At 69.1% G+C, this 57,671-nt stretch carries 48 protein-coding genes (2 of these 48 only partly in view); 24 read left to right on the plus strand and 24 right to left on the minus strand.

The window, feature by feature from the left end; genetic code table 11:
* Positions 1–203, plus strand: the end of a protein-coding gene (locus ABZU76_RS12985; protein WP_354868290.1) for a hypothetical protein. The gene continues 997 nt to the left of window position 1, outside the view; 203 of the gene's 1,200 nt are visible here — the last part of the coding sequence; its start codon lies off the left edge, out of view; the stop codon is at positions 201–203.
* Between the two features lie 280 nt (positions 204–483).
* Here the strand turns inward: ABZU76_RS12985 and ABZU76_RS12990 are convergent, their stop codons facing one another.
* From ABZU76_RS12990 to ABZU76_RS13005, 4 genes are read right to left on the minus strand one after another with little or no spacing between them, the layout of a single operon-like run.
* A complete protein-coding gene (locus tag ABZU76_RS12990) occupies positions 484–2,691 on the minus strand; it encodes a xanthine dehydrogenase family protein molybdopterin-binding subunit (protein ID WP_354868292.1) in 2,208 nt (735 codons plus the stop codon).
* On the minus strand, positions 2,688–3,674 hold the full coding sequence (locus ABZU76_RS12995; RefSeq protein ID WP_354868294.1) for a xanthine dehydrogenase family protein subunit M: 987 nt from the start codon (positions 3,672–3,674) through the stop codon (positions 2,688–2,690). Before ABZU76_RS12995 ends, ABZU76_RS12990 begins: the two co-directional genes overlap by 4 nt.
* Positions 3,661–4,197: a (2Fe-2S)-binding protein gene (locus tag ABZU76_RS13000; RefSeq protein WP_354868297.1), complete on the minus strand. Its 537-nt coding sequence runs from the start codon at positions 4,195–4,197 to the stop codon at positions 3,661–3,663. Before ABZU76_RS13000 ends, ABZU76_RS12995 begins: the two co-directional genes overlap by 14 nt.
* A 42-nt stretch (positions 4,198–4,239) precedes the next feature.
* On the minus strand, positions 4,240–6,999 hold the full coding sequence (locus ABZU76_RS13005) for an AAA family ATPase (RefSeq protein ID WP_354868300.1): 2,760 nt from the start codon (positions 6,997–6,999) through the stop codon (positions 4,240–4,242).
* A 217-nt stretch (positions 7,000–7,216) separates the two neighbouring features.
* On the opposite strand from ABZU76_RS13005, the gene ABZU76_RS13010 reads away from it, so the two are divergent.
* Positions 7,217–7,684: a PPOX class F420-dependent oxidoreductase gene (locus ABZU76_RS13010; RefSeq protein ID WP_354868303.1), complete on the plus strand. Its 468-nt coding sequence runs from the start codon at positions 7,217–7,219 to the stop codon at positions 7,682–7,684.
* Between the two features lie 60 nt (positions 7,685–7,744).
* Here ABZU76_RS13010 and ABZU76_RS13015 read toward each other — a convergent pair whose 3' ends face one another.
* On the minus strand, positions 7,745–8,137 hold the full coding sequence (locus tag ABZU76_RS13015) for a MerR family transcriptional regulator (protein ID WP_354868306.1): 393 nt from the start codon (positions 8,135–8,137) through the stop codon (positions 7,745–7,747).
* Between the two features lie 148 nt (positions 8,138–8,285).
* Between ABZU76_RS13015 and ABZU76_RS13020 the strand changes: the two genes are divergently transcribed.
* Positions 8,286–9,185, plus strand: coding sequence for a TIGR03619 family F420-dependent LLM class oxidoreductase (locus ABZU76_RS13020; protein ID WP_354868308.1), 900 nt, complete (start codon positions 8,286–8,288; stop codon positions 9,183–9,185).
* Positions 9,186–9,202: 17 nt separating this feature from the next.
* Here ABZU76_RS13020 and ABZU76_RS13025 read toward each other — a convergent pair whose 3' ends face one another.
* A complete protein-coding gene (locus ABZU76_RS13025; RefSeq protein ID WP_354868311.1) occupies positions 9,203–10,105 on the minus strand; it encodes a LysR substrate-binding domain-containing protein in 903 nt (300 codons plus the stop codon).
* 94 nt (positions 10,106–10,199) lie between these two features.
* Here ABZU76_RS13025 and ABZU76_RS13030 point away from each other — a divergent pair, with 94 nt between their 5' ends.
* Positions 10,200–11,045 (plus strand): oxidoreductase, encoded by an 846-nt coding sequence (locus ABZU76_RS13030; protein WP_354868314.1) that lies wholly within the window; start codon positions 10,200–10,202, stop codon positions 11,043–11,045.
* 189 nt (positions 11,046–11,234) lie between these two features.
* On the opposite strand, the gene ABZU76_RS13035 is transcribed toward ABZU76_RS13030, so the two are convergent.
* The 8 genes from ABZU76_RS13035 to ABZU76_RS13070 all read right to left on the minus strand — a co-directional run bounded on the left by ABZU76_RS13035 (position 11,235) and on the right by ABZU76_RS13070 (position 23,196).
* Positions 11,235–14,627, minus strand: coding sequence for a glycosyl hydrolase (locus ABZU76_RS13035; protein WP_354868316.1), 3,393 nt, complete (start codon positions 14,625–14,627; stop codon positions 11,235–11,237).
* 1,141 nt (positions 14,628–15,768) lie between these two features.
* Positions 15,769–16,170: a VOC family protein gene (locus tag ABZU76_RS13040; RefSeq protein ID WP_354868318.1), complete on the minus strand. Its 402-nt coding sequence runs from the start codon at positions 16,168–16,170 to the stop codon at positions 15,769–15,771.
* 122 nt (positions 16,171–16,292) lie between these two features.
* On the minus strand, positions 16,293–16,730 hold the full coding sequence (locus ABZU76_RS13045) for an SRPBCC family protein (RefSeq protein WP_354868321.1): 438 nt from the start codon (positions 16,728–16,730) through the stop codon (positions 16,293–16,295).
* 267 nt (positions 16,731–16,997) lie between these two features.
* Complete coding sequence (locus ABZU76_RS13050; RefSeq protein WP_354868323.1) at positions 16,998–18,728, minus strand: L-lactate permease; 1,731 nt, start codon at positions 18,726–18,728, stop codon at positions 16,998–17,000.
* A gap of 42 nt (positions 18,729–18,770) precedes the next feature.
* Positions 18,771–20,087, minus strand: coding sequence for a heterodisulfide reductase-related iron-sulfur binding cluster (locus ABZU76_RS13055; protein ID WP_354868325.1), 1,317 nt, complete (start codon positions 20,085–20,087; stop codon positions 18,771–18,773).
* Positions 20,088–21,359 carry an FAD-binding oxidoreductase gene (locus ABZU76_RS13060; protein ID WP_354868328.1) on the minus strand — a complete coding sequence of 424 codons (1,272 nt, stop codon included), beginning with the start codon at positions 21,357–21,359 and terminating at the stop codon, positions 20,088–20,090.
* Positions 21,359–22,846, minus strand: a complete 1,488-nt coding sequence (locus tag ABZU76_RS13065; RefSeq protein WP_354868331.1) for an FAD-linked oxidase C-terminal domain-containing protein — start codon at positions 22,844–22,846, stop codon at positions 21,359–21,361. The genes ABZU76_RS13060 and ABZU76_RS13065 overlap by 1 nt, the downstream gene beginning before the upstream one ends.
* Before the next feature lie 173 nt (positions 22,847–23,019).
* Complete coding sequence (locus tag ABZU76_RS13070; protein ID WP_220241679.1) at positions 23,020–23,196, minus strand: hypothetical protein; 177 nt, start codon at positions 23,194–23,196, stop codon at positions 23,020–23,022.
* A 533-nt stretch (positions 23,197–23,729) separates the two neighbouring features.
* Here ABZU76_RS13070 and fmdA point away from each other — a divergent pair.
* The 3 genes from fmdA to ABZU76_RS13085 all read left to right on the plus strand — a co-directional run bounded on the left by fmdA (position 23,730) and on the right by ABZU76_RS13085 (position 27,547).
* Entirely contained in the window at positions 23,730–24,977 is a 1,248-nt protein-coding gene (gene fmdA, locus ABZU76_RS13075; protein WP_354868334.1) for a formamidase, read from the plus strand.
* A 571-nt stretch (positions 24,978–25,548) separates the two neighbouring features.
* The gene (locus ABZU76_RS13080; RefSeq protein WP_354868336.1) at positions 25,549–26,832 is read left to right on the plus strand and encodes a MurT ligase domain-containing protein; all 1,284 of its coding nucleotides are present in this window, start codon (positions 25,549–25,551) and stop codon (positions 26,830–26,832) included.
* Positions 26,825–27,547 carry a glutamine amidotransferase gene (locus ABZU76_RS13085; RefSeq protein WP_354868339.1) on the plus strand — a complete coding sequence of 241 codons (723 nt, stop codon included), beginning with the start codon at positions 26,825–26,827 and terminating at the stop codon, positions 27,545–27,547. The genes ABZU76_RS13080 and ABZU76_RS13085 overlap by 8 nt, the downstream gene beginning before the upstream one ends.
* Before the next feature lie 130 nt (positions 27,548–27,677).
* Here ABZU76_RS13085 and ABZU76_RS13090 read toward each other — a convergent pair whose 3' ends face one another.
* Complete coding sequence (locus ABZU76_RS13090) at positions 27,678–28,130, minus strand: archease (RefSeq protein ID WP_220241676.1); 453 nt, start codon at positions 28,128–28,130, stop codon at positions 27,678–27,680.
* Positions 28,131–28,425: 295 nt separating this feature from the next.
* Between ABZU76_RS13090 and ABZU76_RS13095 the strand changes: the two genes are divergently transcribed.
* The 9 genes from ABZU76_RS13095 (at position 28,426) to thpD (ending at position 41,260) form a co-directional block, all read left to right on the plus strand.
* Positions 28,426–29,529 carry a DUF1611 domain-containing protein gene (locus ABZU76_RS13095; protein ID WP_354868341.1) on the plus strand — a complete coding sequence of 368 codons (1,104 nt, stop codon included), beginning with the start codon at positions 28,426–28,428 and terminating at the stop codon, positions 29,527–29,529.
* Complete coding sequence (locus ABZU76_RS13100) at positions 29,526–30,614, plus strand: hypothetical protein (protein WP_354868343.1); 1,089 nt, start codon at positions 29,526–29,528, stop codon at positions 30,612–30,614. Before ABZU76_RS13095 ends, ABZU76_RS13100 begins: the two co-directional genes overlap by 4 nt.
* On the plus strand, positions 30,611–32,341 hold the full coding sequence (locus ABZU76_RS13105) for an ABC transporter ATP-binding protein (protein ID WP_354868345.1): 1,731 nt from the start codon (positions 30,611–30,613) through the stop codon (positions 32,339–32,341). Before ABZU76_RS13100 ends, ABZU76_RS13105 begins: the two co-directional genes overlap by 4 nt.
* 392 nt (positions 32,342–32,733) lie before the next feature.
* Entirely contained in the window at positions 32,734–34,191 is a 1,458-nt protein-coding gene (locus ABZU76_RS13110) for a sugar porter family MFS transporter (protein WP_354868347.1), read from the plus strand.
* Between the two features lie 2 nt (positions 34,192–34,193).
* The gene (gene otsB, locus ABZU76_RS13115) at positions 34,194–37,517 is read left to right on the plus strand and encodes a trehalose-phosphatase (RefSeq protein WP_354868349.1); all 3,324 of its coding nucleotides are present in this window, start codon (positions 34,194–34,196) and stop codon (positions 37,515–37,517) included.
* Positions 37,501–38,289: an HAD-IA family hydrolase gene (locus tag ABZU76_RS13120; RefSeq protein ID WP_354868351.1), complete on the plus strand. Its 789-nt coding sequence runs from the start codon at positions 37,501–37,503 to the stop codon at positions 38,287–38,289. Before otsB ends, ABZU76_RS13120 begins: the two co-directional genes overlap by 17 nt.
* Positions 38,286–39,290: an ROK family glucokinase gene (locus ABZU76_RS13125; RefSeq protein ID WP_255638147.1), complete on the plus strand. Its 1,005-nt coding sequence runs from the start codon at positions 38,286–38,288 to the stop codon at positions 39,288–39,290. Before ABZU76_RS13120 ends, ABZU76_RS13125 begins: the two co-directional genes overlap by 4 nt.
* 194 nt (positions 39,291–39,484) lie before the next feature.
* Positions 39,485–39,952: a hypothetical protein gene (locus ABZU76_RS13130; RefSeq protein ID WP_354868353.1), complete on the plus strand. Its 468-nt coding sequence runs from the start codon at positions 39,485–39,487 to the stop codon at positions 39,950–39,952.
* Positions 39,953–40,351: 399 nt separating this feature from the next.
* Positions 40,352–41,260 carry an ectoine hydroxylase gene (gene thpD / locus ABZU76_RS13135; protein WP_354868355.1) on the plus strand — a complete coding sequence of 303 codons (909 nt, stop codon included), beginning with the start codon at positions 40,352–40,354 and terminating at the stop codon, positions 41,258–41,260.
* Positions 41,261–41,406: 146 nt separating this feature from the next.
* Here thpD and ABZU76_RS13140 read toward each other — a convergent pair whose 3' ends face one another.
* The gene (locus tag ABZU76_RS13140) at positions 41,407–42,111 is read right to left on the minus strand and encodes a phosphatase PAP2 family protein (RefSeq protein ID WP_354868358.1); all 705 of its coding nucleotides are present in this window, start codon (positions 42,109–42,111) and stop codon (positions 41,407–41,409) included.
* Positions 42,112–42,258: 147 nt separating this feature from the next.
* On the opposite strand from ABZU76_RS13140, the gene ABZU76_RS13145 reads away from it, so the two are divergent.
* The 4 genes from ABZU76_RS13145 to ABZU76_RS13160 are packed head-to-tail and all read left to right on the plus strand — an operon-like array spanning position 42,259 to position 47,076.
* The gene (locus ABZU76_RS13145) at positions 42,259–42,951 is read left to right on the plus strand and encodes a response regulator transcription factor (RefSeq protein WP_354868361.1); all 693 of its coding nucleotides are present in this window, start codon (positions 42,259–42,261) and stop codon (positions 42,949–42,951) included.
* Positions 42,948–44,354: an ATP-binding protein gene (locus ABZU76_RS13150; RefSeq protein ID WP_354868363.1), complete on the plus strand. Its 1,407-nt coding sequence runs from the start codon at positions 42,948–42,950 to the stop codon at positions 44,352–44,354. The genes ABZU76_RS13145 and ABZU76_RS13150 overlap by 4 nt, the downstream gene beginning before the upstream one ends.
* A 56-nt stretch (positions 44,355–44,410) precedes the next feature.
* Positions 44,411–45,040, plus strand: coding sequence for a DUF998 domain-containing protein (locus ABZU76_RS13155; protein ID WP_354868365.1), 630 nt, complete (start codon positions 44,411–44,413; stop codon positions 45,038–45,040).
* Positions 45,037–47,076 (plus strand): glycosyltransferase, encoded by a 2,040-nt coding sequence (locus tag ABZU76_RS13160; protein ID WP_354868367.1) that lies wholly within the window; start codon positions 45,037–45,039, stop codon positions 47,074–47,076. Before ABZU76_RS13155 ends, ABZU76_RS13160 begins: the two co-directional genes overlap by 4 nt.
* A gap of 145 nt (positions 47,077–47,221) precedes the next feature.
* On the opposite strand, the gene ABZU76_RS13165 is transcribed toward ABZU76_RS13160, so the two are convergent.
* The 6 genes from ABZU76_RS13165 to ABZU76_RS13190 all read right to left on the minus strand — a co-directional run bounded on the left by ABZU76_RS13165 (position 47,222) and on the right by ABZU76_RS13190 (position 51,381).
* A complete protein-coding gene (locus ABZU76_RS13165; RefSeq protein WP_354868369.1) occupies positions 47,222–47,512 on the minus strand; it encodes a hypothetical protein in 291 nt (96 codons plus the stop codon).
* Between the two features lie 4 nt (positions 47,513–47,516).
* Positions 47,517–48,071 (minus strand): Clp protease N-terminal domain-containing protein, encoded by a 555-nt coding sequence (locus tag ABZU76_RS13170; protein WP_354868371.1) that lies wholly within the window; start codon positions 48,069–48,071, stop codon positions 47,517–47,519.
* Positions 48,068–48,292, minus strand: a complete 225-nt coding sequence (locus ABZU76_RS13175; protein ID WP_354868374.1) for a helix-turn-helix domain-containing protein — start codon at positions 48,290–48,292, stop codon at positions 48,068–48,070. Before ABZU76_RS13175 ends, ABZU76_RS13170 begins: the two co-directional genes overlap by 4 nt.
* 176 nt (positions 48,293–48,468) lie before the next feature.
* Positions 48,469–50,682 (minus strand): MMPL family transporter, encoded by a 2,214-nt coding sequence (locus ABZU76_RS13180; RefSeq protein ID WP_354868377.1) that lies wholly within the window; start codon positions 50,680–50,682, stop codon positions 48,469–48,471.
* Positions 50,683–50,800: 118 nt separating this feature from the next.
* On the minus strand, positions 50,801–51,046 hold the full coding sequence (locus tag ABZU76_RS13185) for a hypothetical protein (RefSeq protein ID WP_266118072.1): 246 nt from the start codon (positions 51,044–51,046) through the stop codon (positions 50,801–50,803).
* Positions 51,046–51,381 (minus strand): ArsR family transcriptional regulator, encoded by a 336-nt coding sequence (locus tag ABZU76_RS13190; protein ID WP_220241663.1) that lies wholly within the window; start codon positions 51,379–51,381, stop codon positions 51,046–51,048. The genes ABZU76_RS13185 and ABZU76_RS13190 overlap by 1 nt, the downstream gene beginning before the upstream one ends.
* A 209-nt stretch (positions 51,382–51,590) precedes the next feature.
* On the opposite strand from ABZU76_RS13190, the gene ABZU76_RS13195 reads away from it, so the two are divergent.
* Positions 51,591–52,739 carry a mandelate racemase/muconate lactonizing enzyme family protein gene (locus ABZU76_RS13195; protein ID WP_354868381.1) on the plus strand — a complete coding sequence of 383 codons (1,149 nt, stop codon included), beginning with the start codon at positions 51,591–51,593 and terminating at the stop codon, positions 52,737–52,739.
* A gap of 81 nt (positions 52,740–52,820) precedes the next feature.
* Positions 52,821–54,248, plus strand: a complete 1,428-nt coding sequence (locus ABZU76_RS13200; RefSeq protein WP_354868384.1) for an amino acid permease — start codon at positions 52,821–52,823, stop codon at positions 54,246–54,248.
* Here the strand turns inward: ABZU76_RS13200 and ABZU76_RS13205 are convergent.
* Together ABZU76_RS13205 and ABZU76_RS13210 are read right to left on the minus strand one after the other, a co-directional pair.
* Positions 54,206–55,678: a helix-turn-helix domain-containing protein gene (locus ABZU76_RS13205; protein WP_354868387.1), complete on the minus strand. Its 1,473-nt coding sequence runs from the start codon at positions 55,676–55,678 to the stop codon at positions 54,206–54,208. The genes ABZU76_RS13200 and ABZU76_RS13205 overlap by 43 nt on opposite strands.
* A gap of 229 nt (positions 55,679–55,907) precedes the next feature.
* Positions 55,908–56,501: a TetR/AcrR family transcriptional regulator gene (locus ABZU76_RS13210; RefSeq protein WP_354868389.1), complete on the minus strand. Its 594-nt coding sequence runs from the start codon at positions 56,499–56,501 to the stop codon at positions 55,908–55,910.
* Between the two features lie 124 nt (positions 56,502–56,625).
* Here ABZU76_RS13210 and ABZU76_RS13215 point away from each other — a divergent pair, with 124 nt between their 5' ends.
* Entirely contained in the window at positions 56,626–57,465 is an 840-nt protein-coding gene (locus tag ABZU76_RS13215; protein ID WP_354868392.1) for an alpha/beta hydrolase, read from the plus strand.
* 118 nt (positions 57,466–57,583) lie between these two features.
* Positions 57,584–57,671 carry the 5' end (the start) of a GMC oxidoreductase gene (locus tag ABZU76_RS13220; protein WP_354868395.1) on the plus strand. The gene runs 1,427 nt beyond the window's last position, so the window shows 88 of its 1,515 coding nt (coding positions 1–88); the start codon lies at positions 57,584–57,586; its stop codon lies beyond the right edge, outside the window.

Below are 57,671 nucleotides of genomic sequence, written 5' to 3' on the forward strand. Positions count from 1 at the left end.
TAGTGCTCACCTACGGCCCCACCGTCCCCGCCATCGTGGGCGGCGCCGTCCTGGGCGCGATCCTCGCTCCGCCCCTCGCCGCCTACACCTCACGAAGGCTCCCGGACGCGTTCCACCCCTTCGTGGGCAACGTCGTGTCCATGACGGTGTGCACGGCAGCGGTGGTCCCTGCCCTGGGGTTGCTTCCCGGATTCGTCCGCTGAGGGCAATCAACGCGGGCTCCGCCGGGCCGAGGACTACACGCGAGAGCATGGTCTGCTCGATCGGTGCGTTCGAGGCGCAGACCGAGCCGAGTCGGTGGCATCGCTCCGTCAGTACTTCAATCAGACCGACAGTGCACCGCTGTACACCGGCCGCCGAGCATCTGGTCGAGCAAGACAGTGAAGCTGGTCGCCGATGCCCACCACGGCCGGCCGGTCCCACGATCCACCCAGCCCTGAGCCGGGGTGGGCATCCCGGCGGGGGAGGCCCACCCCCGGTGTGTCACAGCAGCGCGTCCAGGGTGATCGGCAAGGACCGCACCCGTACCCCGGTCGCGTGGCGCACCGCGTTGGCGATCGCGGCTGCAACGCCCACCAGGCCGACCTCGCCGACCCCTTTGGTCCCGATCGGGTTCATGCGGTCGGGCTCGCCGACGAAGGTGACGTCGATGTCGGGGATGTCCGCGTGCACGGGGACGAGGTAGTCGCCGAAGGTCGCGTTCGTGATGCGGCCGGTGGTCGGGTCGGTGACCGTGTCCTCGAACAGCGCCATGCCGATGCCGCCGATCACGCCGCCGATGATCTGGCTGGTGGAGGTCTTCTCGTTGAGAATGCGGCCACCGTCGATCACCGACACCACGCGCGTCACGCGGACCAGGCCGAGGTCTTCGTCGACCCGGACCTCGGCGAAGTGCGCTCCGAACGCGCCCGCGGGTGCCATGCCGAGGTCATGGGGATCGGCCGGGGTGCTGCTCCCTTCGGCTGAGAGGTCCGGCAGTCCGTGGCGGGCCAGGATGGCGGTGTAGGTTTCGGCGCGCTCCGGCTCGTCGCGCCGCCGGAGCCGTCCGCCGGCGGCGACCACGTCCGCGGGGTCACTGCCGCGTAATGGCGATCGGGCGTCGTCGCGCACGAGGTCGAGCATCGCGCCGAGCAGCCGCGCACACGCGTCGTGGACGGCCGAGCCGAGTGCGCCGGTGAGGCCGGACCCGCCCGCCTGGGGTGCCTTCGGCAGGTCCGAGTCGCCAAGCTCGAAACGCACTCGCTCCGGTGGTAAGCCGAGCAGCTCCGCCGAGAGCTGCGTCATCACCGTGTAGGTACCGGTGCCGATGTCGATGGCCGCGCTGCTGACGGTGGCCTGCCCGTCGGCCGCCACCCTCGCCCGTGCCGAGCACGGCGCTTGGTACCACGGGTAGCTCACGCCGGCCATGCCCTGGCCGATCAGCCAGTGCCCGTCGCGCAGGGTGCGCGGCTCGGCCGGGCGCCGGGACCACCCGAACCGCTCGGCGCCCACGGTGCAGCACTCCCGCAACGCCTTGCCCGACCACGGCAAGCCCAGCGCGGGATGCGTGTCGGCGTAGTTGCGCAGCCGCAGGTCCACCGGGTCCATGCGGAGTGCCAGCGCCAGTTCGTCCATCGCGGATTCGAGCGCGAAGTTCCCCTGTGCCTCGGCCGGCGCCCGCATCGACACCGGGGCCGGGATGTTCACCCGCACCTGCTGGTCCCACGTGCGGACGTTCGGGCACGCGTAGGCCACGGCCGAGCCCGCCGCGAAGGGTTCGTAGTCGTCGTCCTCGACGGCCAGCAGCGAGCGGCTGCGGTGCTCCAGCGCCAGCAGCCGGCCGTCGGCGCTCGCGCCGAGCCGCACCCGCTGGACGCCTTGGGGCCGGTGGCCGACCGAGGTGAACATCTGCGGCCGGGTCAGCACCAGCTTCACCGGCCGGCCCAGTTCACGTGCCGCCATCGCGGCGAGGATCACGTGCGGCCACGCCCGCAGACCGGCACCGAATCCACCGCCGACGAACGGGCTGAGCACCCGCACCGACTCCTCGGGCAGGCCGAAGACCACCGCGAGCGTCTCCTGCACCATCGACGGCCACTGCGTCGAGTCGTGCACCGTGAGCCGATCGCCCTCCCACTCGGCGAGGGTGGCGAACAGGCCCAGCGGGTTGTTGGTGTTGTCCGACGTGGCGTACTCGGCCTCGACCGTCACGTGCGCCGCGGCCAGACCCGCCGCGAGGTCACCTCGCTCGCGGTCCAGGCCCCACGGGTTGTCGACGATGACCGCACGAGGATCGTCCGGGTCGAGGACCGGTTCGGCGGCCGCGTACTCGACGCGCACCAGCGCCGCGGCCGCTTCGGCCTGTTCGCGGGTCTTCGCGACGACGAGCGCGACGTGCTGCCCGTGGTGCAGCACGCGGTCGTCCTGCAGCGGAGCCGGCGGCGACGAGCCCAGGGGGGTCATCGGCCCCCGCACCAGCGAGGGTGCGTTCAGATGGCTGAACACCTTCACCACTCCGGGTGCCGATTCGGCGGCGGCCGTGTCGATCGCGGTGATCCGGCCCGCCGCGATGGTGCTCCGCACGAGGACGGCGTGCACTTGTCCGGGCGCGCTGAAGTCCGACGAGTAGGGCGCCTGACCGCTGACTTTGCGGGGTCCGTCGACCCGGTTGAGCCCGGCGCCGATGAACGGCAGCGCCTGGAAGGTGGTCATCGGGACATCTCCGATACCGTCTGGAGCTGCCGGACCAGAGCCCGCTTGGCCAGCTCGACCTTGAACGCGGTGCCCGGCACGGTCCATGCTCCGGTGACCGCAGCCGTCGCGGCCTCGCGGTAGCTCGCCTCGGTCGCCGGCGCGCCTCGCAGCACCTCCTCGGCCGCCAGGGCCCGCCAGGGCTTCGAACCGACGCCGCCGAGGCCGATCCTCGCCTTGCTCACGACTCCGTCCTCGATCTCGAGTGCTGCCGCCACCGAGACCAGGGCGAACTCGTACGACACCCGGTCCCGGACCTTCAGGTAGCCCGAGCGCGTGGTCTCGGGCAACAGCGGGATCTCGACCTCCGTGATCAGCTCACCGTGCGCCAGCACGGTTTCGGAGCCCGGCGTCGTGCCCGCCTCCAGGTAGAACTCCGTAAGCGGCACGGTCCGCGTTCCCCGGGCGCTCTCGAGGTGCACCACGGCGTCCAGCGCCACCAGGGCCACGGCGAGGTCGGACGCGTGCAGGGCGATGCACCGCTCGCTGACGCCGAGGATGGCGTGCATCCGGGCGGGTCCGGTGACGGCGGCGCAGCCGGACCCCGGCGCACGCTTGTTGCAGGCGGCGACCGCCGGGTCGCGGAAGTAGCGGCAGCGTGTGCGCTGCAGGAGGTTGCCGCCGATCGTGGCCATGTTCCGCAGCTGCACGGAGGCTCCGAGCAGGAGCGCCTCGCGCACCACGGGCAGCCGGTGCGTGACGAGCGGATCCGCGGCCAGCTCCTCCATTGTGGTCAGTGCGCCGACGTGCAGCGAGTGCCCGGTGCCGAGGACCCCGCGCAGCGGCAGCCGGGTGATGTCGACCAGTCGATCGGGTGCGAGGACTCCGTCTTTCATCAGGTCGACCTGGGTGGTGCCGCCGGCGAGGTAGGCGGCGCCGGCGCGCTCCGATGCCGCCAGCGCGTCGCCTACCTCGGACGTCCGGACGTACTCAAACGCGCGCATCGGTACCTCCGATGTCCGCCACTTCACGGATCGCGGCCACGATGTTGGGGTACGCGGCGCAGCGGCAGAGGTTCCCGCTCATGAACTCGCGGATGTTCTCGTCGGTCTTCGCGCGGCCTTCGGCCACCAGTGCCACGGCCGACATGATCTGCCCGGGTGTGCAGTAGCCGCACTGGAAAGCGTCGTGCCGGACGAACGCCTCCTGCATCGGGTGCGCGCGCCCGTCGCGGGAGAGCCCCTCGATGGTGGTCACGTCACGGCCTTCGCATTGGGCGACGAGCGTCAGGCACGAAAGTACCCGGTGCCCGTCGGCGAGCACCGTGCACGCGCCACACGCGCCCTGGTCACAGCCCTTCTTGGTGCCCGTGAGGTCCAGCCGGTCACGCAGGGCGTCGAGCAGCGTGACGCGCGAGTCGGCGACCACCACCCTCGGTTCTCCGTTCACGACGAGTGCCGTGGTGGTCTCGGTGGCGCCTGGGGCGAGAGTCCGCGACGCCGTGCTCAGCTTGGGCGTAGAGGTCATCCGTTCAGAGTGGGCCGCGGCGGCCGTCCCCGGACCCGGGAGTCACCCCGGTCGGTCTCGGCCGGGCCCGGGGTGGGCCGGCTTCGCCCACGTGCGCAGCTGTTTGCGCGACGTGACGCCGAGCTTGCCGAAGACCTTGCCCAGGTGCCATTCCACCGTGCGCGGACTGAGGAACAGCCGTGTCCCGATCTCGGCGTTCGACAGACCTTCCCCCACCAGCCAGGCGATCTGGGCTTCTTGCGCGGTGAGCTCGGAACTTCCTTCGACAGCGGGCCGGCGCGGCAGTTCCCCGCCCGGACGCAGCTCCCGCTCCGCCCGGCGCGCGAACGCGGCCATCCCCATCTCCGTGAACTGCTCGTGTGCGGTCCGCAGCTGCTCGCGCGCGGCCCGCCGCCGCCGGTTGCGGCGCAGCCACTCGCCGTAGAGCAGGTGGGCTCTGGCCAGTTCGCCACGCACGCGCGTCCGGCCGAGCCGTTCGACGGACTCCACGTAGTTGTCCTCGGCGACCGAGCCTTCGGTGACCAGTGCCCGGCAGCGGGCCTCGATGCCGAGTGCCCATTCGGTGCCACTGACCCTGGTGTGCGCGGAAAGCCGTCGGAACGCCTGGGCGGCTTCACCCGGCTGCCCGTTCCGGGCCGTCGCTTCGACGCGTTCGGCCAACATCCACAGGCCCGCTCCGACCAGCAGCTGTTCCTGCCCCGCGAGGTCGGTCGCGGCCACCGCGTCGGCGTAGCGGCCCACGCTGTTGCCCAGCAGCGCCTCCGCCCACGCGTAGATCTGCGCCCCGGCGCCCTCACCGCGAGCCAGCACCTCGCCCCGGGTGGCGGCGACCATCGCCGAAGTCTCCTCCTCGCGGCCCTGCCAAGCGGCGAGCATGACCGCTCCGTAAGGCGCGAGGCCGACTCCGATCGTCTCGGCCAGCACGTCGATCTCACCGACCAGCGCGGCCGCGTCGGCCAGCTCGCCGAGGACCACGTGCACCGCCACCCGCGAGGTCACGGCCAGCGGCAACGTGGTGAGCGCCCCGGCCGCGCGGGCCCGCTCAACGTGGTGCGCCGCGAGCCGCTCCCAGCTCCGGTAGTCCCACAGGTCGGGTGCGGTGGTGCTGGCCAGCCAGAGCCAGCTCAGCTCGTCCACGCCGGCGTCGGCCTCGTCGCAGAACGCCCGCAGGGCCCGTTTCAACAGTTCGCTGCCGGCCGCGAGCTCACCGGTGTCGCGAGCGGCCAGGCCGTCGAGGAGCAGGTCCGCCGGGGTGGGCGGGCCCGGCGGGGCGGGCGCGCGCCGGGCCGCTTCCGCCACCTCCACGACGTTGCCGCCGATCGCGAGGTGGAGCGCGAACCGCGCTGCCGACAGGGCCTGCAAATAGGTGTCCCTGGCCAGGCGCGTGTCGAACGACTCCAGCTGCTGAGCGGTCTTGAGCAGCAGCATGGGAGCCTCCGCACCCCGGCTGACCGCGAACGCCACCTCGGCTCTGAGCAGGTTGACCTTCGCGTGGCGCAGGTCGTCGAAGCGGCCCGCCTGTGCCACCGACAGCAGGCCGAGCGCCATCTCGGGCGCGCCCGCGTCGAACGCCGCCCGCGCGGCGGTGAGCGCCCGCTCCGCCCGGCTCTCCGGGTCGCGGGTCAGCTCGACCGCGCGAGCCAGGAACGCCGCCGCGGCGGGAAGGCCGCCTCGGGCCTGCGCGCGTGTCGCCGACCGGGCCAGCTCGGCCGCGACCTCCTCGTCCGGCCCGGCGACGGCCCGGGCCCGGTGCCACGCCCTGCGGTCCGGATCGGACTCGGGGTTCGTGCACTCCGCGAGCGCCCGGTGGGCACGCTGCCGCCGCTGCTCCGTGGCACCGCCGTATACCGCCGAGCGCACGAGCGGGTGCCGGAACCCCACCCGCGCGCCGAATTCGACGAGGCCCGCCGACACCGCGGGGGTTGCCGCGTCGACCCCCACACCCAGCCGTTCGGCGGCACTCCACACCAGCACCGCGTCGCCGAGCGGGTCGGCCGCCGCGATCAGCAGAAGCCATCGGGACGCTTCCGGCAATCGCGTGACCCGCTCCTGGAAACTCGCCTCGATCCGGCCCGGCGAATCCCGGGCGGCCGGCAGGCCGAATCCGCCGGCGAGTTCCGAGGGCGGCATGCTCCGCGGCAACTCCAGCAACGCCAGCGGATTTCCGCCAGCGTCCGCGACGATCTGTTCCACCACACGCTCGTCCACCGGCCCCGGCAGCGCCGTCCGCAACAGGGCCCGGGCGTCCCCGGCGGGCAGACCCAGGACCGGCAGCTCGGTGACGCCGATCAACACGGCAGCCGGCACCTGTTCTCGCGTCGCGAAGACCAAGCCCACGGATTCGGCGAACAGCCTGCGCGCCGCGATCGCCAGCGCATGAGTTGAAGCGTGATCGAGCCACTGCAGGTCGTCGATCAGGCACACCAGCGGACGCTCGGCGCCGGCGTCGGCCAGCAGGCCCAGCACGGCCAGCCCGACGAGGAGCCGGTCCGGCGCCGGACCCGCGGTCAGGCCGAAGGCAGTGCTCAGCGCCTGACGCTGCGGTGCCGGCAGCGTGTCCAGCTTGTCCAGCAGGGGCACGCACAGCTGGTGCAGCCCGGCGAACGGCAGTTCCATCTCGGCCTCGACGCCGGCCGTGCGCAACACCCGGCACTCCGCGGCGTGAGTGGCGACGTACCGCAGCAGCGCGGTCTTGCCGGCACCGGGTTCGCCGACCAGCAGCAGTGCACGGCCCTGCCCCGCCCGGACGGCTCCCACGAGCCTGTCGAGCGTTGCGCACTCTCGGTGCCGGCCCAGCAGCACCTGATCGCCTCCGTCCGCCAGATCCGCGGCTGACCCACGTCGACGGGGCGCTGCCGCGGAGGACCAGTTTATGGCGCGATGGGTCGCCTGGGACGTTCCCGCGTTGTCACAGTCTATTGTGGACTCCGCCGTTCCGCCCGACGTCAGCCGTGAGCGGCCCACTCGCGCCGAATGCTCCACATCACGCGTTTTCGCAGGTCGGGGCCGTTGAAAGACGATGGCAGCATTGCGTCTGCCGCAGCGCGGACGGATGCTGGCCGGCATGACCGAAATGAAAGAGAACGAGTGGAAAGCCTTCATCGCGGAAGGCACCCGCACGGGCAAGGTGGCCACCGTACGGGTGGATGGTGCCCCGCACGTCGCACCCGTGTGGTTCCTCCTTGACGGCGATGATCTCGTGTTCACCACGGAGAACGTGACGGTGAAAGCCCACGATCTCCTCCGCGACGGACGGGCCGCCGTCTGCGTCGACGACCAGGTGGCTCCCTACTCCCACGCTGTCCTGTGGGGACACACGGACATCTCCGAGGACCCCGGAGAGTTGCGCACCTGGGCGACCAGCATCGCGGCGCGATACATGGGCGAGCACCGTGCGCGCGAGTTCGGCGAACGCAACAGTGTTCCCGGCATGCTGCTTGTGCGGATGCGCATCGAGCACGTGAGCGCCTATGCGGCCATCGCCTGACACGAGCCGTCCTTCGACCGAGAGACTTTTCAAGGTCGCGTCTTCTGTTCGCGACGCTCGTCAGTTCAGAACGTGGTCCTGTTCCCGGCGTTCGCTGACGGTGAGAACGGTGCCGAGGTAGTCGGCGATGGCGTCTCGGTTGCGGGTCAGGAATTCGATGCGTTCGGACAGCCGGGCTTGCTCGTGTTGAAGTGTGACAACCATCTCGGGCGTCACGAACGGCGCGTAGATGGTGTGCGGCTTGTCCAGGCACGGCAGGAGCTGCTCGATGATGCGGGTCGGGAGACCGGCGTCGAGCAGTCCCTTGATCTGCTGCACGACGTCCACGTGCGGCTCGCCGTACTCGCGATAACCGTTGAGGGAGCGGCTCGGCGCGAGCAGTCCCTGCTCCTCGTAGTAGCGCAGTAGCCGACGGGATACGCCGGTGCGCTCCGCGAGTTCTCCGATTCTCATGTGCTCCAGCCTACCTTGACCTTCACATCGATGTGAGTGTTGAGACTTGCGGTAGGGATCGCCACACCAACCACCGCTACCTCGGAGGTTTCGAATGAAACTCGGACTTCGCCTGCCCCAGCGACTGGGAGTTGATCTGCAACACGACGTGGTCGAAGCGGCCAGAACGGCGGAAGCGGCCGGATACGCGAGCTTGTGGACCTATGAACAGTTGCTGTTCCCGGAGACGCCCATCGAACCGTATGCGCCGCCGGACGTGCCGTGGCCGGAAAGCGGGCGGCAGACCGCCGACCCCCTGGCGGTTCTCACGGCCGCGGCGGTGGTGACCGAGCGGGTGCGCCTCGGTACGGCCGTTCTGATCGCGGCCCTCCACACCCCCGTCCCGCTGGCGAAGGCGTTGGCCACGGTCGATCAGATCAGCGGCGGCCGCGTCATCGCGGGCATGGGCGCCGGCTGGTCGAGCGACGTGCTCCGGGCCACGGGCGCCACCCGAGCGGATCGCGGCCGGTTCCTCGACGAGACGCTGGACGTCTTCGATGCCGTGTGGGGCCCGGACCCGGTGACCATCCGGAGTCCGCGCGTCGTCATCGACAACGCCTCGGTCCTGCCCAAGCCCGCTTCGAAAATCCCCGTGATGCTCGCCGGCGGTGCCAGCAATCTGGGTCGCAGGTCCAGTTCCACGGCCTTGGAGCGCATCGCGAAACGTGCGGACGGCTGGCTGCCGCTGCTCACCACCCCCGGGCCGGCCGGAGCCGCGGGATTGCGCGAGAACTGGGACCGTATCCGGGAAATGGCTGCCGGGTACGGCCGGGACGCGAGCCGGATGGAGCTGGTCGTGGTGGGAAACGTCACCTTCACCGACCGTCCGGCCGGATCCGACCGATCGGCGTTCGTCGGCACGCTCGATCAGATCCTGGAAGACATCCACACGGCCGAAGAGGCCGGCGCGGACGAGCTCATCGTGGACCTGAACCTGCAGGACTGGTTCACCAGCACTGGGCAGATGCTCGAGAAGGCGGTGGAGATCCGCGAACGGGCCGCCGCCTGACCGATGGTGCCCGCGGGTCAGCCGGCTTCGGCGAAGTCGGTCGAGGCGGCGACGTCGGTGACGACGTCGAGCAGTGCGTGGAGTGCGGCGGAGTCGTTGCCCGCCAGCCAGACCATCTCGGTGGAGACGAACTCTCCGGCGATCGGCACGAAGACCACACCGGAGCGACGCAGGCTGCTCGCCGACCGGGCGAGCCGCGTGATCCCGGCTCCGGCCGCGACGAACCCGAGCAGCGCCTGCACGCTGGCGTCCCGGTGGACCACGTCGGGGGTGAATCCGGCTGCCTGGAAGGCGTTGTCGAACGCCTGGTGCCACGGCTCCCACGAGCTGCGCGGGGTCAGGACCCAGCGTTCGCCGGCCAGCTCGGAGAGCGTCAGCTCGGCGTGGTCGGCGAGCGGGTGATCTTCGGGCAGAACGGCGCACACCGGTTCGACCACGAGCGTCCGGGATTCCAGACCGGCCACGAGCGGCGGTCGCGTGAACGCGACGTCGTAGCGTCCTTTTTGCAGCCCGTCGACCAGCGGGGCGATCGTCGTCTCCTCTGTCGTGAGCCGGAGCCCGGGCAGCCGTTGCCGGACCGCGCGCACCACCGGCGGCAGCAGGTAGTTCGTCGTGGTCGCGAGGAACGCGAGGCGCAGGCTGCCGACTTCGCCGCGCGTGGCCCGGGCCACCAGATCGAACGCTTCGTCCGCCCGGGCGAGCACCGCACGGGCCTCGGGGAGGAACAGCGCGCCGATCGCGGTCAGGCTGGTGCCGCGGGTGTCGCGGTCGAAGAGCTTGGCGCCCAGCATGCGTTCCAGCAAGGTGATCTGCTGCGACAGCGACTGCTGGCTGATCAGGAGCTGCTCGGCCGCGCGCGTGTAGCTGGACTCCTCGGCGACCGCGACGAAGTACCTCAGCTGCCGAAGATCAGGGCTCACAGGAAAAGCCTACAACCACGACAGGTAACCGGTGTTGGACGGCACCGAGCTCGCGAGACGACCATTGACCTCGGTAAACACGAACGTGAGAGGCATGGGAATGACGAACGAAACACCGGGCCGCGTCTGGCTGATCTCCGGCTGCTCCAGCGGCTTCGGCCGCGAGCTCGTGCGGGCCGCGCTGGCCGCCGGCGACCGCGTGATGGCGACAGCGCGCCGCCCCGAGACCCTCGCGGACCTCGCGGAGGCCGGAGGCGACCGGGTCAGCACCGCGGCGATGGATGTCACGGACCCGGCGTCCGTCCGCGCCGCGGTCGACGCGACGCTGGCCGTGTTCGGCCGCATCGACGTGCTGGTGAACAACGCCGGGGTCAGCGTGATCGGTGCCGTCGAGGAAACCCCGGTCGAGTACTTGCGCAGCATGTTCGACGTCAACTACTTCGGTGCTGTGCAGCTGACCCAGGCCGTCCTCCCCGTGATGCGCGAGCAGGGGAACGGCACGATCGTGGTCATGAGCTCCATCGGCGGCCTGATTACCTTCCCTGGACTGAGCGGCTACAACGCCACCAAGCACGCGCTCAAGTCTCTGGGCGAGGCGCTGTCGCTCGAACTGACCCCTCTCGGCATCCGGGTCATGGTGGTGGAACCGGGGATGTTCCGCACCCAGTTCAGCACCAGTCTGCAGTGGACCCCCGAGAACCCCGCCTACCACGCGACCTCGGGCGAACTGCGGCAGATGGTCAAGAACGTCGTGGGCCAGGAACCGAACGATCCGGTCAAGGGCGCCGCGGCGATCGTGAAGGTCCTCGAGTCCGAGAACCCGCCGCTGCATTTCCTTCTCGGTGAAGACGCGATCGACGGCCTGCACCAGCACAACGAGGCACTGCTGGCCGACGTCGCCACGTGGGAGTCGCTCAGCCGGACGACCACGATCTCCTGACCCGTGGACATTGTGGACGGATTGCACCTGATGCGGTGAACCCGGTGCGGCCCCCGGCGTGAATCGGCGCGAGGTCGCGGACGGATCGGCAGACTTGTCGAGTGCGACGTCGACGGTACGGGGATGGTCCCGCCGTTGGTGAACGGCGGGACCGTCCCTTTGGTTGTGGTGATCAGCGCGGTGGGAAGGTCACTGCCCGGCCTGGTGGGGGTGACCCGGGTGTTCGACGACTGCGATGGTGAAGGTCTCGAGTGAGACGTTGCCTTGCAGGCCGTAGGACGCCACGGCACCGGCGACGGTGCTGGCTGCGGGCAGATCGGGGTAGCCCAGGGCCCTCATCTGGTTGCGCAGCGAACTCGACACCTCGATCCGGACCGTGTTGGTGCCGGCCTTCAAGGCGGAGCTGACGTCGAGGCGTCCGGCGACGAAGTCATAGCCGGTGATCTTCTGCCCGTTGACCCAGACTTGGGCCAGGGCGCCACCCGTGGAGCCGATGTTGAGGTAGGCCCCGTTGGAGTCATTCCACGAATTGGGCAGGCGGAAGGTGGTGCTGTAGGTGCCGACACCGGATACCGACGCCGGATTCTGCGCGGTGAACGTCATGTCTTTCCAGGGGATGAGCTGGGTCGTGCCTACGTTGATGTCGGACTTCTTCGTGGTGAAGTACACCTCTTTGGTGGTGTAGCCCTGGCGTGCCTCGGTCAAGGTCTTCTTCTCGCCGGGTGTCCAGCTGTTGAGGACCAGGTTCCACTGCGCGTTGGTCAGGTTGATGTTGGCCGGTACGGAGATCTTCTTGGTCACGGTGGTGCCGTCGGCCAGCTTGGCGGTGTAGGTGCCCGAGTCGGTGGCGAGGATGGCCGTGCCGTCGGCGGTCACGATGCCCTGTGGTGCGTTGGTGCTGCGCAGGGGTGCGGCGGTCTTGGTTTTCAGGTCGATGGCGATCACCGTGGTCTGTCCGGGCGCGAGAGTCACGTCGAACGAGGTGCGTCCGCCGGAGGAGTTGTACAGGGCGAGTGCCTCGATGTCGCTTGACCAGGTGTTGATGCGGTAGGGCTTGCCGATCGCGTCGACGCTGATGGTCGTCGTAACGGTCTCCGAATCGATCGGATTGTTGAAGTAGTCGCCGCGCTTCTCCATGAAGTTGTAGGCCCACAGGTACAGCGTGTCCTTGGTCCTGCGCATGGCCGTGAGCACGGTCTGGTTCGGCTTGGTGTGTTCGGCGCGTGGCCGCACCCCGAGTCGCTTCAGGGCGCCGTAGACCCCGGTTTTGCCGTAGTAGTACTTCTCTTCGTAGTCCTCGGCGTTCGGGTCGGGGGTGGTCGCGCTCTGGGGGACGTTCGCGTCGACCTCCCTGACGTTCGCGAGCTTCTTCAGCCGGGCCATCACCTTCGCCAGGTCGGCGTCGGTACCGTCGTTGCCGAGGGTGTGGACCGCCGCCTTGGCGTTCAAGTAGTTCCTGGTCGCGCTCAACGTCTCGACCAGACCGTTGACGATGACAACGGGCAGACCTTGCCGGGCCAGATCGTAGATCGCCTGGGCGCTTTTCAGCCGGATCGAGTCCTGGTAGATGACGACGGCCTGGTATCCCACGTTTTCGGGAATCAGACCGTCGTTCTTGCTGTACTTGACGCTCTTGTTCTCCAGGATCTCGGGTGCGAAGTATTCGTAGGTGTACCCGTTGTCCTGCAGTTCGAGGTCCTTGAAGTAGTTGGCCCTCCGGTGCCGCATGAAGTCGGGGTGGGGGTGGTCGCTGTTGAAGGCGTAGTCGGTGCGCACCATCGCCAGGTCCATTTGCGGCTTGCCCTGTTGCAGCACGGCTTGGGTGCGGGCGATCATCGGCATGTAGTCGGTGTACTGCGTGGACTCCGGCTGACGCGGCCCCCACCGCTCCGAGTACCGCGCGTACATGCCTTCGTGACCCGGCCAGTAGGTGCCGTCCCAGGGGTTCGACGGGTCGTGGGAGTCGGCGCCGGAAATGCTCGCGTAGCCGTGGAATACGGTGTGGCTGACGCCGGAGGCGAACTGAGTGTTGATGATCTGCATGAACCGGTCCTGGCCCCAGGTGTAGTTTTCGCCACTGATCGCCCCGGTCTCACTGGAGTACCGCAACCCGTGAGTGTGTGCCGCACCCGCCAACGTCCGCTGCGAATCCACCTGGTTCCCGAAATCGAGATTTTCGGTCTCTACATAGTCCACCCCCTGGGCTGGGGTGGTGATCTCATAACCCACGTTGTACGAAATCTCGGCCCGCAGCTTCATGTTCATGTCGTCGTTCAGGTAAGCCCGAAGCGGCTTGAGAACATTGTCGGTGTACATGTCGGTGATCGTCTCGAAGAAGTCGTTGCGAACCTTGTTCACCGCGACCTGGTCGGCTCCGACGACCAGGAATGAGGTCAAGCCCGCCCTGCCATCCTTCCTGATGACGTACGGCAGGTATGGTTCGAGGCTGTAGCCGCGGCGTTTCTGGAATTCGCTCATGAGGGTGGAGCCCCAGAATTCGCCGCCGTTGGAGTTGCTGGTGGAGATTTCCAGCGAGTCCATGTACATTTCGCCGCGGCCGTTGTCGATGATGGCGGTTTTCAGCTCACGGTCGTTGAAGACGTGGTTGCGGTAGTAGTTGATGAAGTCCTGCATGCCGGCGGGGTCGATGTAGTTGATGGTGACGTTCGTCGTGGACGAAGGTGTCGGCGCCTGGCCGGTCGCTTGCATCCAGAACGCGTAGATGTCCCACGTTCCCGTGCCCGCCGCCGGCGTCCAGTTCAGGGAGTAAGTCGCTTTGCCGGTGGGGTCCTTCCTCGTGCTCGACGTCACCGGGGCGCCGTTGAGGGTGACCTTGCCGGTGAGCACGACCGACGTGTCGGTGTAGCTCATGGTGCCGGAGATGCTGCCGTCGGCGGTGACCGAGCCGGTGTTGCCGGCTGCCCGCTGGATCGCGACTACGGAGATCAGGTCCTGCCGCACGGTTCCGGCCACCGTCATCACCGAGCGCTTCAGCGTGCCGCTGAATGCGGTGCCGTCGGTGGTGGTCTGGATGGCGTAGCCCAGCGCTTTGCCGGCGCCGTCGTCGTCGAACTTCAGGTTTTCGATCGGCAGGTTCGCGTTGGCCCAGTGGGTGCCGCTGGTCATGGAGAAGCCCATGCCGTACTTGTTGGCCTCCTGGATGATGAGCTTCGTGTCGTTCTTCCACTCATCGGATCCCCAGCTGTAGATCTGCTGCGGGGTCTTTCCCGTGGTGTTGCTGACGAAGACCGTGTCGCTCAGGTCACTGTCCACATTGGGCTCGGGCATGCAGACGATCTCCACCGAGCCGATGCCCATGTCGTGGAGGGTCTTCATGTCGGCCTTGATGGTCGCGTCGGTGTGCAGCCCTTCGGCCAGCCACCACCGCGTGCCCGGCCGGTACTTGCCCTCCGGGTCGTCCAGGAGTGCGTGCTGGGCCTTGATGAACTTGTCGGTGACACTCGTCGAGGAAGCCGCGGCGGAGCCGGCACCGACCACACCGGATAGCGCCAGCGCCATGCCGACACCACCGCTGATCTTGAGGAAATCTCTCCGGTCGAAGCCGGGCTTGCTGTCTTCCATCAGTCCTCCTGGGACAGGCGGGGAACGGATCTTGCTTCAGTGAATGGATCTCCGAGCGTTGCGATGCGGTACGGCTGGAAGCAGTTGCCGGCGATGGGGTGGACCTGGTGGCGTTTGACCAGGGCATGGGCACGCCACCATCGACGGCCTGGTCACCCGCGCGCGTAGTCGCGCAGGCGGGCGGAGGGCTTTTCCCTATGGTGATGGCCTCGAGAGCCGGCGTGAGCGGATCCGGCGCCGACAGCGCGTCGCCGGCCGCGCTGCGCAGTGCCCGCGAACCGGGTCGCGGACATCGATCGTCCATCGATGACATGCGGGTGGGGGTGGCCCGGCGGGCTCGATGCCGTCACACAACGGCGCCCGCGACCAGGCGTCCGCGACGGTGGTCCGGTGCACCTTCCGGCCGGTGCGGTACACCCGCGATGGTGCTGTACGCACTCGCTGGCCTCTCCGTTGAGGGTTCGAACCATTTAAACGTTTCAATTCGAGCCACTCCAGTTTCCAGCTTCCCCGTGATCGTTGTCAAGCGTCAAACATCGCCTTCGCATGGCGGAATCGGTTCAGGATGCGGCGGGGAAGTGCGGGATTCGCTGCCGCGAGCCCGCGATACCCGCAGGTATCCAGGAAGTGGAGTTCGCGTCACGCGCAACGGAATCGCTGGCCACCGTGAAGTCGGAATTGTCCGGCGTTGACAATCCCGGGGAACCCTGGTTAAGTCGCCCTGTTGAAAGGTTTCATTCAAGCGAGCGACGAGCTGATGGACAGCCGTCGGCACCCCTTCGTCTTGTCGACGCCGGAGGCACATCCCTGACAGCGGTCGAACTTCCGGATTCGGTTCTGGCGGCCGGCGTGCGACCCGCTCGAGCTTGACGAGTCCGGGGCGGGGGAGTGGCGGGCGCCGCTGGGGCCATCGCCGGATCATCGCGATCTGACGGCTGAAGCCCCGCCCCTCCGGGGAGGGACAGGGCTTCCGACCTGCGGTTTTAGCTGGTGCACGATACTGCGATCGAACCAGTGACCTCTTCCGTTGACTCCGCGCCAAACGGCAAGTACCCAGGTCGATCCAGCGCTCGTCGCAACCAACAACTCCGCGTTTCCGACTACGGGAAGACAGGACGAACGAGCCGGCAGGGATCGGTGGTCATGTCCCCGGTGCAATGAAGAACTCGAGAGCGATGTTGTCGGGGTCGCGGAAGGAGACGCCCGAGCCGTAATGCGCCTTCTTGATGCCGCCGTGGGTGATGGCGAGCTCGTCGAGGCGATCGCGCCACTGCTCGAGCTCCGCGAGGCCAGAGAGCGCGAAGCCCACGTGGTCGAGGCCGGTGCGCGTCTCGACGAAGCGGTCCTTCGACTCGCGGCCAGGGTGGGTGTGCAGACCGAAGAGCATTCCTCCGTCGAGGGCGAAGACCGTGTGGTGGAACTCGCCGCCTTCTTCGTCCTCGTCGAGTACGGGTTCGGCATCGAACAGACGGCTGTACCACTCGGTGCTGCGCTTGAGGTCCGAAACCGTGATCGCGACGTGCTGCAGGCCGGGGAAGGCCATGTGAGCGACTCCGTTCCTTGCTCGGTATCGAATAGGGGCTCCGGGCCGGCGATCGTGTCCGGCTTCGACCTGAGGTGAGAAAGCGGGGCGAACTCGTCTACTCCCTGGACCTGCCTGTCCGGTCAGGCGAGCAGCTTCCGTAGCCCGGCGATGCCGCTGCCGTACACGTCCTGGGCGAAGGTGCGGTTGAGCTCTTTCTCTTGACCCGCGTCGGCGTCGTACTCCGCCCACCACTCGACGAAGGACTCGCCGGTGTCGGTGACCGGGCTGACCCGGACCGTCGAAACGTAGCGGCGCACGCCGAAGGGATTCGCCCCGGTGAACGCATAGGTGAGCGTGCGACCGGGGTCGTCGAGGACGAGCAGCCGTTCGTCGAAGGGGTCACCGCCTGCATCGAGGGTCAGCCTCCGGACGGCTCCGACCTGCCCGTCGACGCCGTCGGCGATCTCACTGTGGCCGACTGCCGGTAGGAAGGCGGACACGTCGCCGAATGCGCGGACCTGGGCCCAGACCTTTTCGACAGACGCGGCGACGACTCCGCTGGCGTACGGGCGCGGCATGGAAACCCCCAATTGTCGGTCGAACACTCTCGTGCCGGCGCATCGTGGCAGCCGCTCGAAGGCCCGGAACGCACACGCCCGGGCAGCAGCGACATCGGCACGAACTCGGAACTAGTAACCTGGCTCTCACGCTAACCGCGACGGATTCTCAACAGAAGATCTTTGTGACGACCGGCTGCACCTGCCCACCGAGCGGGAGGAGCGCCTGGTCGAACGGTTCACGCGATTGTCGTCCGTGCCGATCAGCCACACCCGTCGTCATCAGGTTCAGGGCACCATCCACGAGAGCACAGCGGTGGACTGCAGGTAGACGAGCACGCACATCACCGCGAGGAAGAGCACGCTCCAGAGGAACACCCTGCGGAAGAGATCGCCCTCCCGCCCGGACATACCCACCGCCGCCGCGGCGATGGCGAGGTTCTGCGGGCTGATCATCTTGCCGAGCACCCCGCCGGACGAGTTCGCGGCGGCGAGCAGGGTGGCGCTCAGCTCGGCCTTCTGTGCGGCGACCACCTGCAGCGCGCCGAACAACGAGTTCGACGACGTGTCCGAGCCGGTCACGGCGACGCCCAGCCAGCCCAGGATCGGCGAAATGAGCGCGAAGATCCCGCCGGCACCGGCCATCCAGGTGCCGAGTGTCGTGGTCTGCCCGCTCGCGTTCATGACATAGGCGAGCGCGAGCACGGCCATCACGGTCACGATCGCGGGAGCGAGCTGGCGATACGTGGCGAAGTAGATGCGCAGCGCGGTCGCGGGCCGGATCCGGATCACGGGAATGGTGAGCAGCCCGGCGATGATGAGCAGTGTGCCGGCCGCGGCGAGCCAGTCGAACTTGAACATCGGCAGCGTTGACACCTTCCCGCTCGCGGACGTGATGTGCAGGCCCGGCCAGGCGAAGGTGCGCGTGACGCTGGTCAGCGCGTGCTGGATCGCCGGGATCTGCGCGAGCCCGAACACCACGATGATGATCAGGTAGGGCGAGTAGGCGCGGAACACCTCGGCGCCGCTGTCGCGGCGGCCGGCTTCGGTGTCACCGTCGCCGCCTCCACTCGGTGGACCGTCGCGGCCCGCCCGGGGCGCCTGCCGGTCGATCGTGGCGGTCGAGGTCGCCGCCGCCTCCGCGCGCCCGTCCGCGCCCGCGCCGGTGCGGGTGACCTCAGGTCCGCCGGTCTCGGTGAACCCCTCGACCGGCCGCCAGAACCGCAGGAACAGTACGACCGCGCCGGCGCTCAGCAGCGACGCGACGATGTCGGTGAGCGGTGCGCTCACGTAGTTCGAGATCGCGAACTGCGCGACGGCGAAGACCACGCCGCAGACGAGCGCCACGGGCCAGGTCTGGCGGACCCCGCGGGTGCCGTCGATGATGAACACGAGCGCGAGCGGGACGACGAACCCCAGCAGCGGGGTCTGGCGTCCGACCATTGCGGACAGGTCGTGCAGCGGCAGGCCGGTGACCGTGGCCAGCGTGGTGATCGGCACCGCGAGCGCGCCGAAGGCGACGGGTGCGGTGTTGGCGACGAGTGCGACGACCGCGGCCTTCAACGGCCGGAAGCCCAACGCGATCAGCATGACGCTGGTGATGGCGACCGGGGTGCCGAACCCGGCCAACGCTTCGAGCAGCGCACCGAACGAGAACGCGACGATCACGCCCTGGATCCGCTGGTCGTCGCTGACCCGCGAGAACGAGCGGCGCAGCACGTCGAAGTGTCCGGTATGGACCGTCATGTTGTAGATCCAGATCGCGTTGATGACGATCCACAGGATGGGGAAGAACCCGAACGCGGCACCTTCGGCCGCCGCGAGGAACGCCGGGCCGGCCGGCATCGGGTAGACGAAGATCGCCACCGCGAGCGCGACCGCGAGTGAGATCAGTGCCGCGAGCCACGCCGTCATCCGGAGGATGCCGAGCAGGACGAACAGCACGATCAGCGGGACAGCCGCCACGAGCGACGACCAAGCGAGCGAACCCGCGACGGGATCGAGAATCTGCTGGTACATGTGTCACCTCATCGTTGAGGACGACAACCTGGGTCAACCGGCTTACGCCCCGGAGCGGGACCTCCCGACAGCGTCCGCTGCCAGGCCGCGGATCGAGGCATCGAGGACCTCGACGGTGTGGGCCACCTTCAGCTGCGCGCCGAGCCGCTCGGCGGACGCGGCCAGCTGCATCAGGCAGCCCGGGTTGGCCGTCACCAGCAGGGGTGCGCCGGTGGCGAGAACGTTGCGCGCCTTGCGGTCCCCGAGTTCCCCCGCGGCCTCGGGCTGCAGGAGGTTGTAGATCCCCGCGGAACCACAGCACAGTTCGGCTTCGGCGATCTCCCGCAGCAGAAGCTCCGGGATGTCCCGCAAGAGCGCGCGGGGCTGCGTGCGGATCGCCTGCGCGTGCCCGAGGTGGCAGGCGTCGTGGTACGCGATCATGACCGGCAGCGGGTGGCGGGTGGCCACCGTTCCCCGCTCCACGAGGAATTCCGTGATGTCACGGACGCCCTCGGCGAATCCTCGCGCGCGCTCGGCGTAGGCGGGATCGTCGGCGAGGAGGTCCGCGTACTCCTTCATCGCCGAACCACAGCCGGCGGCGTTGACCACGACCTGCTCGACCCCCGCCGCCGCGAAGGTGTCGATCAGCTTGCGGGCGAAGGACTGCGCCTCTTCCTCCCGGCCATTGTGGACACTCAGTGCACCGCAGCACCCCTGCCCGTCGGGCGCGATCACGTCGAAGCCCTCCGCGGTCAGCACGCGGGCGGTCGCCGCGTTGACGCCGGGGAAGAACTCCCGCTGCACGCAGCCCAGGAGCATGCCGACGGTGCCTCGCTTCGCACCCTGGGCAGAGGACTGTTCCGGCACCTGCTCGAACGGCTCGAGCTCGGGTGCCAGCGACTCCAGCGCAGCCAGCGCCGGGAAAGTCGTGCGCAGCAAGCGGCCGCGCCGCAACCAGCGGCTGAGGCCGGTGGCCTGATAAGCCCGCAGCGGACCGCGCAAGGCGTGCAACCGCTTGGCGTACGGGAAGACGCTGAAGATCGCGCGGCGCATCAGCCGGTCGCGGGCGGGGCGGTGGTGACGCCGCTCCACCTGCGCACGGGTGGCTTCGATGAGCTTGTCGTACTGCACCCCGGACGGACACGCGGTCACACAGGCCATGCAGCCGAGGCAGGCGTCGAAATGCTGCACCATCTCCGGTGTCATCGGCTCGCCGCCGAGGCCCATTTCCATCAGGTAGATCCGCCCACGCGGAGAGTCCATCTCCTCGCCCCACAACGTGTACGTGGGGCAGGTCGGCAGGCAGAACCCGCAGTGGACGCAATCACCGACGAGCGCCGCCGACGGCGGGTGGTGGTCATCGAAGGCAGGTTCGGACATCTAGATCCCTCCTGCGAAGCGACCGGGAGCGAGCCGGTGCTCGGGGTCGAACTGGTCCTTCACCCGGCGCATCAAGCTCACCCCCCGTACCGGCCCCCACGGGTCGAGCGCCGCTTTGACCGCAGGCGGAGCGTCCAGCACGACGACGTCCCCACCCCAGGTGGCCGACCGGTCCCGCAAGACCTGGACCAGCTCGGCGATCACGGCGGGCTCGACGGCGCCCGGCACCGCGGCGTACAGGAGACCGACGCCGGCCGAACCACGGGCCGAGACCGGTACACCGTGACGCCGCGCCTGCTCGTCGAGCGCGTTCAGCAAAGCCGGCAGGCCGGTGATCCGGTGCGTGAGGCGCAAGGCCACGTCGCCTCGCTGCCACGGGGCTCGGCCCCACCACTGCGGCGCGGCGTCGCACGGTTCGGCGCCGTCCCCGAGCAGTTCGAGGAACTTCTCGACCCTGCCGGCAACTCCCTGCGGAATGCCCTCGACGAGCACCGCGAGCGTCCCCGTCGCGCCGGCCGGGCGGTCGAGTTCGACCGCGTTCGGCACGAGCTGCGCGTGCAGCACCCGCCGAAGTCGCTCGTACGCGACACCTGTCGAGTCCACCGGTACCACCACCCATCGAGTCACCGCGGGTCGCGGGTGCAGCCGGAACACCGCCTCGGTGACCAGGCCGAGCGTTCCCCAGGAACCGGCGAACAGCTTGCCCAGGTCGTAACCCGCGACGTTCTTCACGACCTTTCCGCCGGCCTTCGCCACCACACCGTCGGCTCGGACGACCGTGATGCCGATGAGCAGGTCGCGTACCGCGCCGTGGGAGAAGCGCAGCGGGCCGGAAGCGGCGGTCGCGACGAGCCCGCCGACCGTTCCGGCGTCGGCCGCGCCAGGCGGCACCACGGGATCCGCTGCCAGCCGCTGACCCGCGGGGGCGAGGCGGTCCTGCAGCGTCGCGAGGCGGAGGCCCGCGTCCACGTGAACGACAAGGTCGCCGGCGCGGTGCTCGACGACTCGGTCCATGCGGCCGGTGTCCACGATCAGGTCGGCCTTCGCGGGCCGCTGCCCCCAGCCGAGTTTCGTCCCCGAGCCCCGGACGACGACGGCGAGCCCGTGGTCAGCGGCGATCCGCATGACGTCCGCCGCTTCCGTGGTGCTGCCCGGTGCCGCGACCAACGCAGGCGCGATGCCGTCGACCTCGTCACCCGCCTCCGCGGGCCGGGCATGCTTCGCGGTCGCCGCGCACAGCGCGTCCAGCACCGCCGGATCGGGCCCGCTCATCAGAAGACCTCGGCGATTCCGGCTTCCTGCAAGGGATGCGCGCCCTTGTGCCGGCCTGGCACCTCACCGCACAAGCGCGGTGTCGGAAACACCTTGCCGGGATTGGCCAGTCCGGCCGGATCGAAGGCGCAGCGCACCAGCTGCATCGTGTCGAGGTCCGCCTCGGTGAACATCCGCGGCATGAACTTCGCCTTGTCCGACCCAACGCCGTGCTCGCCGGTGATCGATCCGCCGTACTCGATGCAGAGGTCGAGGATCGCCCCCGAAACCTCCTCGGCGCGCTCGGCTTCGCCGGGCACTGTGTCGTCGAACAGCACCAGCGGGTGCAGGTTGCCGTCCCCGGCGTGGAAGACGTTGGCGACCCGGACGCCGCTGCTGCGCGAGAGCTCCGTCATCCGGTGCAGCACCTCGGGCAACGCGGTGCGCGGGATGACACCGTCCTGGACGATGTAGTCGGGACTGATCCTCCCGACTGCGGCGAACGCCGACTTGCGCCCCTTCCAGAACAACGCGCGCTCCACGTCGTCCTTCGCGATGCGGATCTCGAAGGCCCGGTGCGTGCGGCAGTGCCGCTCGACCTCCTCGAACTGCCGCTCGACCTCGTCGGCCGGTCCGTCCAGTTCCACGATCAGCACCGCACCCGCACCACCGGGGTAGTCGCAGTGCACGGCCGCTTCGGCCGCCTCGATCGCCAGCGCGTCCATCATCTCGATCGCCGCGGGCACGACTCCGGCGCCGATGATCTCCGAAACCGCCGCGCCGGCGTCGTCGGTGCTCGGGAAGGCCGCGAGCAACGTGCGGACCGCTTCCGGCAGCCGGGTGAGCCGCACCGTCACCTCGGTGGCGATGCCGAGCGTGCCTTCCGAACCCACGATGGCCCCGAGCAGGTCGTACCCGGTCGGATCCGGCGCCTTGCCGCCGAGCCGCACGGCTTCGCCGTCGGCGGTCACGAAGGTGATGCCAGTGACGTGGTTGGTGGTGAAGCCGTACTTCAGGCAGTGCGCCCCACCCGAGTTCTCCGCGACGTTGCCGCCGATCGAGCACACCTGCTGGCTCGAGGGATCCGGCGCGTAGTAGTAGCCCTCGGGCTTCGCGGCCCGGGAAACGTCCAGGTTGATCACCCCCGGCTCGACCACCGCACGCTGGTTCTCCCGGTCGATCTCGATGATGTGCCGCATCCGCGAGGTGACGATGAGGACCCCGTCGGCGCGCGGTAGCGCACCACCGGAGAGGCCCGTGCCGGACCCGCGCGCGACGAACGGCACCTCGGCCTCGGCGCAGGCACGCACGGTCTCCACGACGGCGGCCGTGTCCCGAGCGAGCACGGCGAGCGCGGGAGTGACCTTGTAGTGCGCGAGGCCGTCGCACTCGTAGGTACGCAGCCGCTGGTGATCGTCGATGACCGAATCAGGACCCAGCGCCGCCCGCAGGCGCTCGGCCAGCGCCGCGATCCGCGGTCGCACATCTCGTGGCTCGTAGGTCGTCATGCGCGCCCTCCCAGCCCGCTTGACTGTGGATCCGGACGGCTTTTGAGCTACAGAAAGTAAACTCTGCCTTTCGGAACCGTAAGACGCTCCGCAAGGCCAGTCAACTCAGGTCCTCTGGCGGCGGACAGGGCCTCGCGGATCGCGGAGGAAACCGCAGGTGGGGCCGCGTGCGGCTACCCGGCTAAGCGCCGGATGCTGGGCCGTGCGGTGATCACGACCGAGCCGCCGCAACTCCAGCACTCGACCGCCTTCCCCGGCGGAGTCCGCCCGGCGACCTCGCAGCTGGCGCATTCCCACGCGGTGAGGACGACGAACTCCATCGAGCCGTCGTCGTCGGACTTCGCTTCCACGACGCTCCACCGATTTCTTGATCAGCATTGCTTCGACGCCCGTAAGGGGCAGCCGGTGCAGGACGAGGAAAGATAACGAAACGATATACCTTAAGTCAAGCCGGTGCGTGGTTTTTCGTTGCCCTTGACATCACTGCGCGACCTGCGAATACGCTGCGTACAGCGCGATCCCGTTCGAGATGCGGCGTCGGGCCAGTGCCGTCCTGGTCTCGGGAGTGGCCGAACGTCCTCGTGAGTCCGCCCGGGCCGTCACGGACAGTAGCCCGCAAGCAGTCGGTGTGGCGACCGCAACCGCAGTGGTGATCAGCGCCGGCCGGAGTCGTCGATGCTTGCCTCGGGGCGTGGGTACGGATCGCCGAACAGCGAAGGTCTTTTTTCAGAATTTCACATCGTCGACGAACTCGGTTTTTTTCGTAAATTCAGACGTCGGTTTTTCTGCCGAACGTCGCCGATATGACCAGGAGGTTCACAGGTACTGACCCGAGAACGGCGGGCGAGCCGGATCACAGGCCCGCAAACAGAGGAGAATTCGCATGCCAGAAGTAGTGTTCAGTGTCGACCAGACGAAATCCATGCGCGACCAGGCGGTGCCGGGCCACAACCGGTGGCACCCGGATGTGCCGGTCGCCGCGATGGTCCGTCCCGGGCAGGAGTTCCGCGTGGAGTGCCGGGAATGGACCGACGCCCAGCTCGGCAACAACGACTCGGCCAACGACGTGCGGGACGTCGACCTGTCGCGCTGCCACATGCTCAGCGGTCCCATCGGCGTCGAGGGCGCCCAACCCGGTGACCTGCTCGTCGTCGACATCCTCGACCTCGGCCCGGTTCCGCAGGAGACGGGCGACGCGCCGGGGCAGGGCTGGGGCTACACCGGGGTGTTCGCCAAGGCCAACGGCGGCGGGTTCCTGACCGACTACTTCCCCGACGCCTACAAGGCGATCTGGGACTTCCACGGTCAGCAGGCTACGTCGCGCCACCTGCCGGGCATTCGGTACACCGGCATCACCCACCCCGGCCTGTTCGGCACCGCGCCTTCGGCCGAGCTGCTCCAGCGGTGGAACCGCAGGGAGCGGGCGCTGGTCGCCCGCGAGCCCGACCGCGTACCGCCGCTGGGCCTGCCGCCGTTGCTCGACGGGACGCTCGCCGGAACGGCCGACAGGTCGACCGCGGAGCACATCGCCAGCGAGGGCGCCCGCACGGTGCCGGCCCGGGAGAACGGTGGGAACCACGACATCAAGAACTTCACCCGGGGATCGCGGGTCTTCTACCCGGTCTTCGTCGACGACGCCAAGTTCTCCGGCGGAGACCTGCACTTCAGCCAGGGCGACGGCGAGATCACCTTCTGCGGTGCCATCGAGATGGGCGGGTACATCGACTTCCACGTCGACCTCATCAAAGGCGGCATGGAGAAGTACGGCATCACCACGAATCCGGTGTTCATGCCGGGAAACGTCGAACCCCGGTATTCCGAGTTCCTGTCGTTCGTGGGCGTCTCGGTGGACCGGGAGACCGACGAGAACCTCTACCTCGACGCGACCATGGCCTACCGCAATGCCGCCCTGAACGCGGTGGAGTACTTCAAGAAGTGGGGATTCACTGGTGAACAGGCCTACCTGCTGCTCGGTTCGGCGCCCATCGAGGGCCGGATCAGCGGCATCGTGGACATCCCCAACGCGTGTTGCACGCTCTACGTGCCCACGGAGATCTTCGATTTCGACGTGCGCCCGACGAGCGAAGGCCCGGTGAGGGCCGATCGCGGACAGTGCGCGGTCACGTCCTGACCTGCAGAGCGAGGCCGGACTTCGTTCGGTGTCGACCGACAGTGGCGCAACGCTCGGCTGGGACTCCCGGCCGAGCGTTTCCCTGCGGCCGTGCCGCCGAGCCAGGTCTGTTGCGGTGGTCCGCCGTCCGAACCGGTTCCGCGCGACCGGTGGCGTTCGTCGAGCACGGCTCGCTCAGGCCGGCCGTCGTGGCGACGAATGCGGCCGGTGGCCCGGACATATCCGGTGCGGCACGACATCTGCCCGCCGCGTCTGGGGCTGGTACAGCTGGAGCAGGTCTGAAAATGCTGCGGTCCCGGTGATTCACCGCGTTAAGGACGATTGCGGGTTGGCACACGGCGGCAAGTCGGTGGCCGAAGCGGACGAATAGGGCTAACGAGACAGCGTTCTGTCGATCTTTCTTGAACGCGCACTGATGCGGTCCGACGTACTCTCGGTCCCGGATGGGCCAACGGAACGCGCCGCCGGTTCGCACCGGACGTGCCGTCGTCACCGCGCTCTCAGCGCCCTCGCACGGCCAGGCGACGAGGGCGACGGCGATTTGCCCGACCAAGCGCGAAGGAGGCTGTGCGTGAGCCCCGATTCACCGTGCGTCGTCGGCAAGCAAGCCGTCCTGCCGCCCGTGGCGCGCCGGCTCCCGGCGCGAACGCGGCTGGCGGTCGCGGCCGGGCGGCTCGGCGCGGCGATCTCGCGGGGAATGGGTCTCGGCAACGGCGGCGTCATCGGCGGGCGGATCGCACTCACACTGGATCCTCGCGTGCTGAGCCGGATCGGCGGCGGTCGGACAGTGGTGCTGGTGACCGGCACCAACGGCAAGACCACCACCGCGCTCATGCTCAGCCGGATCCTGGAGACGCTGGGCCAGGTCGCCACGAACAGCGACGGCGCGAACATGACCGACGGGGTGGTCGCCGCCCTGGTCGACAAACATCGGGCCCCTCTGGCGGTCCTCGAAGTCGACGAGACCTACGTGCCCGCCGTCGCCGCGCAGGTGCACCCGGCCTGCCTCGTGCTGCTCAACCTCAGCCGAGACCAGCTGGACCGGGTCGGCGAGGTTCGGACGACCGAACGGGCGTTGCGGGCGGTCGCCGCGGCATTGCCGGACACGACCGTGGTCGCCAACTGCGACGATCCACTGGTCACCTCGGCCGCCCTTGGCTCCGCTCACCCCGTGTGGGTCGGAGCGGGACAGCGGTGGCACGCCGACGCCGTGGCCTGCGCCCGATGCGGCCAAGCCGTGGTCCGGCACGACACCTGCTGGCACTGTGCGTGTGGTCTTACCCGGCCGGATCCGCTGTGGACACTGACCGGTGATGCCGTGGAAACCAGGGAGGGCTCGAAGATCACGCTCGGCCTCCGCCTGCCGGGCCGGGCCAACGCCGCCAACGCCGCGATCGCGGTGGCCACCGCCGCTCGGCTAGGTGTCCCGCCGGAGGTCGCGGTCGCACAACTGCGCCCGATCGCCGACGTCGCCGGCCGCTACCGACAGGCTTGGGTGTCCGGGCGCAGTGTGCGGGTGATGCTGGCGAAGAACCCGGCGTGCTGGGAGGAAACACTGCCGCTGCTCGACTCCCGGTCGCCGGTCGTGATCGCGGTGAACAGCGGTGAGGCCGACGGGCGGGACATGTCGTGGTTGTGGGACGTGCGGTTCGAGCAGCTGCGTGGACGGCAGGTCGTGGCCGCCGGTCAACGGGCGACCGATCTGGCCGTCCGCCTCACTTACGCCGAGGTGCGGCACACGCTCTGCCCCCGTCCGCTCGCCGCGGTCGCCTCATTGCCGTCGCCCGGCCCGGTCGAAATCGTCGCGAACTACACGGCTTTCCGGGATCTCCGCCAGCAGCTCGGCGATGACTGAGTCAGCCGTCCGTATCGGGGTGCTGCTGCCCGACATCCTCGGCACCTACAGCGACGGCGGCAATGCCCAGGTGCTGCGGCGGCGATTGCAGTGGCGGGGCATCGCCGCGAGCGTGACGGAGACCCGCCACGGCGAGGCGGTGCCGTGCTCGCTCGACCTGTACTTGCTGGGCGGCGGCGAAGACGATGCCCAAGCTCTTGCGACGGCGCACCTGCACGAGCATCCGGGACTGCAGCGGGCGGTCACGCGAGGTGCCGTGGTGTTCGGCGTCTGCGCCGGACTTCAGGTCCTCGGCAAGGACTTCACGACGCCCGACAACGTCTCCCATCGTGGGCTGGGCCTGCTCGACGTGGTGACGTCTCCCGGGCAGGCGCGCGCGGTGGGGGAAATCGTCGTCGACGTCAGACCCGAGCTGACGGCACAGCCCCTCACCGGCTTCGAGAACCACCTCGGCCGCACGCTCGTCGGCCCCGGCAGCTGTCCGCTCGGCTCGGTACGCGCCGGCGTCGGCAACGGGGATGGCACAGAGGGCGCAGGAACCGGCCGGGTACTGGCGACCTACCTCCACGGCCCGGTGCTGGCGCGCAACCCCGCGCTGGCCGACCGGCTACTGGAATGGGTGCTCGGCACCCCGCCGTCGCCGCTGGCCCTGCCAGAGGTCGATGCCTTGCGGGAAGAACGATTGCGCGCAGCCATGCACGGCCCACGGTGGTGATCCCCCAGGACACCCGGCGCTCGCGTCGGACCACCGCAGCACGAAGCACGGCCGGCAGCCGGAACGTCGGCGTTGCACCGGGGTGAAATCACCAGGGCGCCGGCGCGCAGTCGCCTGGCTTCACGGCGTCTCAGACGTCGATCCGGGCCGCGCACCACCAGCCGCGTTCGGTGCGCTCGCACCGGACCTCTCGCCGGGACACGGCCTTCGGAATCGCCCCGGTCGGGATGACGGCGCCGAGGTCGGTCATCTGGCAGCGCAGCCGCACCGTCGAGCCGTCCACCACGATCCCCTCCGCGGTGACCGGGATCAGGCTCCGAGTCCGCATCATGAGGATGACCTTGTCGAGCAACGCGACCAGCACCGAACCGTCCGTCGGGCCGCAGACCTCGAACGACCAGGCCGCGGACCCGCGGTGCAGACGTGTCCGGGCGAAACTCTCCACCAGCGCTCGGACGGCTTCCGTCAGACACGCTTCCCGCGTCGGTCCCCACGCTTCGATACGCAGGTCAGCGGCGTGCACGACGCGTGACGTGCCGCGCGCGTCCTGCTTCGGCAACGGTTTCCGCTCGAACCTCCCCACCAGTGCAGCATCCGGGTGAGTGCCCGTGTCCGGCTTCACCCGGACCAGGCGAACCGTGGCCCCGACCAACCTCGACGCGCCCGCATCGGCCCATGAAAAGTTGGGCGCCCTGTGGAATTCAGCCGCCTGGTACAGACCGAAGAGCGGCACCCTTTGCGAGGGGAAGACTGCTCCTTTGACTTTTTCGGCGACTAATCCTGCAAGGTCAATTCCCACGCTGGCGCCAATTAGGGTATTCCAGACATTTCACCCATCCAAATCAGCGGGACCGGCCGTTGCAAGCGTTGTCGACGAAATGCAATCCTTCGAGAATGAGTTTGAACCGACAATCAGATGTATTGACGTATCTGGTGCAGATCAAATTCGAGGGGATCATGCGATGCAGGGGCTGTCTGCTGCCAAGTGGAGTTACGTAACAAGGGGCGTCACCGATCGAGGGCGCACGCGGCTGGGAGGCTTCGCAGCTCAGCCGCGACTGGGGGATCTGGTGGTGTCCAGTGTGAAACATGTCGGGGAGCACGAGAGCCTGGAGAACTCTCATGGCCGGCGCGCCCGCCTGTACCCGGGCGACATCGTGGTGGGTGCGTGCGGCAACCGGTACGCCACCGAGTTCTACGAGGGCTATCTGCCCCGCGGCACCGCGGCACACCTGTTGACCGCGGGCGGGGTGGTCGGTGTCGTCGCCTCGGCGCACGCGCGCCGAGGACCACCCACGGAGCTGTCGGTGATCGGTCCGCTGACGGATCCGGCAGGCGCCGCGATTTCGCTCGAGAAGTTGTCCTTGCGCGCACCCCCGCCCGCCCGGACTCCGCCGGCGACGGTGGTCGTGGTGGGTTCGTCGATGAGCGCGGGCAAGACGACCACTGCGGCGTCGCTGGTCAACGGGTGGACGCGAGCCGGGCTGACAGCGGCGGCGGGCAAGGTCACCGGCTCGGGCAGCGGAAAGGACCGGTGGATGTATGAGGATGCCGGCGCATCCGCAGTGGTCGACTTCCTCGACTTCGGTATGCCCTCGACTTTCGGCTACCCGGTCGAACGGTTACGGGCGACCATGATCAGCATTCGCGACGAATTGGCGCGCCGCGGATCCGACGCCGTGGTGCTGGAGCTCGCCGATGGGCTGCTGCAGGCGGACACAGCCGCGCTCCTGGCCTTTCTCCCCGGCTTCGCCGACGCTGTGGTGCTGGCCGTGCGTGACGCGCTGAGCGCCGTCGCCGGGGTCAGGATCCTCCACGATCTCGGCGCCCCCGTCCGGGCCATCAGCGGTCTGGTCACCGCGAGCCCGCTGGCGTCGCGGGAAGCCGTCGCGGCCACCGGACTGGACGTGCTCTCCCCGGCCGCCCTCGTCAACGGGGCGGCGGTCGAGCTTCTCAGCCCCGGCGAGGCGGTATCGGCATGACCCGGGCGACGGCATACACACCGGACGGTCGCCCAGGTCCCGGGCAGTTGCGCGAGATCAACCTCGACGTGCTCCAGGTCGGGCGGGCGGAGCTCGTTCTGCCCGAGGCAACCATTCGCGATGAGCGTGGCGGCACGCTGTTCGACAACGACGTCCTCGTGTTCGACCCGGCCTCGGGCGGCGGCCCGTTGGTCTCGGCGGCGGCCGACCACCAGGCCAGGGCGTTCGGCGTGGTCAACACGGCCTTTCACGTACAGCGCGCGCTGCGATTCGTCGCCTCTCTGCTGCACCGACCGCTTCCTCACCTGCTGGTCCGGATCGGCATGCACGATCGGCCGAGCTGGGGCGGCGGCCACTACCGGCTACCCAACCCCGGCAACGGCGAGGCGATCCCGGTCCGGCCGGCCGGCGAAGTGCATCTCGGCCGTGGCCGCGCGTTTCTGACCGCGCCCGGCCGCCGCAGGTACTTTCACGCACCGGCACACAACGCCGCGATCATTTACCACGAGGTCGGCCACCACTTGTGCCGGCACACGGCGGACTTCCGCCTCAACCGGCTGCGCCCCACACAGCGGCAGACGAACACGAAGATCGCTTTGGACGAAGGCTGCGCGGACGTGATGACCGCGATCCTCCTCCGCACCGACGACATCTACGGCTGGCATCGACGGCACATCCCCGTCTGGGACCAGCGCCGCCGCAAACTCGACCCGCGCTGGACGATGGCCCACTTCCACGGCGGACGGCACCAGGATCCGCACGCCGACGGCACGGTCTGGGCCTCGGCCTGCTGGTCGGCACGGCAAGGGGTGACGGCCGGCGGCGCCGACCCGGTCAGGTTCGATGCCCTGCTGCTGCGCAGCCTGGAACTCGCCGGAGACGACGATGCGGCCAGTCGGGCCACCCCCACGCTGCTGCGCCGTCGGCACTTCTCCCGGCTGCTGGCGGCGATGACGCGCGCGGACCCCCAGCTCGCGCCCGGTGTGCTGGCCGCGATGGCCGCACACGGCATCCGGCCCGGTGTGAGCAATTCGGATCTGCGCAAGACGGCTCGCGCCGAGCACGCCAAGGCGGTGGGCGCATGAGCGGTCATGGGCCCGATCGCGGCCTGCTACGACAGCTGTGGCGGTTCCGCTCGTACGGTCGCCCGCACCTGCCTGCGTTGTCCCTCGGTGTGGGCCTGCGACTGGGTGAGCTGCTCGCAGACCTGGCGCGCCCGTGGCCACTGGCTCTCGTCATCGACGGTGTCCTCAAGGGCGGCCGGCCGCGCGGGCCGCTGGCCCCGCTCACCACGATGTTCGGCGGGTCCGCCGTGGCGCAACTGACCGCGGCGGCCGCCGCGGTCGTGGTCATCACGCTGGCGTCAGGGGCCTTCGACTACCTCGGCGACCGGGTCATGAACGGTGCTGGGGAACGCATCACCGCCGAGATCCGGACGGACGTCTTCGGGCACCTGCAACGCCTGCCCATGACCTTTCACGACCGACAGGCCGTAGGCGAGCTGACCAGCCGCATCTCGATCGACACCGATCGAATCGAGGACAGCCTGGTGGACATGTTCTCCACTCTGTTGCCGGGGTTGTTGTCCATCGCCGGCTTCGCCGCGGTGCTCCTGTCGGTCGACTGGCGCCTCGGGCTGATCGCGATCGCCTGTGCCCCCCTGGTGTTCATCACCGCCGCCCGCTACACCCGGCTCACCCGCGCCGCAGCCCGCCGCCGCCGAGCTGCCGAAGGCGCCCTCGCCGGGTTCGTCTCGGAGTCGCTGCACGGTATCCGCACGATCCACGCGTTCGGGCGGCACGACCTGCACGACGAGCGGTTCGCGACGTCGAACAGCGATACGCTGCAAGCGGGGCTGAGCGCCGTGGAGTTGCGAGCCCGGTTCACCCCGATGCTGGAGGCGGTCACCGCGGCCGGGGCCGCGGTGTTGCTCTGGGTCGGCGGGCTCGGCGTGCTCAACCACTGGTGGACCGTCGGCCTGCTGGTCGTTGTCACGAGCTACCTCAACGACATGGTCAAACCCATGCGGGCGCTGTCGAAGCTCTCGATCACCTTCAGCCAGGGGGCGGCGTCGGCCGAGCGAGTCTCGGCCATCCTCGACCAGGCGCCGCCGTCGTCGGCGCCGGCACGACCGCTACCTGCCCGTGCCACGGGCCAAGTCGAACTGCGGGGGGTGGATCTGGACTACGGGCGCGGGAGCGTCCTGCACCACCTCGACCTCACCATCCACCGCGGCGAACGCGTCGCGCTGCTCGGCCCCAACGGAGCCGGCAAATCCAGCGTGCTCGCACTCATCGCGGGGTTGTACCGCCCCACCGCCGGGCAGCTCTTCCTCGACGGCCGGCCATTGGCCGAACTCCCGGTGGGGTGGCTCCACCGCCAAGTCGCCGTCGTCCTGCAGGACACCTTCCTGTTCTCCGGCGCCCTCGCCGACAACATCCGCTACGCCCGCCCCGACGCCACCCACGACCAAGTCGCGAAGGCGGCAGACGCCGCGCTGGTCACGCGGTTCGCGGACGCCCTTCCCGATGGCCTGGACACCCGGCTCGCCGACGGAGGCACCGGTCTTTCCGGCGGCCAGCGCCAGCGAGTCGGCATCGCCCGCGCACTGCTGGTCGATGCCCCCATCGTGCTCCTGGACGAACCGACGGCCGGCCTCGACGTCGAAGCCGAGCAACTCGTCGTGGAAGCCCTGACCCGGCTCGTTCGCGACCGCACCGTCGTCATGACCACGCACCAGCCGGCGCTGACACGGCTGGCCATCCGCACGATCCACCTCGACAACGGCGCGTTGGCCGCTCTGCCGCGGTGAGCGAGACTGCTGTGTTGCGGGTGGCCGCAGTGACCTGACGTGAACAACTCCGCGGCGGCACGGGAACTGTGAAGCACTTCGCGTTACGCGCCTCAGGAACAGCAAGATCCCGTTCACCGTAGGGCCGGTGTTCCCGTTCCCCGGTAACAATGGTGAATGGGCCCGGATCGCCGGCCACCGCCTCTCCTCAGTAGGAAAGTTGCGGTCGATCGGCCGTGTTCGTGACCGTGTGCCGGGAAACGGTGCAGCCGGATAATGCGGCGCTCGCGTGCAAATTTGCGCAGGCGACCGCCCTCTTGACGGAATGTGAATTAGGACACACTCTGTAGGGAGGTGTGAGGGAGCCGTCGAGCGCAGACCGCCTCGGAGTCCCTCACTCAGGGGAGGTCCATATGGGGACCACACCGGGCGAACAGCCACCGTCGAGCGAACCCCCCTGGGAGATGGGCAATCCTGCCCATCGGATCAGCTATCCCACCCCGAGTACCGGGCGCACCGTGCTCGTCGCCGCGACGGCGGCGCTCGGCGGTTTCCTCTTCGGCTACGACACCGCGGTGATCAACGGCGCCGTCAAGGCTGTCGGGGAAGCCTTCAACGCGTCGCCCTTCGTCCTCGGGTTCGCCGTCGCCGCGGCGCTGATCGGCTGCGCGATCGGCGCCTGGTTCGCGGGCGGGATCGCGGACCGCTACGGCCGGATCCGCGTCATGTGGCTCGCCGCGATCGCGTTCGCCATCAGCGCGCTGGGCAGCGGCTTCTCGTTCTCGATCTGGGAACTCGCGTTCTGGCGGCTCGTCGGAGGTCTCGGGGTCGGCGCGGCATCCGTGATCGCGCCCGCCTACATCGCGGAGATCTCGCCGGCGCACCTGCGCGGCAGGCTGGGCTCGCTGCAGCAGCTGGCCATCGTGTCCGGCATCTTCGTGGCGTTGCTCGTGGACTACGCACTGGTCGCCGGATCGGGCGGGGCGTCGGATCCTCTGTGGTTCGGCCTCGCGACGTGGCGGTGGATGTTCCTGTCGCTGCTGATTCCCGCCGTCGCCTACGGCCTCCTGGCATTGACGATCCCGGAGTCGCCGCGCCACCTGGTCCAGAAGGAGCAGCTGGCCAGAGCGGCAGAGGTGCTGCGGCGGTTCGTCGGCGGAGACGTCGACGCGAAGATCACGGAGATCATCCGGACGGTCAAAGGAAAGACCGAACGCACCGGCTTCGTGACCATCCGTGGCCCGAGGCTGGGGTTGCTGCCGATCGTCTGGGTCGGCATCGGACTGTCGATTTTCCAGCAGTTCACCGGCATCAACGTGATCTTCTACTACTCCTCGGTGCTGTGGCAGGCGGTGGGGTTCAGCGAGCAGAACGCACTGGCGATCACCGTGATCACGTCGGTGACCAACATCCTCACCACGGTCATCGCCATCGCACTGGTCGACCGGATCGGCCGCAAGCCACTGCTGGTGATCGGCTCGATCGGTCAGTTCGTCTGTCTGGGCGTCCTCGCCCTGCTCTTCGGTACCGCACCGATCGTGAACGGCACGCCGGACCTGGGTTCGGCCGGACCGATCGCGCTCATCGCCGCCAACGTCTACGTCGTGTTCTTCGGAGCGACGTGGGGCCCCGTGGTGTGGGTACTGCTCGGTGAGATGTTCAGCAACAAGATCCGCGCGATGGCCTTGTCCGTCGCCGCGGCGGCGCAGTGGCTGGCCAACTTCGCCATTTCCACGACCTTCCCCGCGCTGTCGGACGTCGGGCTGGGACTTGCTTACGGCGTCTACACGTTCTTCGCCTTCGTGTCGATCTTCTTCGTGTTCAAGTTCGTCAAGGAGACGAAGGGGCGTGAGCTGGAGGAGATGGGCTGACGATGACCGAGCCGACGTCGACGGTCCGAGAACTTCCCCACGCGTTGCGTGACGGTGATCGGTTCGCGCAGCGGCTGGCCGGTCGGCGCCCGGCGGTGTTCCTCGACTACGACGGTGTGCTGGCCCCGATCGTGGACCACCCCGAGGACGCCCTGATCTCCGACCGCATGCGGGACACGGTGCGGGCGCTGGCGATGCGCTGCCCGGTTTGTGTGGTCAGCGGGCGTGACCGGCTCGACGTGCAGCGATTGATGGGGATCGACGACCTGGTGGTCGCCGGCAGCCACGGCTTCGACATCTGGAGTCCGGCCGCCGGCGAGATCCACCACGATGCCGCGAGCGGGTTCGAGGACGTCATCGGCGAGGTCACCGATCGGCTGCGCGCCGAAACCGGCTCGATCCCGGGCGTGCTGATCGAACCGAAGAAGGCCTCGGTCGCGGTGCACTACCGACGCGTCGACCCGGACCGGCGCCAACGGATCGCCACCGTGGTCCAGACCCTCCTCGCCGAGCATCCGGACCGGCTGAAGATGACGCCGGGCAAGATGGTCTACGAGCTTCAGCCGAAGATCGACTGGCACAAGGGCAAGGCCGTGCTCCACCTGCTCCGCGACCTGCACCTCGACTCGCCGGACGTGGTCCCGATCTACCTCGGCGACGACATCACCGACGAGGATGCCTTCCGGGCACTGGCCGGTCGCGGGGGAGCCGGCATCTTCGTCGGCACGGCCGATGATCCCGAAGTGGGTGATCGGAACACGTCGGCCGACTTCATCCTCTCCTCCCCGGATGAGGTGGCCCAGCTGCTGTCCACTTTGGCCGTCGGCGAGGGCCGGCCCCCGGACGAGGGGGAATCCGGGTCCGACTGCGTGCTCGTCTACGACCACTTCGACCCCGGCGCCGAAGGTCTGCGGGAGTCGCTGACGTCGACGGGCAACGGATACTTCTGCACCCGCGGCGCGGCCGAGTGGGAGGACGCCGACAAAGTCCACTACCCGGGCACCTACGCGCACGGCGGCTTCAACCGGGAAACCACCATCCTCGGGGGACGCCCGGTGCAGAACGAGGACCTGGTCAACCTGCCGAACTGGCTGGTGCTCAAGCTGCGCATCGAGGGCGAGGAGGCGATCAGGCTCGGCAACGTTGAACTGATCTCCTACGAGCACTCCTACGACATCCGGCTCGCGACCGTTCAGCGCGTCCTGCGCTTCCGCGACCGCGCCGGCCGGGAGACGACGCTGCGCAGCCGCCGCTTCGTGAGCATGGCCCACAGCCACCAGGCCGGCATCGAGTGGACGCTGACGCCCGAGAACTGGTCGGGTCGCGTCGAGGTGATCTCCGGGCTGGACGGCCGGGTGACCAACCAGCAGGTCGCCCGCTACCGCGAGCTGGAGGGACGTCACCTCGACCCGGTGTCTCCGCGCACTTTCGGTCCGGAGACCATCGCGCTGAAGGTGCAGACCCGGCAGTCGGACATCTATGTCACCGAGGCCGCCCGCACCCGCGTCTTCCTCGACGGTGAACAGCTTCCGGTGGCGCGCACCCTGGATCAGATGGATGACTACATCCAGCAGGTCATCACCTTCGACGTGGCGCGGGGCCGGCCGGTTCGGGTGGAGAAGATGGTGTCGCTGTTCACCTCGCACGACAACGCGATCACCGAGACGCTGGCGGCCGCGGGCCGGGGCGTCCTGCGCTACCCGGACTTCGCCGAGGCACTGGTGGAGCATGCTTCGGCGTGGAAGGAGCTGTGGGAGGTCTGCGACCTCGAGCTCCCTCGGGAACCACGGGTCGAACTGCTGCTGCGGTTCCACGTGGCGCACGTGTTGCAGGTCTGCTCCCGGCACACCGCACGGCACGACGCGGGTGTCCCGGCCCGGGGGCTCAACGGCGAGGCCTACCGCGGGCACGTGTTCTGGGACGAGCTCTTCATCTACCCGTTCCTCAACTTCCGGCTGCCCGGCATCACCCGCGGCTTTCTCCTCTACCGCTATCGCAGGCTCACCGAGGCCCGCGCGGCTGCCCGGGAAGCAGGCTTCCAGGGCGCGATGTTCCCGTGGCAGAGCGGCAGCGACGGCACCGAAGAGACCCAGGTCGTCCACCTCAACCCGCTCTCCGGTCAGTGGGACCCCGACCTCAGCCACAACCAGCGCCACGTCAACGCGGCCATCTTCTACAACGTCTGGCAGTACTACCAGGCCACCGACGACCGGGAGTTCCTGCGCGACTACGGCGCCGAGCTGATGCTCGAGATCGCACGATTCTGGGCCTCGATCGCCCGGTACGACCCGGAGCGCGACCGCTACGAGATCCACGGCGTGATGGGACCCGACGAGTTCCACGAGCGCTATCCCGGCAGCGAAGAAGGCGGTTTGCGCAACAACGCCTACACCAACGTGATGGTGGCCTGGATCGCCGACACCGCTCCGCGGGTGCTGAGGCTGTTGCCGGCCAGCCGCCGCGCCGCGCTGCGCGCCCGCCTCGGACTGACCGACGACGAGCTGCACACGTGGGACGAGATGAGCCGCAAGATGTACGTGCCGTTCCACCCGGACGGCATCATCAGCCAGTTCGAGGGTTACTTGGACCTGGACGAACTCGACTGGGAGCACTACCGGGCCGAGCATGCCAACATCCAGCGGCTGGACCGGATCCTCAAGGCTGAGGGCGAAGAACCCGACCGCTTCAAACTGGCCAAGCAGGCCGACGCGGTCATGTTGTTCTTCCTGTTCTCCGACGAGGAGCTACGCACTCTCTTCCGCCGGCTCGGCTACGAGCACGATGCGGAGCTGACCCGGCGCACGATCGACTACTACGACCGGCGCACCTCCCACGGTTCGACGCTGAGTCTCGTCACCCACGCCGGCGTGCTCGCCGCGCTGGACCCGAAGAGTTCCTGGGACCGGTTCATCGTGGCGCTGGAGAGCGACATCGGTGACGTCCAAGGAGGAACGACCAAGGAAGGCATCCACATGGGTGTCATGTCCGGGACCTTGGACCTGCTGCAGCGCTACTACGTCGGCAGCGCGGTGCGGGACGGCGTGCTGTACTTCGCGCCGACCCAGCTCAACCGGCTCGACGGCCTGGTTTTCTCGATGCAGTACCGCGGCGTACCGCTGCGGGTGTCGATCACAGGTGACGAGTTGACCGTCTTCGCGCTTCCCCAGGGCTTCCGCGGGCCGGTCTTCATCGGCGTCGGAGACGAGGTCCACGAGCTCGGGGCGGGGGACAGCCGGATCTTCACCCTGTCCCACGAGCCCGGACCCGCAACGCGGGAGAGCCACCCGGGCCACGCGGAAGGGAGTCACCATGGCGAAGGGCTTTGAGGGCGCGATCTTCGACGTCGACGGCGTGCTCGTCGACTCCCCGCACGAGCGGGCCTGGAAGGACTCGCTGCGCGAGCTGATGGAGACCGAGTGGGCCGACATCCGCGAGCGGACCACGTGGTCGGACGACCGCTTCACTCCCCAGGTCTACCAGCAGGTGATGTCCGGCAAACCCCGCGCCGCCGGAGCGCTGGCCGCCCTCGAGCACTTCGAGGTCCCCGACGCGAAGGCGCGCGTCGAGGTCTACGGCGCGCACAAACAGGACATGGTCATCAAGCTCATCGAGGCCGGCGAGTTCGAGGCCTACCCCGACGCGCTGCGCTTCGTCCTCGCGGTGAAGGCCGCGGGCATCCCGACCGCGGCGGCTTCGTCGTCGAAGAACGCCGGGCTTTTCCTTCGGCAGATCCGCCTCGACACTTTCGCCGCGCAGAACGGCCTTTCCCACGACTTCGTGACGCCCGGGCTGAGCCTGCTGGACTCCTTCGACGCCGACATCTCGGGCCGCGACTTCGCCCACGGCAAGCCACACCCGGAGATCTTCCTGACCGGCGCGGCCGAACTCGGCGTCGCCCCCGAAGACTGCTTCGTCGTCGAGGACGCGGCCAGCGGCATCGAGGCAGCCAAGGCCGGCCGGATGGCGGCGCTCGGTGTCGCCAGGGCCGACGACGAGGCGCTGCTCGCGGCCGCGCGGGCCGACCTCGTGGTGACCTCCCTCGACGAGATCGACGTCGCCGCGCTCGGGCGTCACGTGCTGGCCGGGCGGGCGTCGTGAACGCCCAGGCGCCGGCAGCGGAGACGGTTCCCCTGGCCGTCCGCGAAGCCCCTGAGGGGACGCTCGCCATCGGCGTCGACATCGGCGGCACCAAGATCGCCGCGGGGGTGGTCGACGAGGGCGGGCACATCGTCGCCCGCACCCGGCGTCCGACACCCGCCGACGACCCGTCGAAGACCCAGGAGTCCATCGCCGACGCCGTTCGCGAGCTGACCAGCGAGTACACCGTGGTCGGGGTCGGCCTCGGCGCGGCGGGTTTCGTCGACGAGAAGCGTTCGACCGTGATGTTCGCGCCGAACCTCGCCTGGCGGGACGAGCATTTGCGGGAATCGCTGGAGGACCGGCTCGGCATGCCGGTGATCGTGGAGAACGACGCCAACGCCGCCGCGTGGGCCGAGGCCCGGTTCGGCGCCGCCCGCGGCGAGACCCACGTCGTCATCCTGACCATCGGTACTGGGATCGGCGGCGGTGTCGTCCTCGACGGGAAGCTTTTCCGGGGCCGCTACGGGCTGGCCGGCGAGATCGGGCACTTCACCATCGTCCCCGACGGACGGCGCTGCGGATGCGGCCTGCACGGCTGCTGGGAGCAGTACGGCAGCGGGCGTGCGCTCGTCCTCGAGGCGCAGGAGCAGGCGACCGTCGCGCCCTCGATGGCCCCGGAGCTGCTGCGGCTCGCCGGGGGGCGTCCGGCGGGCATCACCGGCCACATCGTCACCGAGGCCGCGCGGTCCGGCGACGTGACCGCCCTGAACTGCTTCGACGAGCTGGGCAAATGGCTCGGGCGCGGGATGGCCGCGCTGGCCGCGATCCTCGACCCGGGCATGTTCGTCATCGCCGGCGGCGTGTGCGAGGCCGGGGAAATTCTCCGCGCGCCGACGGAGGCCGTCTTCCGCAAGAACCTCACCGGCCGCGGACACCGCCCGACCGCGAAGGTGCGGATCGCCGAGCTAGGCAACGAAGCTGGACTCGTGGGCGCCGCCGACCTGTCCCATCTGCGGTGAGCCCGTCGGGTTCGGGGCGCCGGTCGGGATTTTCGACCGGCAAGTCCTTTGTGGACCTTTCGACCCAGTGGTGCGCGGGTTCCGCCTGGTCTCGACGGCGATCGCCACGGCCCTTCGCCGTAGACCACGGCACGTGCGGCGACCTATCATGAGATTTCACAGCGTGTCAAGGGCTGACCGAGTGGGTGGTCTTCATGCGCAGTTACCTCGTGGTCGCGAACCAGACCCTCCTGGGTCCGGAGCTGCAGAACGAGCTCCACAAGAGAATCGAGGCGGGGCCGAGTTCCTTCTACGTGCTCGTCCCGAACACCGCCGCCGTGCACTACCACACGGTGCCCGCCGCCGGCGGCTTGATGCCGATGCCCAGCGTGGTGATGGACTTCGGTCGACCGGCCTCCGACGAGGAGGCGACAGCGCAGGCCCGGCAACGGCTGGACCAGGTGCTCGCCGACCTCGCCGAGTGGAAGGTTCAGGCGGACGGTGACCTCGGGAGCGCCCAGCCGCTCGAAGCCATCGAGAAGGTGCTCGCGGGCCGCGAGTTCGACGAGATCATCGTGGCCACGCTGCCCCGGCGCGCCTCCCGCTGGCTCCGGGCCGACCTGCCGCACCAAGCCGAGCGCCGGTTCGGCCTGCCGGTCACCACGATCACCACGAAACGCTGACCGGCCCGCGCGGCAATGAACTCGACGCAGAAGGAATCACCTTTTATTTGATCACGTGCGAGTCGGAAATTCACGGACCTGGTGAGGTGAGGATCCCGAGGGAAACATTCTCTCGTGATTCCGCGTCAGCTGACGCAGCTTTTCACGACGAACTTTTCACAGCACCGGCCCGGTAGCCGAAATCGATCCGCGGCCCGGGCCGGGTCCCGAGTTACGCAAGCATGCGACGGGTGCCTGCGAGGAAATCGTCGATCAGCCCGACTGTCTCCCAGCGCTGTTTCAGGACGGCATGCCGCGCCAAGGCGGGTGAGCGCTGCCGATCGCAGGAATTTTCACGTTAATGTGGATTCTGCTCGGGTTCGGGGGTACTCGCCCTGCCGTGGAATGGAAGGAACCGGGATGACGACGACGGGCACCACGACCGAAGACAGATATCCGACGCGGATCGGCGGTGAACCGGCGCTGCTGCGCCGGGAGGTGCCCGCGGTGTGGCCGGGTCGGCTGCGCGAGCCGTTCACCCCGGCCGAGCTGGCCGCTCACGCCGAACGGGGATATTCGATCGTCCCGTCGTCGGTCACGGAAGAGGAACTGGACCTGCTGCGTGCGGAGCTGGATCGACTCTGCGCCGACGAAACGCTGGCAGCGGACGAACGCGTGGTGCGAGAGAAGGCTTCCGGGGCAGTGCGGTCGATCTTCGAGGTCCACCGCATGAGCCCGCTCATCGCACGGTTGGTGCGCGATCCCCGTGTGCTGGACAGGGCCCGGCAACTGCTCGGCTCGGAGGTGTACGTGCACCAGAGCCGGATCAACTGCATGCCCGGCTTCCGCGGCAAGGGTTTCTACTGGCACTCCGACTTCGAGACCTGGCACGCCGAAGACGGCATGCCCGTTCCCCGCGCGGTCAGCCTGTCACTGGCACTGACGGACAACCACCCCTTCAACGGCGGCCTCATGGTGATGCCCGGTTCCCACCGGGAGTTCGCGCAGTGCGCCGGCGCCACCCCCGGGGACCACTACCGGGATTCACTCAAGGAACAACAGGTCGGCGTGCCCGACGAGACCACGATCGCGCGCCTGGCAGCGGCCCACGGGATCAACCAGTTCACCGGTCCTGCCGGGCACGCGCTGTGGTTCGACGCCAACCTCATGCACGGATCCGCCGACAACATCACTCCCTACCCGCGTTCCAATGTGTTCGTGGTCTTCAACAGCGTGGAGAACACCTTGCGGGAACCGTATGCCGCCGCCTCGCCGCGTCCGCCGTTCGTCGCCGCCCGCGACTTCACGCCCCTCATGCCCACGCACTGACGTTCTCGGCGCGGCCGCGGCCGTGTGGTAGCAGGGATCGTATTGCTCGTATGTCTGGCCACGCCTGGGCCACGTTCCGGACTTTTCCTTACGGTCACCGTTTTCCGCGCCACCGGACGAGATTCCGAGACCGACACGACCTCAGCTCAGTCGGGCGCGGTCGTCGGCTTTGCGCTGGAACGGCCGCCGGAGGGCAGCGCCCGGTGGACGGCGAGAGCGCCGCACAGCCACGCGGTCCCGAAGGCGATGCTGCCGATCACGTCGGTGGGCCAGTGGACGCCGAGGTACACCCGCGTCCACGCGATCGCCGCCACGTAGGTGCCCGCGACGATCCACACGGTCGCGCGCAGGACCGGCCGGTCGTGCAGCCGTTGCGCCGCGAGCCACGCGAGCATGCCCGCGGCCATGATCGCATCCGAGGTGTGGCCCGAGGGGAATGACTGGCCCGACGCGGTGACGGCCCAGTCGGCCTCGGGAGGTCGTGGCCGCGCGATCAGCGCGCAGAGCCCGTACCGGCACAACACGCCCAAACCGACGACCCCGGTGACCAATGCGGCGCGCGCCAGGCGGGCGCCGAGCGAGCCTCGCGTCAGGGCGATCGCGGCGAGGAACACCGCCGGCACGGCGAACGCCGAGGACGCGGTGCTCGTCAAGGTTGCGGCGAACGAGACCACCGCGGCGCAGCGGTGCGCGACGAGCCACGAGTGCACTGCGAGGTCGAATCCCTTCGTCCAGGGCAGGGTTCCGGTCGCCGAGACCGTCAACAGCAGGAAGACCAGCGTCGCGACTCCGGCGACGACGGCCGGGGCGAGCACCCGTCCGCCGGTCTCCGGTTCCGCGGTTTCGTGCACGAATCGACTGTAGGTTCTCGACGCTCAGCGGGAGGTTCGATCGAGGTCAACGACTTCGCAAGCGGATTTAACCGGCCGCTAACCGTGCGCTGACGGTCCGCTCAGCCACCCGTCGGTAACTTGCGTGAAAGAGACCCGGAGGCGCGAGTGCACGTCGTGATCGTCGATGACGAAGCCGCGCTGCGGGACTCGCTGTCGCGCACCCTGCGCTTCGAGGGCTACACGGTGTCGGTCGCGTCGGACGGGGCGCGTGGGCTGGAGCTGGTCAGGTCGCAGCGGCCGGACGGGGTGATCCTCGACGTGACCATGCCGGTCCTCGGCGGCATCGACAGCTGCCGGCTGCTCCGGGCCGAAGGCAACCACGTCCCGATCCTGATGCTCACGGCCCGCACCGGCATCGACGACCGGGTGGCCGGCCTCGATGCCGGTGCCGACGACTACCTGGTCAAGCCGTTCGCGTTGCAGGAGCTGCTCGCCCGGGTCCGCGCTCTGCTGCGTCGCACGGACTACGCCTCCGCCGCGACGGAGCTGCCGCCACCGCTGTCGTTCGCCGATCTGGTGCTGGACTCCTCCACCCGGGAGGTCACCCGCGGATCGCGGCCGCTTCGCCTCACCCGCACCGAGTTCTCGTTACTCGAGACCTTCCTGCGCAACCCGCGCCACGTGCTGACCCGCGCGGTGATGTTCGAACAGGTCTGGGGATACGACTTCGGCGCGGCGTCCAACGGCCTCGACGTCTACGTCGGCTCGCTGCGCCGCAAGCTCGAGGCCGGGGGAGAGCCCCGGCTGCTGCACACCGTGCGCGGCGTCGGCTACGTGTTGCGTGAGGACCCTTTGTGAAAGGGCGGCTCCCGGACCTGACGTTGCGGGCCCGGCTGACCGTGCTCGTGGTGGCAGCGGTCGCCGTCGCCGTGGTCGCAGTCTCGCTCACCTCTTGGCTGGTGACGCAGGCGAGCCTGTACCGGCAGTTCGACGCGCAGCTGCAGGCCTACGCCCAGGTGGCCGCGAAGTCCGCGTCGCCGGCCGACGCGCTGGCTACCTTGCGCTCGGCCGACCGTGACGGGCGCAGCACCGACCCGGACCACGGCATCGGCCTCACCGTCCAGTTCCTCGACGCCGCCGGCGTGCCCACCGGGGCCGCCGGGGAAGTGAGCGCCTTTCCGGTCGGCGCGCAGGCGCGGCAAGTCGCCGCCGGGGGGATCTCGGTCGGCTCCGAGGTCGACAAGATCGGTTCGGACCGTTACCGCGTCTGGATCGCCGCGCGTCCAGACGGCGGCGCGGTGCAGGTCGCCCGCGATTCGGAGGGTGTCGAGCACACCTTGGCCGATCTAGGGCTTTGGGAACTGCTGGTCGGCTTCGCCGGTGTCCTGGTCGCCGCGCTCATCGGCCGCGCCGTCGCGAAAACGGCGTTGCGGCCAGTGGACACGTTGACCACCGCGGCCGGCGAGGTCGCCCGCACCCAGGCTTTGGCGGCCGAGATCACCGTCAAGGGCCGTGGCGAGCTGGCGAACCTGGCCGAGTCGTTCAACGAGATGCTCGCCGCGCTGGCCACCTCGCGCGACGAACAGCGCCGCCTGGTCGAGGACGCCGGCCACGAGCTGCGCACGCCGCTGGCCAGCCTGCGCAACAACATCGAGCTGCTCATCCACGCGCAGACCCGGTCCGGGCTGCCCTCGGACGACCACGCCCGCCTGCTGGCCGACCTCGACACGCAGTCCGCCGAGCTCACCGACCTGGTCGGCGAGCTGGTGGAGCTGGCCACGGGGGACCGGTCACCCGAAGACGTGGAACACGTGGAGCTTGACGACCTCGTGCGTACGGCGGTGGACCGCGCGCGGCCACACGCGCCGGGGGTGGGGTTCGACCTGTCCGCCGAAGCCTCCGTGGTCCGGGGCCGGCCGGCCGCGCTCGAGCGCGCGGTGCTGAACATCCTGGGCAACGCCGCCAAGTGGAGTCCCGCCGGCGGCACCGTGACCGTCACCCTCACCGCCGAGCCGGGCGAAGCGCACCTCGTCGTGACCGACGAGGGCCCGGGCATCCCCGACACCGACCTGCCGCACGTGTTCGAACGCTTCTACCGGGCGGCGTCCGCTCGTTCGCTGCCCGGCTCCGGGCTCGGACTGGCCATCGTGCAGCAGGTCGTCGCGCAGCACCACGGCCGGGTGACCGCGTCGAACGGCGAGTGCGGCGGGGCTCGCTTCGAGCTGACCCTGCCCTGCGCGGCACCTGTCCGCGGTTCTTAACCAAACCGGGCTCGATCTTCATCATTTCCTCATCCAGGCTCACGATCGTGGGCGGAGTGAGGACCACTTCGCCTCGGCCGGCGCGGATCAGCCCCATCGCGTGGACCGCGATCGGACTGTGGACGGCCGCGTTAGCCCTGGTGGGCGGGCTGACCATCGGGTTCGCGCACCGCGTCGACCCGTTCCGCGACCCCGTCAGTGACTACGCGCTGCACCGCTGGGGCCGGGGCCTGTTCACGATCGCGGTGCTGCTCGTGCTCGCCGGCGGGATCGCCCTCGTCGTGGCAGCGCACCTGGCGGGGTTGCCGCGCGACCGTGCCGTGTCCGTCCTCTTCGGACTGTGGGTGGCCGGGCTGTTCCTCGTCCTGCTGTTCCAGGAAAACCCCAGCGCCACCGTCGTCACGGTGCACGGCGAAATCCACCGCTTCGGCGGCGCCGTGCTGTTCGCGTGCCTTCCGCTGGCGTGCCGTGCGCTGGTACGGCTCCTGCGCGCCGACCCCCGTTGGTCCCGTCACGCACCGCGGATCCGCTCGTGCGGCCGGCTGGCCTTCGTCACCGCAGCGGCGTTCGGGATCGCGCAGTTCGTCTCCGAGCTGCCCCAGGGACTGCTCGAACGAGTCGCGCTCGCCGCCGAGCTCGGCACCCTGGTGACCATCGCGCTCGTGGTGCGGACGGCGGCCCGATGACCCTCCTCGCCGTCGCCTTCGCACTGCTCGGTGCCTGCTTCTTCGCGGGATCCGTTGCCCTGCAACACAACGCCGTCCAGACCCGGAGCAGCGTCACGGGCCGGGTCAAGCTCGCGCGGCTGGCCCGGTCACGAACGTGGCAGGCGGGGGTCCTCCTCGGCGTCACCGGCACCGCCCTGCACCTGACCGCGTTGTCGCTCGCGCCCCTGGCCGTCGTCCAGCCGCTCGGGGTGCTCAGCCTCGTGCTGACCGTGCTTGCCGGCCGAGGCGCGGCGACCTCACGCCGAATCCGCGTCGCCGCCTCGGTCGTCTGCGTTGCTGTCGCCGGATTCGTGCTCACCTCGGCGACCGCGCCGACCCCACCCGCGCACATCACCACGAGCGCGGTCGTGCTCGCGGTGCTGGCCGGTCCGGTGGTGGCCGCGGCGGGGCTCGCGTGCCGGGGCCGTGCGCGCTGCCTCGGGCGCGCTGCCGCCGCAGCCGTGCTGTTCGGCCTCGGCGCCGCGGTGATGCGGGCGGCCGCGCTCAGCCTGTCCCATCTGCCGACCGCGGCCGGATTCGCGCTCGCGGGTGGAGCGCTGATCGCCGGTGGCGGCTGGCTGCTCCAGCAGGCCCACGCCGCCGGGCCCACCGCCGTCGTGGTCGCCGCCACGACAGTGCTCGACCCCCTCACCGCCGTCGCCGCCGACCAGTTGCTCTACGGCGAGGCACCTCACCTCTTGCCGGCACTCGCCACAGCACGCCTCGTCCTGGCGCTGGCCGCCGTGCTCGGCGTGCTCGTGCTGGCGGGCTCACTCAGCGGTCCCTCCGAACACGACAAGGAACCCCCCATGCCCGACTCGCGCCCCACCTCCGGCCTCCGGATCCTGCTCGGCGCCGACACGTTTCCGCCCGATGTCAACGGAGCCGCCCACTTCACCGCCCGGCTCGCCCACGGCTTGGCCGACCTCGGACACGACGTGCACGTGCTGCGACCCCGGCCCCGCGGCGACGACACGGACCACGGCCGCCTCACCATCCACGACGCCCGCGCCTTCGGGACGCCCTTTCACCCGACGTTCCGGATCAGCACGCCCGGCGGCGCCCGCCAGGCCGCGGAGGACGTGCTGGACCGGGTCCGGCCCGACGTCGTGCACGTCCAATCCCACTTCTCCGTCGGGCGTGCCCTGCTCGCAGCCGCGCGAGGCCGGGGCATCCCGACCGTCGCGACCAACCACTTCATGCCCGAGAACCTCCTCGGCTATGTGCGGCTGCCGCAGTCCCTCCGGCGCGCGCTGATCCGCGTCGGCTGGCGCGACCTGGTTCGCGTGTACCGCACGGTCGGGACCGTCACGACGCCGACACCGCGGGCCGCCGAACTGCTGGCGCGCAACGGACTCGAACGTCCCGTCCGCGTCATCTCGTGCGGGATCGACCTTGCCCACTACGCCGAACGCGCCACACCCGCCACGGGTGACGTCGCCGCCCTGTTCGTCGGCCGCCTCGACGCGGAGAAGAACGTCGACGAACTCGTCCGCGCCGTCGCCCGCCTGCCGCGCCTCCGCGCCGAAATCGTCGGCGACGGTTCATGCCATCCGGCACTGATGAGCCTCGCCGCCGAGCTCGGCGTGGCCGACCGCGTCTGTTTCCACGGCTTCGTCCCGGACGCCGACCTGGTCCGCATCTACGCCTGCTGCCAGATCTTCTGCATGCCCGGCACCGCCGAATTGCAGAGCATCGCCACCATGGAAGCCATGGCCGCCGGCCTGCCCGTCGTCGCGGCCGACGCGATGGCGCTGCCGCACCTCGTCCACCCCGGCGTCAACGGCCACCTCTACCCGCCGGGCGACATCGACGCGCTTGCCATCCGGCTGGACGAGCTGGCCGGCGACCCAGGCGCCCGCGCGTCGATGGGCGCGGCCGGCCGAGCGCTGGTGGCCCGCCACGACCTCGCCGACACACTCGAGAGCTTCGTTTCCGTGTACCGCCAAGCCTGCGGCGCGGCGCAACCGGCGGAGATCGAGGGGCGCCAACCGTCTGTTGCGCAAAGCTCGTGAGCGGGCGGAGCGCATGCTCCCGTGGATCATCGAATTCGCCAGAGCACAGCACAATCGCGGCCACATCGGCGGACACCGGCTGCGGGACGGGGCACTCTCGAACCATGGCTGCTCCGGCTTCGGTCACGACTGACCCGAGACGACGTCAGCCGGCCGCTTGGTTGTTGTCCTTTGTGGACGACCGTGCGAGCAGCAGCACGGCGACCACGATGGACACCAGCGGGGCGGCTCCGGCGACCGCGAGGGCCATGATCACCGGTAGTCCGGCGTGGGGAGCCGGACTGCCGGGAGGCGCGGGCGGCGGAGTGAAGCGCAGGCGTGAGTCCAGATGGTGCCAGCGGGTCACTTCCAAGTGGATGATGCGCCAGCTGCCGGCCCAGGCGGCCAGGCCTGTCGCGAGCAGCCACCACAGGCCCCGGCGGTTCCGGAGGGTCACGACGTCACCAGGTGCGTTCGAGAAGCGCCGTCCGAAGTGCAGGCGCGGAGATACCGAGGGCGCTCAGGATCGGCGGCACCATCCCGCCGGACGTGCCGACCACGACAGCGCCGAGGTGACTGGCCCCGGCGGGGGACACGCCACGGCGCCCGGCCTCGGTGACCGCGGCCCGCAGACAGGACCGGGCCCGACCGGTGATCGGCAGGTGTCCTGGTAGCCGCGGACGCCGGGTCCGCGGCCAGGGTGGCGGGATGGGGCCGAAGTTGGTCTCGAGCGCTTCCCGCACCGCGTCCAGGTCGATGCCGATCGCGGCGAGCGCCTCGGCGTCCACGTTGTCGAACGCCCGGCGTGGCCTGGCCAGGAGCCGGTCGGTCTGGGTGGCGACGCCGTCGGGGGTCAGGCCGTACTCCCTGGCCACCTCGCCTACTCGGGTGGGTGCGTTCGCGACCGCGAAGAGCAGGTGCTCGGAGCCGATCCCGGGGTGTCCGAGCGTGCGGGCGCGTTCCTGTGCCGTCCGCACGAGAGCACGGGCGTCCTCAGCGAACTGCCGGTTCCTCATTTCGGCCCCCGGATTCTGCGGCCGTGCTTGCGGTGCACCGTCTGCTTGCTCACGCCGAGCCGGGCCGCGATGTCCTGCCACGACCACCCCGACCGGCGCGCCCGATCCACCTGCAGCGTCTCCAACTCCTCCGCCAACGCTCGCAGCGCCGCCACCGCCCGCAACCCCACGTCGGGGTCGGAACTGGCCGCGCTCTCTGCGATCTCCGCTCGTGTCTTCATTTCGTCAACATAAGCTGACGATGCCAAGGTGTCAACATAAGCTGACGATTGCGATGGGTTCTTTGCTTGGCCACCAGGCGGGGCCGGCCGGAAGAACGGTCCGGCCGGCCCGGGATCAGGCGCCGAGTGGGGCAGGGATGGCAGTCCGCAAAGCCTTACGTCGGCCAGTTCGCAGGTCATCCGGGCCGCGTCCACCGTGACGGCTTCCAAGACCGTGGCGGCAGGAGTGCCAACGCGGCGGGCAGTAGCACTCCGCGGACGAGGGTGGCGTCGACAAGCACGGCGACGGCCATGCTCAAGCCCAGCATTTTGTACTCGATCGCGTCGAGCATGACGAAGACGCCGAAGACCGCGGTCATGATCACGGCCGCGCTCGTCACGACGCCGGCGCTGCGCCCGATCCCGCTCACGATCGCCTCGCGCAGGTCCATTCCGCTCTCGCGCCGTTCGCGGACCCGGCTCAGGATGAAGACGTGGTAGTCCATGCTCAGCCCGAACAGCATGACGAAGAGGAACATCGGCAGCCACGAGACCACGCCGCCGTAACTGGTGAAGCCGAAGACGGACGAGAGGTGGCCGTCCTGGAAGATCCAGGTCAGTGCGCCGTAGGCGGCGCCGATGGACAGCAGGTTGAGCACGATCGAGATGATCGGGATCGCGATCGAGCGGAAGGACACGGCCAGCAGGACGAATGCCATCAGGAGCACGGCGGCGAAGACGATCGGAATCCGCCCGGACAGCACGGCCGTGAAGTCGTAGGCGATCGCCGTTTTGCCGGTGACGGCATACTGGATGCCACTCACCTTCCCGAAGGTGGCCGGCAGAATGTCGGTCCTCAGGTCCTCCAGCGCTCGATAGGACTCCGGGTCGGTCACGGAACCGGCCAGTGGCACCCGGACCACCAGGGCGCGGCCCACCGTGACGGTGGTGATCGGCTGGGAAAGCAAGCCACCGCTCGTGGTTACGCGCCGGCCGAGGCCCGCCAGTGCCTGCGTAACTCCGGCTTTGTCGACGACGCCGCCGTCGTCGTCCCAGACAACGATCTTCGCGGGCGCGATCACGCCGGGAAACGCTTCGTTGACGCGGATCGCCGCGTCCATCGCGGGAACACTGCGGGGCACGCTGTGCAGGGCACCGGCGTCTTCCAACCGCATGCCTGACGCGGGCAGCGCGGCAATGATGAGCACCAGTGCGGCTGCGCCGCCCCAGGCCAGTGGGCGCCGGACCACCGTGCGGACCACCGCCGACCAGGCCCGGGATTCGGCGGCGGCCGTTCGCCGGCGGCCGATCCACGGCAGGCGTCCGCGGTCGATTCTCGGACCCAGCAGCGAAATGAGCGCAGGCAGGAACGTCACCGCGCCGGTCATCGCGGCGGCCACCACAACGGCGGTACCCAGACCGGCACCTCGCAGGTTGTCCAGGCCGGTGAACAGCATGGCGGACAAACAGAGGATCACCGTCACCCCGGACACAACGATGACGCGTCCGGACGTTCGGGCGGTGATCCTCAGTGCCTCGTCGTCGGTGTGTCCGGCAGCGCGTTCCTCGCGGACCCGACGGAGCGAGAAGAGGGTGTAATCGACTCCCACCGCCATCCCGATGAGCAGCACGATCGCGTTCACCGCGCTGTTGACGGGCACCGCCTTGTCGATCACCCCGAGCAGCCCGAACGCACCCGCCACGGCGGTCATGGCCAGCAGCACGGGCAGGACGGCGGCGACCAGCGCGCCGAACACGATCAGCAGGATCGCCAGGGTGAGCACCAACGAGATGAGCCCGGCACGCTCGACGTCGTGGCCGAGGGAGTCGTTGACCACGTCGTTCAGGCTGATGTCACCTGCCTGGGCGAGCCGCGCCTGCGGATGGCGTGCGGCCACCTGCCCGACGGCCTCGGTGGCAGCCCGGTAATGAGCCGAGGCCTGGTCGTCGGGGCCTGCGAGCACGAAGGTGACGAGGCCGGATCGGCCGTCGCCGGAAATCCGGCTCGAATCATCCAGTGGCGAAAGGACTTCGGCCACCGCGCCCGGTACGGCTCGAAGTGTCGCGACCAGATCATCGGTCGCGGCGCGGACTGCCGGGTTGGCCGAGAACGGCGCTCGTCCGGCGCTTTCTGGCTGCACCAGCACGTTCTCCCGCGCGGGCTCGTGCTTTCCCTGCGCATCGAGGGCGACTTCGGCGCGACCCGACTCGCCCGGGTCCACGGCCCGTGCACTGTCACCCGGGGCAACGGCGCTGATGAGCAGCGCAAGTGCGACCAGCGCGAGCCAACCGATGATCGCCGGCGCGCGGTGCTGCACGGACCACGCGGAGATCCGTTCGGCGACTGTTTCTCTGCGTTGCTGTTGAGATGGTGACGGCGCGCCGGTGCGGCTGCTGTCGGTGGGCAGCATGAAATACTGTCCTTTCGTGAGGACGGTTCCGTTGAGTGCTCGCCCGCGGGCGAGTTCGGTGCGTCTTCGCTCACCTGGGCCGTCGAGTGGCAGCTCGGCGGCCCAGGACTTCTCGTGACTACTCGACCTGCTGCAGGATCCGTTCGACGGAGTTCATCTGGGTCCTCATCTCGGTGAGCTGTCGTTCGATGTTCCGCAGCGAGGCGAGGCCTTCCTCGGCGAGCTTGCGGTAGTCGTCATCGCGAACGCGCCGCGCTTTCTCCCGCCGGACCGCTCCGATCTGCGTGGCCGTGACCACGATGATCACGATGACCAGCGCGAACATCCCGATCACGCCGGCCAGTTCCTGCAAGTTGCGATCCATCACCGGGTTCCTTCCGATTCGCCGGGCGTGGTCAGCGTGCGGACCGCGACCACCACGGCTTCAGGTGTCAGGTCCAGCACGAACGGCCGCACCTCGTAGAACTTCATTGCTTTCCCGTCTTCCGAGAGCTCCATCCGCGCCGACACCAGGTTGGCCGCTTCCAGCTTCCGCAGGTGAACCTGCAGCAGCGCGCGACTGATGCCCAGCTCACGCGCCAGTCTGCTGACGTAGTTGCGCTCACGGCTCAGTGCCGCGATCACCCGCAACCGGTGAGGGTTGGCCAGCGTCGCGAGGATCTGCACGAGCTCGTCCCCAGTCGGCACGGAGCTGCTCATAGTGAAACCCTGCACATGCAAAGAGAAGTTAGCAGGAGCTAGCGAAGATTGCCAGTAGCGGTCTTGATCTCCCCGGCGGTCGTTTGGAACTCCGCACAAGAAGCTCGCCCCATTTCCTGTAACACAAGCGAATGACCTGGTCCTTCGACACTCCGCATACTCCGTCCGTTCAACCGTGAGTGGTTCGCCGGTGTCGAAAGGTCCAGAGAGTGAAGATCACAGACGTACGTCTGGTTGCCCTGAGCGCGCCTCTGCCGGAACCGATTCCGTGGCTGGGAGGTGTGTTCCACGGGTTCGACCACGCCATCGTCGAGGTCGAGACCGAAGACGGCTTGGTCGGCCTCGGTGAGGTGACGCAGGCGACGGCCGCCGTGACGGCCGTGAGCAGCATCGTCGAAACGATGCGGCCGCTGGTGGTCGGCAAACGACTGAGCAGCGCGGCCGCACTGCGGGACCTGCTCGTGCGGAGCACGAGGTTCTGGGCGCGCGGCGGCCTGCCGGTGGGCGTCATCTCCGCGCTCGAGGTGGCGGCGTGGGACCTGCTCGCCCAGGAGCAGCACGTGCCTTTGTGGCGACTGCTCGGAGGCCTGGCCCACGCGCGGGTACGCGCCTACGCGAGCACCGGGCTGGGCCCGACCGTCGCCGCCGTCGTCGAGCAGGTGCGTGCCCAGCAGGCGGCCGGGTTCGACCTGGTCAAGGTCAGGGCGCGACCGACTGTGCCGGAGACCCTCGAGCTGCTCGATCGGGTCGCGGACGTTCTCCTGCCCGGAACGCGGTTCGCGCTCGACGGTGCGCAGGGCACAGTCGCGAGGCCGTGGACGTTCCAGGAAGCGGTCCGGATCGGACGCCGTCTGTCGGCATTGGACGCTGAGTGGTTCGAAGAACCCCGGCCCGCCGATGACCACGCCGGTTATGCCGAGCTGCGCCGCAAAGTCGACGTTCCCCTCGCCGGCGTCGAGACGTATACCTCCCGAGCCGACTTCCGGGCGCTGGCCAACAGTCGCGGAGTGGACGTTCTGCAACCCGACGCGACGATTGTCGGCGGGATCGGCGAGCTCAACGCGGTCGTGACGCTGGCCGAGTCGCACGGCCTCCGAGTCGTACCGCACACCTGGGGATCAGCGATCGCGATCATGGCGAACTATCACGCGGCGTTCGCCAACCCGAGCATCGAGCTCGTGGAGTTCTGCACCTACGACAACCCGCTGATGACCAGGCTGCTCGACGGCGTTCTGCAGATCGAGGGGGGTTCCGTCGCGCCTTCGCGAGCACCGGGGCTCGGGGTGGGCCTGCCGGCCGAGATCAGGGCGGAGTTCGCGAACGTGCGCCCGGGAACCGGTATTTCGGTCGCGGTCTGACGACCGCCAGGACCTGATCAGCTCAAGGGGGGCTTCGATCCCGCGCGCACCACCGGCGCAGAACAGAGCCAGGAGAACAAGATGGGCGAAACAACCAAAGAATCCGGAGCCGGCCTGAAGCGCCGGCTCAACTCTCGGCAAGTCAGCATGATCTCGCTCGGCGGCGTGATCGGCGCCGGCCTTTTCGTCGGGTCCGGGAGCGCCATCAAGACGGCCGGCCCCGGCGTTCTGGTCGCGTACGCCGCCGTCGGACTGCTGGTCGTGCTGATCATGCGCATGCTGACCGAAATGGCGGTCCACTCGCCGGACACGGGGTCCTTTTCGGCCTACGCCACTCGTGAATTCGGTGCGTGGGCGGGGATCGCGGTCGGGTACGTCTACGCCTACATCTGGATCGTGACCGCCGGCTTCGAGGCGACGGCGGCGGCGTCCATCCTCAGCGATCTGGTGCCGGCCGTTCCACCGTGGTTGTTCGCTCTTGTTTTCGTGGTGGTGATGACCGGCGTCAACCTCGTGGCGGTCGGCCTGTTCGGCGAGCTCGAGTTCTGGTTCGCGCTGGTCAAAGTGGTGACCATCGTCGCCTTCCTCGCCATCGGCGTGCTCGCCGTCTTCGGGATCCTGCCGGGGACATCCTCGCCCGGGTTGGAGAACCTGACCGGACACGGCGGATTCTTCCCCAGCGGGATCGGCAGTGTCGTCGTCGCCGCGCTCGTCGTGATGTTCTCCTACTTCGGCACGGAGGTCGTGACGGTCGCCGCCGGCGAAACGAAGAACGCCGCCCACACGCTGCGGAAAGCGATGCGCTCGGTCGTGCTGCGGATCCTGATTTTCTACATCGGATCAATCGCGATCATCGTGACCCTGTTGCCGTCCGACTCCCCGGCCGTCGCGTCGGCGCCGTTCGCTGCGGTGCTGGAACACCTCCGGATACCCGGCGCCTCCGCGGTCATGGAGATCGCCATCGTCACCGCCGTGCTCTCGAACCTCAACTCGGGCATCTACGCGAGTTCGCGAATGGTGTTCGGACTGGCGACGCACCAGCAGGCGCCGCGTGGCCTGATGCGGACCACGAAGCGCGGCGTGCCGCATTTGGCGATCCTCACCGCGTCCTGCGGTGGTTTTGTCACCGTGGCGGCCGACTACTTCCTGCCGACCGAGACGGTTTTCACCTTCTTGCTGAGCTCGATCGGCGGGATGGCGCTCGTCGTCTATCTGGCGATCGCCCTGACGCAGCTGAAGGCGCGCTTCCGCATGACCGCGTCGCAAACGGACGCGCTCCAGGTCCGGATGTGGGGACACCCGGTGCTCGGCATCGTCGTGGTCGCCGCGTTGTTCGCCGTGCTGGTGGGCTTCCTGGTCGATCCCGGCAACCGCGGGTCGACGGTGATGAGCATCGGAGTGACGGTCCTCGCGTGCGCACTGGGCGCGGTGCACCAGTTGCGTCGCCGGAACTCGGTCCGATCCGCTCAGCCGGCCGTCCTCGCCGAACTCGACGCGACACGGGACTGATGACGGGGCGCCGGAGTGAGCCCGGCGCCCCGCCGTTCCAGCACCGCGAGCTGGAGGTGCAGAACCAGCCGGTTGTCCGGATTATCCAGGTCGACGTCGAGCATCTTCCGGATCACTCCGAGGCGGTATCGAATCGTGTTGGGGTGTACCCCGAGCCCGCGCGCAGTCGCTTTGACGTCGCCGAAGTGTTCGAGATAACGGCGAAGGGTCAGGACGTAAGCGGTGCCGTGCTCCGCGTCGTGGCGCAACAGTGGCAGGGCACCGCCTGAACCCCAGGTGTCGTCCTCGGGGCGTGCGGCGAGAGTTCGCAGACACAGCGCTCCCCACACATGGCGCACCTCGTAGAGCCGTGGAAGTCGCGGCGCCTCCTCCAACACGGCACGCGCGCGCTCGAACAGTGCCCCGAGTTCCGCGGCCGAGCCTTCGACCACGGTTGCCGTCGCGCCGGTGTTGGTGATGGATGAACCTGTCCGGTCGCGGAGCTTGTCGTCGGCGCGATCGATGACCGCGAGGACTTCGTCGAGCACGACGACGATGCGGGAATCCCGGTCAGTCTCAAGCCGGGCGCGAAGCCGATCGAGCTCGCCCGGGCCGTCGGCGGGAGTCGGAAAGCGGGCAGCGAACACGACGACTTGCGAAGCCGGTGCCAACCCGATCCGGTTGAGAGTCGTGGCGTCGGGGTGCTCGAGCGCCGAACGCACCAGCGCGGTACGCCGCGCCGACTCGGCGAGCCGGCTGGTCCCGAGCAGGGACACCGCTCGCCCCATCGCGGCGGTCGCCCGGCGGATCGACTCCGCGAGCGCCTGGACCTCGTCCTCGGTCAGCTCCGGCCCGGGCAACGCAGCCCAGACGTAACCGCTCACTGCTCGGTCTCCGGGAAGCTCGGCCACGAGCCGATCCTGCGCCCCGGGCATGGTGAACCGGATGGGTGTGCCTCCGGCCATCGCCCGCGGTTGCACTCCGTGCCGTCGGAGCAGAACCGACGTCGGCCACACCGAGCGCTTCGCCAGGATCGCGTCGCGCCGCCAGTCGTCGATCTGCTCACCGCCGGCCGAATGCGCGAGCACGTGGCCCGCGATGTCTTCGACCAGGATGTTCGCGCCGACCTCGCCCGCCAGGTCGTCCACGAGCTCCGACAACGAAGCACCAGCCGCCGCCGGACCGGCATTCGTCCCCACCATGCCGGAGATCGCGGAAAGGAAATCCAGCCACGGGACTTTCCGCTCGGCGACCAGCACAGCCGGGCCTTCGTCCGTTCGCCAGGCACGGTCGAGTTCGGTGCTCGCCTTGAGCACGACAGCCGCGACGCCCGCTGTGAGCAGTCGGATCCCCTCCGGTCCGGGAGGCTCGGACCCGTCCACACCGGTGAGGACCACGATGTGTCCGCTGCCGGCACCGGCGCTCTGAACCGAGTCCGTGGGATCCGACACCACCACCGCGCGAACCCCACGTTCGAGCTGCCGTGCTGTCGCGCCCGGCGCCGAACACAAGCCGGTCAACCCGTCGACAACGCAGCCCAAGGGGATGTCTGTTGGGTGGATGTCCACAGCGGAGCCTCGCCTTCGCCGTCAGCTCGCCTCGCGGCGGCGGTATCCGCCGAGGGTAACCGGCGGCTCCAACTCCGGTCATCCTCCTGCGCGCACTCAGTTGTCCGGCTGATCAGGGAGAAGTGCTGCCACCGCCGTCAATGGCGGCGGTGACGCAGCGAAGCGTGGCCGCACGGATGGCGCGGCTTCGTTCGCCCGACGGGAGAGCGCGTGCGATCGTGACGGCGCCGACGACCGAGGCGACCAGTGCCCACGCGCGTTCTGTCTGCTCGCCCGGTGAGCCGGGCATGGCCGGAGTGAGCAACTCGACCAGGGCCGCCATCCGACGCTCGTACGTCTCCCGAACCGCCTCACTCGCGCGCGCGACGTCTCCGCTGAGCGCCGGCATGAGACACCCGTCCGCGATTGCCGCGCAGTGCTCGTCGCTCAGGTAGAACTGGAGGAACTCCACGAGACGACGCCGGCGCTCGTCCGGGTCGGGGGCGTCGATCACGGTGAACTCGACGCCGAGCTGCTCCTCCACCACCTGCTCGAGGAACGCCTCCTTGCTGCCGAAGTTGGAGTAGATCGCGCCCGAGGTCACGTCGGCCGCAGCAGCGAGGCCGTCGACGCCGACTCCGTGGAAGCCTTTCTCCTTCAGCGGGCGAGCGGCCGCGGTCAGGATCGCGGCGCGTGCCATCTCCTTGTGGTCTTTCGGGTAACGCACGTCGAGTCCTCGTCTTCCCACTTGCCTTCACGCTGCCACCACCATACGATAGCGATCGTTATATAGCGACCGTTATCCCATGACGGGTCACTGCCCCGAACAAGGAGAGGTACGAGGACCACCCATGTCTACAAGCCACAACGAAGCCGCTACCCGCACGGTGGACGTCGACGGAACGCCCTTCGCCTATCGGGAAATCGGCGCCGGATCGGGTGTTCCGGTCGTCTTGCTGCACCACTTCACGGCCAACCTCGACGACTGGGATCCCACCGTGGTCGACGGCCTGGCCGCCGAGCGGCATGTCATCCTGGTGGACCTGCGCGGAGTGGGTGCTTCGGGCGGCACCACGCCCGACAGCGTCGAGGCCATGGCCGCTGACGCCGTTGCTTTCGTGCAGGCGCTTGGCCTGACCAGCGTTGACCTGCTGGGCTTCTCTCTGGGTGGCATGGTCGCGCAGGCCTTCGTTCAGCAGGAGCCGGCCCTGGTCCGCCGCCTGATCCTGGCCGGCACGTCGCCGGCGGGCGATGCGGGACCGGCCAACGCGTTCGGCGTGCTGCAGAGTTCGGTCGAAAAGGCCACCGCCACGGGCAGGCACCCGAAGCACGTCCTGTTCTTCTCGCAGACCGACGCCAGCCAGGCCGCGGCCGACGCGTTCCTCGCCCGGCTCGACGAGCGCACCACCGACCGGGACGCCGCGGTCACCAACGAGACCATCGGGGCCCAGGCCACCGCACTGGCCAAATGGGAGCAGAGCAGTTCGCCGACCGGCCTCGCGAACGTCTCGCAGCCCGCTCTGGTGATCAACGGTGACGACGACATCATGATTCCGACCATCAGCTCGGTCAACCTCGCGCACGTGCTGCCCCATGCCCAGCTGGGCATCTACCCGGACGCCGGTCACGGCGCGCTCTTCCAGTACCCCCAGCTGTTCGTCCAGCAGGTCCTGGACTTCCTCCGCGACTGACCGCCGCGACGACGAGATCCGAGCACCGGGTCGCGTGACCGCGGCCCGGTGCACCCCATGTCCGCAGCAGGCTTGCATTTTTCCTGCTCCGACCAAGCCGGAAAAGGGAACCATCATCGTGACGGATTACGACTACATCGTTGTGGGCGCGGGAACGGCCGGCTCCGTGCTGGCCGCGCGCCTGTCGGAGGACCCGAACGTGCGCG

This window comes from Amycolatopsis sp. NPDC005232 (assembly GCF_040607795.1).
In the GTDB taxonomy this organism is placed as follows: Bacteria; Actinomycetota; Actinomycetes; order Mycobacteriales; family Pseudonocardiaceae; genus Amycolatopsis.

Excerpts from the sequence above, each read along its gene's own strand:
- ABZU76_RS13035 (WP_354868316.1), bottom strand. The coding sequence starts at position 14,627 with ATGGAAGACAGCAAGCCCGGCTTCGACCGGAGAGATTTCCTCAAGATC.
- ABZU76_RS13185 (WP_266118072.1), bottom strand. The coding sequence starts at position 51,046 with ATGGATCGCAACTTGCAGGAACTGGCCGGCGTGATCGGGATGTTCGCG.
- ABZU76_RS13085 (WP_354868339.1), top strand. The coding sequence starts at position 26,825 with ATGACTGAGTCAGCCGTCCGTATCGGGGTGCTGCTGCCCGACATCCTC.
- ABZU76_RS13180 (WP_354868377.1), bottom strand. The coding sequence starts at position 50,682 with ATGCTGCCCACCGACAGCAGCCGCACCGGCGCGCCGTCACCATCTCAA.
- fmdA (WP_354868334.1), top strand. The coding sequence starts at position 23,730 with ATGCCAGAAGTAGTGTTCAGTGTCGACCAGACGAAATCCATGCGCGAC.
- ABZU76_RS13045 (WP_354868321.1), bottom strand. The coding sequence starts at position 16,730 with ATGCCGCGCCCGTACGCCAGCGGAGTCGTCGCCGCGTCTGTCGAAAAG.
- ABZU76_RS13120 (WP_354868351.1), top strand. The coding sequence starts at position 37,501 with ATGGCGAAGGGCTTTGAGGGCGCGATCTTCGACGTCGACGGCGTGCTC.
- ABZU76_RS12990 (WP_354868292.1), bottom strand. The coding sequence starts at position 2,691 with ATGACCACCTTCCAGGCGCTGCCGTTCATCGGCGCCGGGCTCAACCGG.
- ABZU76_RS13110 (WP_354868347.1), top strand. The coding sequence starts at position 32,734 with ATGGGGACCACACCGGGCGAACAGCCACCGTCGAGCGAACCCCCCTGG.
- ABZU76_RS13060 (WP_354868328.1), bottom strand. The coding sequence starts at position 21,359 with ATGAGCGGGCCCGATCCGGCGGTGCTGGACGCGCTGTGCGCGGCGACC.
- ABZU76_RS13170 (WP_354868371.1), bottom strand. The coding sequence starts at position 48,071 with ATGAGGAACCGGCAGTTCGCTGAGGACGCCCGTGCTCTCGTGCGGACG.
- ABZU76_RS13030 (WP_354868314.1), top strand. The coding sequence starts at position 10,200 with ATGGGAATGACGAACGAAACACCGGGCCGCGTCTGGCTGATCTCCGGC.
- otsB (WP_354868349.1), top strand. The coding sequence starts at position 34,194 with ATGACCGAGCCGACGTCGACGGTCCGAGAACTTCCCCACGCGTTGCGT.
- thpD (WP_354868355.1), top strand. The coding sequence starts at position 40,352 with ATGACGACGACGGGCACCACGACCGAAGACAGATATCCGACGCGGATC.
- ABZU76_RS13100 (WP_354868343.1), top strand. The coding sequence starts at position 29,526 with ATGACCCGGGCGACGGCATACACACCGGACGGTCGCCCAGGTCCCGGG.
- ABZU76_RS13095 (WP_354868341.1), top strand. The coding sequence starts at position 28,426 with ATGCAATCCTTCGAGAATGAGTTTGAACCGACAATCAGATGTATTGAC.
- ABZU76_RS13130 (WP_354868353.1), top strand. The coding sequence starts at position 39,485 with ATGCGCAGTTACCTCGTGGTCGCGAACCAGACCCTCCTGGGTCCGGAG.
- ABZU76_RS13055 (WP_354868325.1), bottom strand. The coding sequence starts at position 20,087 with ATGTCCGAACCTGCCTTCGATGACCACCACCCGCCGTCGGCGGCGCTC.
- ABZU76_RS12995 (WP_354868294.1), bottom strand. The coding sequence starts at position 3,674 with ATGCGCGCGTTTGAGTACGTCCGGACGTCCGAGGTAGGCGACGCGCTG.
- ABZU76_RS13050 (WP_354868323.1), bottom strand. The coding sequence starts at position 18,728 with ATGTACCAGCAGATTCTCGATCCCGTCGCGGGTTCGCTCGCTTGGTCG.
- ABZU76_RS13040 (WP_354868318.1), bottom strand. The coding sequence starts at position 16,170 with ATGGCCTTCCCCGGCCTGCAGCACGTCGCGATCACGGTTTCGGACCTC.
- ABZU76_RS13215 (WP_354868392.1), top strand. The coding sequence starts at position 56,626 with ATGTCTACAAGCCACAACGAAGCCGCTACCCGCACGGTGGACGTCGAC.
- ABZU76_RS13200 (WP_354868384.1), top strand. The coding sequence starts at position 52,821 with ATGGGCGAAACAACCAAAGAATCCGGAGCCGGCCTGAAGCGCCGGCTC.
- ABZU76_RS13190 (WP_220241663.1), bottom strand. The coding sequence starts at position 51,381 with ATGAGCAGCTCCGTGCCGACTGGGGACGAGCTCGTGCAGATCCTCGCG.
- ABZU76_RS13105 (WP_354868345.1), top strand. The coding sequence starts at position 30,611 with ATGAGCGGTCATGGGCCCGATCGCGGCCTGCTACGACAGCTGTGGCGG.
- ABZU76_RS13160 (WP_354868367.1), top strand. The coding sequence starts at position 45,037 with ATGACCCTCCTCGCCGTCGCCTTCGCACTGCTCGGTGCCTGCTTCTTC.
- ABZU76_RS13000 (WP_354868297.1), bottom strand. The coding sequence starts at position 4,197 with ATGACCTCTACGCCCAAGCTGAGCACGGCGTCGCGGACTCTCGCCCCA.
- ABZU76_RS13010 (WP_354868303.1), top strand. The coding sequence starts at position 7,217 with ATGGCAGCATTGCGTCTGCCGCAGCGCGGACGGATGCTGGCCGGCATG.
- ABZU76_RS13015 (WP_354868306.1), bottom strand. The coding sequence starts at position 8,137 with ATGAGAATCGGAGAACTCGCGGAGCGCACCGGCGTATCCCGTCGGCTA.
- ABZU76_RS13175 (WP_354868374.1), bottom strand. The coding sequence starts at position 48,292 with ATGAAGACACGAGCGGAGATCGCAGAGAGCGCGGCCAGTTCCGACCCC.
- ABZU76_RS13065 (WP_354868331.1), bottom strand. The coding sequence starts at position 22,846 with ATGACGACCTACGAGCCACGAGATGTGCGACCGCGGATCGCGGCGCTG.